The organism is Stenotrophomonas sp. (genome assembly GCF_032056425.1).
Lineage (GTDB): Bacteria > Pseudomonadota > Gammaproteobacteria > Xanthomonadales > Xanthomonadaceae > Stenotrophomonas.
Genome location: NZ_DAMBCN010000012.1, coordinates 217 through 57,024 on the forward strand (window position 1 = coordinate 217; position 56,808 = coordinate 57,024).

The 56,808-nt window shown below is 67.8% G+C and carries 49 protein-coding genes and 1 tRNA gene; 16 read left to right on the plus strand and 34 right to left on the minus strand.

Annotation, left to right across the window (positions count from 1 at the left end):
- Positions 1-874: 874 nt before the first annotated feature.
- From RTY46_RS09635 to RTY46_RS09685, 11 genes are all read right to left on the minus strand, one after another.
- Positions 875-2,143, minus strand: coding sequence for a glutamate-5-semialdehyde dehydrogenase (locus tag RTY46_RS09635; RefSeq protein ID WP_312708056.1), 1,269 nt, complete (start codon positions 2,141-2,143; stop codon positions 875-877).
- Complete coding sequence (gene proB, locus RTY46_RS09640) at positions 2,140-3,297, minus strand: glutamate 5-kinase (protein WP_312708057.1); 1,158 nt, start codon at positions 3,295-3,297, stop codon at positions 2,140-2,142. The genes RTY46_RS09635 and proB overlap by 4 nt, the downstream gene beginning before the upstream one ends.
- 10 nt (positions 3,298-3,307) lie before the next feature.
- Complete coding sequence (locus tag RTY46_RS09645; protein ID WP_312708059.1) at positions 3,308-3,571, minus strand: YciI family protein; 264 nt, start codon at positions 3,569-3,571, stop codon at positions 3,308-3,310.
- Entirely contained in the window at positions 3,571-4,866 is a 1,296-nt protein-coding gene (gene argH, locus RTY46_RS09650; protein WP_312708060.1) for an argininosuccinate lyase, read from the minus strand. The genes RTY46_RS09645 and argH overlap by 1 nt, the downstream gene beginning before the upstream one ends.
- A 20-nt stretch (positions 4,867-4,886) precedes the next feature.
- Positions 4,887-5,840 (minus strand): N-acetyl-gamma-glutamyl-phosphate reductase, encoded by a 954-nt coding sequence (gene argC / locus RTY46_RS09655; RefSeq protein WP_312708061.1) that lies wholly within the window; start codon positions 5,838-5,840, stop codon positions 4,887-4,889.
- Positions 5,837-6,439: a GNAT family protein gene (locus RTY46_RS09660; RefSeq protein ID WP_312708062.1), complete on the minus strand. Its 603-nt coding sequence runs from the start codon at positions 6,437-6,439 to the stop codon at positions 5,837-5,839. Before RTY46_RS09660 ends, argC begins: the two co-directional genes overlap by 4 nt.
- Before the next feature lie 3 nt (positions 6,440-6,442).
- Entirely contained in the window at positions 6,443-7,771 is a 1,329-nt protein-coding gene (locus RTY46_RS09665; RefSeq protein WP_312708063.1) for an acetylglutamate kinase, read from the minus strand.
- A 25-nt stretch (positions 7,772-7,796) separates the two neighbouring features.
- Complete coding sequence (locus tag RTY46_RS09670) at positions 7,797-8,885, minus strand: acetylornithine deacetylase (RefSeq protein ID WP_312708064.1); 1,089 nt, start codon at positions 8,883-8,885, stop codon at positions 7,797-7,799.
- Positions 8,886-9,057: 172 nt separating this feature from the next.
- On the minus strand, positions 9,058-10,251 hold the full coding sequence (locus RTY46_RS09675; protein WP_303636116.1) for an argininosuccinate synthase: 1,194 nt from the start codon (positions 10,249-10,251) through the stop codon (positions 9,058-9,060).
- Between the two features lie 68 nt (positions 10,252-10,319).
- Entirely contained in the window at positions 10,320-11,330 is a 1,011-nt protein-coding gene (locus tag RTY46_RS09680) for an N-acetylornithine carbamoyltransferase (RefSeq protein ID WP_312708065.1), read from the minus strand.
- 319 nt (positions 11,331-11,649) lie between these two features.
- Positions 11,650-12,213, minus strand: a complete 564-nt coding sequence (locus RTY46_RS09685; RefSeq protein ID WP_312708067.1) for a hypothetical protein — start codon at positions 12,211-12,213, stop codon at positions 11,650-11,652.
- Between the two features lie 175 nt (positions 12,214-12,388).
- Between RTY46_RS09685 and cysS the strand changes: the two genes are divergently transcribed.
- From cysS to RTY46_RS09700, 3 genes are read left to right on the plus strand one after another with little or no spacing between them, the layout of a single operon-like run.
- Positions 12,389-13,765, plus strand: a complete 1,377-nt coding sequence (gene cysS, locus RTY46_RS09690; RefSeq protein WP_312708183.1) for a cysteine--tRNA ligase — start codon at positions 12,389-12,391, stop codon at positions 13,763-13,765.
- Between the two features lie 54 nt (positions 13,766-13,819).
- Entirely contained in the window at positions 13,820-14,272 is a 453-nt protein-coding gene (locus RTY46_RS09695) for a SufE family protein (RefSeq protein WP_312708069.1), read from the plus strand.
- Positions 14,269-15,516 carry an MFS transporter gene (locus RTY46_RS09700; protein WP_312708071.1) on the plus strand — a complete coding sequence of 416 codons (1,248 nt, stop codon included), beginning with the start codon at positions 14,269-14,271 and terminating at the stop codon, positions 15,514-15,516. The genes RTY46_RS09695 and RTY46_RS09700 overlap by 4 nt, the downstream gene beginning before the upstream one ends.
- Positions 15,517-15,925: 409 nt before the next feature.
- On the opposite strand, the gene dksA is transcribed toward RTY46_RS09700, so the two are convergent.
- Positions 15,926-17,179, minus strand: a complete 1,254-nt coding sequence (dksA, locus tag RTY46_RS09705) for an RNA polymerase-binding protein DksA (protein WP_312708072.1) — start codon at positions 17,177-17,179, stop codon at positions 15,926-15,928.
- Positions 17,180-17,452: 273 nt separating this feature from the next.
- On the opposite strand from dksA, the gene yidD reads away from it, so the two are divergent.
- Genes yidD through RTY46_RS09720 form a run of 3 tightly spaced genes read left to right on the plus strand, consistent with a single transcriptional unit; the run spans position 17,453 to position 19,903 of the window.
- Positions 17,453-17,707 carry a membrane protein insertion efficiency factor YidD gene (yidD, locus tag RTY46_RS09710; protein WP_108750139.1) on the plus strand — a complete coding sequence of 85 codons (255 nt, stop codon included), beginning with the start codon at positions 17,453-17,455 and terminating at the stop codon, positions 17,705-17,707.
- A 1-nt stretch (position 17,708) separates the two neighbouring features.
- Positions 17,709-19,055 (plus strand): dihydroorotase, encoded by a 1,347-nt coding sequence (locus RTY46_RS09715; protein ID WP_312708073.1) that lies wholly within the window; start codon positions 17,709-17,711, stop codon positions 19,053-19,055.
- Positions 19,055-19,903 carry a M23 family metallopeptidase gene (locus RTY46_RS09720; RefSeq protein WP_312708074.1) on the plus strand — a complete coding sequence of 283 codons (849 nt, stop codon included), beginning with the start codon at positions 19,055-19,057 and terminating at the stop codon, positions 19,901-19,903. The genes RTY46_RS09715 and RTY46_RS09720 overlap by 1 nt, the downstream gene beginning before the upstream one ends.
- Positions 19,904-20,117: 214 nt before the next feature.
- Here RTY46_RS09720 and RTY46_RS09725 read toward each other — a convergent pair whose 3' ends face one another.
- From RTY46_RS09725 to efp, 5 genes are all read right to left on the minus strand, one after another.
- The gene (locus RTY46_RS09725; RefSeq protein ID WP_312708075.1) at positions 20,118-20,822 is read right to left on the minus strand and encodes a squalene/phytoene synthase family protein; all 705 of its coding nucleotides are present in this window, start codon (positions 20,820-20,822) and stop codon (positions 20,118-20,120) included.
- Positions 20,823-20,833: 11 nt separating this feature from the next.
- Positions 20,834-21,529 (minus strand): phosphoglycolate phosphatase, encoded by a 696-nt coding sequence (locus RTY46_RS09730; protein ID WP_312708077.1) that lies wholly within the window; start codon positions 21,527-21,529, stop codon positions 20,834-20,836.
- A complete protein-coding gene (gene ubiG / locus RTY46_RS09735) occupies positions 21,526-22,242 on the minus strand; it encodes a bifunctional 2-polyprenyl-6-hydroxyphenol methylase/3-demethylubiquinol 3-O-methyltransferase UbiG (RefSeq protein ID WP_312708078.1) in 717 nt (238 codons plus the stop codon). Before ubiG ends, RTY46_RS09730 begins: the two co-directional genes overlap by 4 nt.
- Positions 22,243-22,267: 25 nt before the next feature.
- Positions 22,268-23,611, minus strand: coding sequence for a TRZ/ATZ family hydrolase (locus RTY46_RS09740; protein ID WP_312708079.1), 1,344 nt, complete (start codon positions 23,609-23,611; stop codon positions 22,268-22,270).
- A 163-nt stretch (positions 23,612-23,774) separates the two neighbouring features.
- Complete coding sequence (gene efp, locus RTY46_RS09745; protein WP_108750146.1) at positions 23,775-24,341, minus strand: elongation factor P; 567 nt, start codon at positions 24,339-24,341, stop codon at positions 23,775-23,777.
- A gap of 98 nt (positions 24,342-24,439) precedes the next feature.
- Here efp and epmB point away from each other — a divergent pair, with 98 nt between their 5' ends.
- Positions 24,440-25,480 carry an EF-P beta-lysylation protein EpmB gene (epmB, locus tag RTY46_RS09750; protein WP_312708081.1) on the plus strand — a complete coding sequence of 347 codons (1,041 nt, stop codon included), beginning with the start codon at positions 24,440-24,442 and terminating at the stop codon, positions 25,478-25,480.
- Between the two features lie 63 nt (positions 25,481-25,543).
- On the opposite strand, the gene RTY46_RS09755 is transcribed toward epmB, so the two are convergent.
- From RTY46_RS09755 to RTY46_RS09765, 3 genes are all read right to left on the minus strand, one after another.
- Positions 25,544-27,670: an EAL domain-containing protein gene (locus RTY46_RS09755; RefSeq protein WP_312708082.1), complete on the minus strand. Its 2,127-nt coding sequence runs from the start codon at positions 27,668-27,670 to the stop codon at positions 25,544-25,546.
- On the minus strand, positions 27,667-28,575 hold the full coding sequence (locus RTY46_RS09760; protein ID WP_312708083.1) for a phosphate/phosphite/phosphonate ABC transporter substrate-binding protein: 909 nt from the start codon (positions 28,573-28,575) through the stop codon (positions 27,667-27,669). The genes RTY46_RS09755 and RTY46_RS09760 overlap by 4 nt, the downstream gene beginning before the upstream one ends.
- Positions 28,576-28,651: 76 nt before the next feature.
- Positions 28,652-29,422, minus strand: coding sequence for an RNA methyltransferase (locus RTY46_RS09765; RefSeq protein ID WP_312708084.1), 771 nt, complete (start codon positions 29,420-29,422; stop codon positions 28,652-28,654).
- A 120-nt stretch (positions 29,423-29,542) separates the two neighbouring features.
- Here RTY46_RS09765 and RTY46_RS09770 point away from each other — a divergent pair, with 120 nt between their 5' ends.
- The gene (locus RTY46_RS09770) at positions 29,543-30,370 is read left to right on the plus strand and encodes an inositol monophosphatase family protein (RefSeq protein ID WP_312708085.1); all 828 of its coding nucleotides are present in this window, start codon (positions 29,543-29,545) and stop codon (positions 30,368-30,370) included.
- Positions 30,371-30,813: 443 nt separating this feature from the next.
- Here the strand turns inward: RTY46_RS09770 and htpX are convergent, their stop codons facing one another.
- Positions 30,814-31,680, minus strand: a complete 867-nt coding sequence (gene htpX / locus RTY46_RS09775; protein WP_312708086.1) for a protease HtpX — start codon at positions 31,678-31,680, stop codon at positions 30,814-30,816.
- Positions 31,681-31,773: 93 nt separating this feature from the next.
- Here htpX and gluQRS point away from each other — a divergent pair, with 93 nt between their 5' ends.
- The 3 genes from gluQRS (at position 31,774) to phaR (ending at position 34,169) form a co-directional block, all read left to right on the plus strand.
- Positions 31,774-32,694, plus strand: a complete 921-nt coding sequence (gene gluQRS / locus RTY46_RS09780; protein WP_312708087.1) for a tRNA glutamyl-Q(34) synthetase GluQRS — start codon at positions 31,774-31,776, stop codon at positions 32,692-32,694.
- Between the two features lie 17 nt (positions 32,695-32,711).
- Positions 32,712-33,452 carry an acetoacetyl-CoA reductase gene (gene phbB / locus RTY46_RS09785; protein WP_312708088.1) on the plus strand — a complete coding sequence of 247 codons (741 nt, stop codon included), beginning with the start codon at positions 32,712-32,714 and terminating at the stop codon, positions 33,450-33,452.
- A 183-nt stretch (positions 33,453-33,635) separates the two neighbouring features.
- Positions 33,636-34,169, plus strand: a complete 534-nt coding sequence (gene phaR / locus RTY46_RS09790; protein ID WP_312708185.1) for a polyhydroxyalkanoate synthesis repressor PhaR — start codon at positions 33,636-33,638, stop codon at positions 34,167-34,169.
- A gap of 99 nt (positions 34,170-34,268) precedes the next feature.
- On the opposite strand, the gene RTY46_RS09795 is transcribed toward phaR, so the two are convergent.
- The 6 genes from RTY46_RS09795 to RTY46_RS09820 all read right to left on the minus strand — a co-directional run bounded on the left by RTY46_RS09795 (position 34,269) and on the right by RTY46_RS09820 (position 41,779).
- Positions 34,269-35,207 (minus strand): TraB/GumN family protein, encoded by a 939-nt coding sequence (locus tag RTY46_RS09795; RefSeq protein WP_312708089.1) that lies wholly within the window; start codon positions 35,205-35,207, stop codon positions 34,269-34,271.
- A gap of 2 nt (positions 35,208-35,209) precedes the next feature.
- Positions 35,210-36,139, minus strand: a complete 930-nt coding sequence (locus tag RTY46_RS09800) for a DUF1684 domain-containing protein (protein ID WP_312708090.1) — start codon at positions 36,137-36,139, stop codon at positions 35,210-35,212.
- Between the two features lie 26 nt (positions 36,140-36,165).
- Positions 36,166-38,067, minus strand: coding sequence for a DNA mismatch repair endonuclease MutL (gene mutL, locus RTY46_RS09805; protein WP_312708091.1), 1,902 nt, complete (start codon positions 38,065-38,067; stop codon positions 36,166-36,168).
- Between the two features lie 121 nt (positions 38,068-38,188).
- Positions 38,189-39,733, minus strand: coding sequence for an N-acetylmuramoyl-L-alanine amidase (locus RTY46_RS09810; protein WP_312708093.1), 1,545 nt, complete (start codon positions 39,731-39,733; stop codon positions 38,189-38,191).
- An 82-nt stretch (positions 39,734-39,815) separates the two neighbouring features.
- Positions 39,816-40,298: a tRNA (adenosine(37)-N6)-threonylcarbamoyltransferase complex ATPase subunit type 1 TsaE gene (tsaE, locus tag RTY46_RS09815; protein WP_312708095.1), complete on the minus strand. Its 483-nt coding sequence runs from the start codon at positions 40,296-40,298 to the stop codon at positions 39,816-39,818.
- A gap of 5 nt (positions 40,299-40,303) precedes the next feature.
- Entirely contained in the window at positions 40,304-41,779 is a 1,476-nt protein-coding gene (locus RTY46_RS09820; protein WP_312708097.1) for an NAD(P)H-hydrate dehydratase, read from the minus strand.
- Positions 41,780-41,802: 23 nt separating this feature from the next.
- On the opposite strand from RTY46_RS09820, the gene queG reads away from it, so the two are divergent.
- Positions 41,803-42,873 (plus strand): tRNA epoxyqueuosine(34) reductase QueG, encoded by a 1,071-nt coding sequence (gene queG, locus RTY46_RS09825; protein WP_312708099.1) that lies wholly within the window; start codon positions 41,803-41,805, stop codon positions 42,871-42,873.
- A 44-nt stretch (positions 42,874-42,917) separates the two neighbouring features.
- Positions 42,918-44,249: an exodeoxyribonuclease VII large subunit gene (gene xseA, locus RTY46_RS09830; protein WP_312708101.1), complete on the plus strand. Its 1,332-nt coding sequence runs from the start codon at positions 42,918-42,920 to the stop codon at positions 44,247-44,249.
- 577 nt (positions 44,250-44,826) lie between these two features.
- On the opposite strand, the gene RTY46_RS09835 is transcribed toward xseA, so the two are convergent.
- Entirely contained in the window at positions 44,827-45,726 is a 900-nt protein-coding gene (locus RTY46_RS09835) for a M48 family metallopeptidase (RefSeq protein ID WP_312708103.1), read from the minus strand.
- An 86-nt stretch (positions 45,727-45,812) separates the two neighbouring features.
- Entirely contained in the window at positions 45,813-47,678 is a 1,866-nt protein-coding gene (locus RTY46_RS09840; protein WP_312708105.1) for a formylglycine-generating enzyme family protein, read from the minus strand.
- A gap of 84 nt (positions 47,679-47,762) precedes the next feature.
- On the opposite strand from RTY46_RS09840, the gene rnd reads away from it, so the two are divergent.
- Positions 47,763-48,839, plus strand: a complete 1,077-nt coding sequence (gene rnd, locus RTY46_RS09845; protein WP_312708107.1) for a ribonuclease D — start codon at positions 47,763-47,765, stop codon at positions 48,837-48,839.
- 40 nt (positions 48,840-48,879) lie between these two features.
- Here the strand turns inward: rnd and RTY46_RS09850 are convergent, their stop codons facing one another.
- The 4 genes from RTY46_RS09850 to RTY46_RS09865 all read right to left on the minus strand — a co-directional run bounded on the left by RTY46_RS09850 (position 48,880) and on the right by RTY46_RS09865 (position 55,640).
- Positions 48,880-50,016: a hypothetical protein gene (locus RTY46_RS09850; protein WP_312708109.1), complete on the minus strand. Its 1,137-nt coding sequence runs from the start codon at positions 50,014-50,016 to the stop codon at positions 48,880-48,882.
- Between the two features lie 116 nt (positions 50,017-50,132).
- Positions 50,133-52,463: a TonB-dependent receptor gene (locus tag RTY46_RS09855; protein ID WP_312708112.1), complete on the minus strand. Its 2,331-nt coding sequence runs from the start codon at positions 52,461-52,463 to the stop codon at positions 50,133-50,135.
- A gap of 201 nt (positions 52,464-52,664) precedes the next feature.
- Complete coding sequence (locus tag RTY46_RS09860) at positions 52,665-55,223, minus strand: Cache 3/Cache 2 fusion domain-containing protein (protein WP_312708114.1); 2,559 nt, start codon at positions 55,221-55,223, stop codon at positions 52,665-52,667.
- 120 nt (positions 55,224-55,343) lie between these two features.
- The gene (locus tag RTY46_RS09865) at positions 55,344-55,640 is read right to left on the minus strand and encodes a Rho-binding antiterminator (RefSeq protein ID WP_312708116.1); all 297 of its coding nucleotides are present in this window, start codon (positions 55,638-55,640) and stop codon (positions 55,344-55,346) included.
- Positions 55,641-55,739: 99 nt separating this feature from the next.
- Between RTY46_RS09865 and RTY46_RS09870 the strand changes: the two genes are divergently transcribed.
- A tRNA-Ala gene (locus RTY46_RS09870) sits at positions 55,740-55,815 on the plus strand.
- 120 nt (positions 55,816-55,935) lie between these two features.
- Positions 55,936-56,496, plus strand: coding sequence for a hypothetical protein (locus RTY46_RS09875; RefSeq protein WP_312708118.1), 561 nt, complete (start codon positions 55,936-55,938; stop codon positions 56,494-56,496).
- Positions 56,497-56,533: 37 nt separating this feature from the next.
- On the opposite strand, the gene RTY46_RS09880 is transcribed toward RTY46_RS09875, so the two are convergent.
- Complete coding sequence (locus RTY46_RS09880; RefSeq protein WP_312708120.1) at positions 56,534-56,710, minus strand: hypothetical protein; 177 nt, start codon at positions 56,708-56,710, stop codon at positions 56,534-56,536.
- Between the last annotated feature and the right edge of the window lie 98 nt (positions 56,711-56,808).

Here is a 56,808-nt window from a genome sequence, read left to right on the forward strand (position 1 = left end):
GGTCGACACAGTAGATCCACGCCATGCGTGGATGCATTTCCATGGAAATCGAATATTGAATCCAGGGTCAGAGCCCGTTGCGCAGCAACAGGATCCGACCCCGCTGCCGTTCGGACAGATCGCGCTGTTGGTAGGTGTCGAGCTCGGTCGACACAGTAGATCCACGCCATGCGTGGATGCATTTCCTCGGGGTCAGAGCCCGTTGCACAGCAACGGGATCCGACCCCGCTGCCGTTCTGACACAGCACGCCGAAGGTAGGTGTCGACCTTGGTCGACACATCTGTCAGATATCGAATGAATCATCCACGCATGGCGTGGATCTACTGACGGATGCCGAAACAATTCCGGGGTCAGAGCCCGTTGCGCAGCAACGGGATCCGACCCCATGCCGATCCGACAGCGCTCGCCAACGGTAGGTGTCGACCTTGGTCGACACAGTAGATGCACGCCATGCGTGGATGGAATTCCATCGAAATCGAATATCAATCCGGGGTCAGAGCCCGTTGCGCAGCAAAGGGATCCGACCCCTTGCCGTTCCGGCAGCGCTCGCCAACGGTAGGTGTCGACCTTGGTCGACACAGTAGATCCACGCCATGCGTGGATGCATTTCCATGGAAATCGAATACTGAATCCGATTCCGTTGCCGTTACCCCTTGCCGTTCCGACAGATCCCGGGAAACGGTCAGAGGTGGGGCGGTGTCGGAATGCGGGGTGTCAGCCGCATGGATGCGGCTGCCAAGCCTACACGGACGTACTTGCGGCGTCCCCGCATTCCGACACCGCCCCGCCAATCCACGGAATGCACGCTCTTGTCGTTGACGTTGACGCTGACGTCCAGCAGGTGCAGGGCTGCAAGCCCTGCCGCAAAGCCCCCTATCGGGTCTGCCCTTCGCCGCGCACCACGAACCGTTCGACGGTCAGCGCTTCCAGCCCCATCGGGCCGTACGCGTGCAGGCGCGTGGTGGAAATGCCGATCTCGCTGCCCAGCCCCAGCTGGCCACCGTCGGAAAAACGCGAGGACGCGTTGACCATCACCACCGCCGAACGCAGTGCGTTGACGAAGCGCTCGGCATTGGCCTTGTCCTCGGTAGCGATCACCTCGGTGTGGTCGGAGGTGTAGGTGCGGATATGCGCGATGGCGGCGTCGAGATCGTCGACCACGCGCACCGCCAGCACCAGGTCGAGAAATTCGACCGCGTAATCCTCTTCGGTGGCGGCCGTGCTGCCGGGCAGCAGCGTCTGCGCACGTTCATCGGCACGCAGCTGCACACCACGTTCGCCCAGCGCCTGCGCCGCGCGCGGCAGGAACGCATCGGCCACATCGCGGTGCACCAGCAGTGTTTCCAGCGAATTGCAGGCCGCCGGGCGGCTGCACTTGCCATCCACCAGCAGCGCAACGGCCTTGTCCAGATCAGCGCTGGCATCCACGAACAGATGGCACACGCCCTTGTAGTGCTTGATGACCGGAACCCGCGCGTGTTCGGCCACGAAGCGGATCAGGCCTTCACCGCCACGCGGAATGGCCAGGTCGATCAGCTCGTGCAGCTGCAGCAGTTCCAGCATGGCCTCGCGGCGCAGATCGGTCAGCACGGTCACCGCTGCCGGCGGTACGCCGTTGGCCTTCAGTGCACCGGCCAGGGCCTGGGCGATGGCAGTGTTGGAATGGATGGCCTCGGAACCACCGCGCAGGATCACCCCGTTGCCGGCCTTCAGGCACAGCGCAGCGGCCTCGGCGGTCACGTTCGGGCGTGCCTCGTAGATCATCGCGATCACGCCCAGCGGCACGCGCACCTTCTGCACGCGGATGCCATTGGGGCGCACATCGTCGCGGGTTACCTGCCCGACCGGATCGGACAGCGCGGCTACCTCGCGCACCGCTTCGGCCATGGCGAACAGCCGCGCCGGGTCCAGCGCGAGGCGGTCAAGCATCGCCGTACCCACGCCCTTTTCCCGTGCAGCTGCCAGGTCGCGAGCATTGCCGGCCAGGATCAGGCCGGCGTTTACTTCCAGTGCCTGTGCCATGGACAGCAGCAGCGCACGGCGCGCCGCACTGTCCAGGCCGGCAACCACCGTGGCCGCATCACGGCAGGCCCGCACCTGCGCTTCGATTTCACTCATGGGGATGTCCTGCAGTTCGTTCATGGCAGCACCAGATCGTCACGATGCACGACCGTGCCACCGTAGTTGTAGCCGAGCACGGCCTGGATGTCGCGCGTGTGGCGGCCGGCGATGCGGCGCACATCGTCGGCGGCGTACTGGCTGACCCCGCGCGCCACGCAGACCCGCCCCGCCTCGCTGTTCCAGCACACCTGCACCATGTCACCGCGACGGAACGCGCCGTCGGCGCCGGTAATGCCACCGGGCAACAGCGAAGCGCCCTTATCGCGCATGGCCTGGGCCGCGCCGGCATCGACCAGGATCGCGCCCTCGGCCAGCGGCGCATGCCGCAGCCAGTGCTTGCGCGCCGCTTCACGGCTGCGGGCGGCGTGGATGCGCGTACCAAACAGCCGATCGCGCGTCAGCGCGCGCACCACGTCACCGCTGCGGCCGTTGAACAGGTAGGTTTCGATGCCCAGCCGGCCAGCCTTCGCGGCGGCTTCCAGCTTGGTGCGCATGCCGCCGGTACCGGCGCGCGAACCGGCGCCACCGGCCATTGCCAGCACGGCATCGCTCAGTTCGGCCACCTCGTGCAGCGGCTGCGCGTCGGCCACCGTGCGCGGATCGGTGCTGTACAGCCCGTCAATGTCGGTGGCGATGAACAGTGCATCGGCATCGACCAGCGCGGCCACCGTGGCGGCCAGGTTGTCGTTGTCACCAAGCTTGAGCTCGTCCACCGACACGGTGTCGTTCTCGTTGACCACCGGCAATGCGCCCAGCCGCAGCAACTCGTTCAGCGTTGCGCGCGCATTGAGGTAGCGGCGGCGGTTGCGCAGGTCGTCGTGGGTAAGCAGCACCTGCGCCACCGGCCGCTCGAAGAAGCGCTGCCACAGGCCGATCAGCTGCGCCTGGCCCAGTGCCGCAAGCGCCTGGCGGGCGGCCATGGCGGCACCGGGTTCGTCCACGCGCGGCAGGATCGCCCGCCCCGCCGCGACAGCGCCGGAGGAGACGATCACCACTTCGCGGCCGGCCAGCACATGGGCCGAGACGAACTGCGCCAGACCCAGTGCATGGCGCGGCGACAGCCCTCCACCATCGGCGGCCAGCAGACTGCTGCCCACCTTCAGCACCGCCCGCCGCCACGGCGGCAGCGCTTGTTCGGGGAACGGCGAGGCGACGTGGGCAGCGGGGTCTTTCATCAGCGGGGTCTCAGCGGGTACGCCATTCGTGCACGGTCAACTGCGAGGCCTGCATCGTCACCAGCGGATCGGTGGCGACGATGGCCTGGGCCTGCGCCAGGCTGTCGACGTTGCACAGCACGTAGGCGCCGCCGCTGCCGTCGGTGAAGCCACCGGTCAGCTGCAGCCGGCCCCGCTCGCGCAGCGCGTCGAGGAAATCCAGGTGCGGCTGCACCGCGGCCTGGGTGAACGTGGGCAGGCGCAGGGCCATGACCAGGTAGACGGTGCCGGCCATCAGGCCAGCGCCAGCCAGCGCGCGCGCAGCTCGTCCAAGCGCAGGTCGGCGGCCGAACCGGGCGACACGCGCGCGGCCAGGCTGCCTTCCGGGGTACGCCCCTGCCCTGCACTGTCGGCACCGGCAGCGGCGGCCTTGTAGGCCTCGCGGAACGGCACACCGGCCACGGCCGCCTCCACCGCAACGTCGGTGGCGTACATGCCCGAATCAATGGCCGCGCGCAGCTTGTCGTCACGCCATTCCAGGTTGGCCAGCAGCGCCGGCAGCAGTTCCAGCGCGGCCAGGCCACGACCGAAGCCGTGGAAGATGGCGCCCTTGGACGACTGCAGGTCGCGGTGGTAGCCCGACGGCAGCGACAGCAACTGCTCGATCTCGGTACGCGCCGCGGCCACGCTGGCGTGCGTGGCGCGCATCAGTTCGATCACGTCCGGGTTGCGCTTGTTGGGCATGATCGAGCTGCCGGTGGTGTACTGCGCCGGCAATGCGACGAAGCCGAATTCGGCACTGGTGAACAGCGAAAGATCCCAGGCGATGCGGCGCAGGTCCAGCGTGGCGCCGCCCAGTGCTTCCAGGGCGGCCAGCTCGAACTTGCCGCGCGACAGCTGCGCATAGATCGGCGACACCTGCATGCGCGCAAATCCCAGCGCGGCAGTGGTGTGTTCGCGGTCCAGCGGCAGGTTCACGCCGTAGCCGGCGGCGGTGCCCAGCGGGTTGGCATCCACCAGTGCGTGGGTGTCGCGCGCGCGCACCGCGTTGTCGATGAAGGCTTCGGCCCAACCGGCCCACCACATGCCCGCCGACGAGACCACGGCGCGCTGGATGTGGGTGTAACCGGGAATCGGCAGGTCCTTCTCGGCCTGCGCACGATCCAGCGCGACCTTGGCTACTTCCGCACTGAGATGGGCCACGCGCTGCAGCTTTTTCTTCAGCCACAGGCGGGTGGCCACCAGGATCTGGTCGTTGCGGCTGCGCCCGGTGTGGATCTTGCGCCCGGCATCGCCCAGGCGTTCGGTCAGGCGTGCTTCGATGGCCGAATGCCCGTCTTCGTACTGGGTGTCCAGCACGAAACGGCCTTCGCGGAAATCCTGCGCCAGCAGGTCCAGTTCGCGCAGCAGGCCGGCCAGCTCGTCGGCACTGAGGATGCCGATGTGCTGCAGGCCTTCGGCGTGCGCGGCGCTGGCGGCGATGTCGTGCAGGAAGAATTCGCGATCAAGGATCACGTCATCGCCGGCGAGGAAGGTCTGGATCTGTGCGTCGACCGCGACGCCCGGCTTCTGCCAAAGAAGGTCTGCCATGGGGGCTCCGTAATACGTGTTCAGTGCGGGATCGACGTCAGTTCGTCGATGCCCAGCGCAAGGTTGAGGTTCTGCATGGCCTGGGTGGCCGCGCCCTTCAGCAGGTTGTCCAGGGTGGCCACCACCACCACCCGCTTGCCACCGGGTGCCAAGGTGAAGCCACCTACCTGGGCGCCGTGGCGGCCGGCGATGCGGCTGACCCACGGCGCATCATCCACCACTTCGATCAGGGGTTCGCTGGCGTAGGCCTGCTGGAAGCGCTCGACGATCTGTTCGCGGGTCTGCACGCGGTTCAGCCACAGGTTGGCGGTAAGCGTGATGCCCCGGAAATGCGGCGCGACATGTGGCATGAATTCGACCGCCACGCCCAGCTGCACCGACACTTCGCGCTCGTGCACGTGGTTGGTCAGCGCGTATGGCATCAGGTTGTCGGCCAGCAGGTCCACGTTGTTCTTGTCCGACGGGCTGGTGCCCGCACCGGAATAGCCGGACACACCGAAGCACTGCGGCGGGCCGGCCAGCAGGTCCAGCAGCGGGTGTACGGCCAACTGCATCGCGGTGGCGTAGCAGCCCGGGTTGCTGATGTGCTTCTGGCCGCTGTAGCGGCTGCGGGTGAGTTCCGGCAGGCCGTAATACCAGCCGTTGTCGAAGCGGTAGTCGGCCGACAGATCGACGATCACGGTATCCGGCCTGGCGGCGTCAAGCGCGGCCACGAACGGCGCGGCCAGACCATTGGGCAGGGCCAGGATCACCGCATCCACGCCCTTGGCGGCCACGGCATCGGCATCCAGGTTTTCGTACTGCAGGTCGCCCTGCACTTCGGGGTGGTGGTCGGCCAGGCGCTGGCCGGCACGCTCGCGCGAAGACACGAAGGCCAGCTTCAGGCGCGGGTGGGCAGCCACCAGCTTGATCAGCTCGGCGCCGGTATGGCCACGGGCACCGACAATGCCCAGGGTGAAAGTCGAATCGTTCATGCGTGTTGGTCCAGGCGGTGCTGCAGGTGGCGCTTCACGCCCTGCCATTCCGCGTCGATGATGGAAAAGATGACAGTGTCACGCGGCGTGCCGTCGGCATGCCGCTTGTGGTTGCGCAGCACGCCGTCCTGCTTGGCGCCCAGCCGGGCGATGGCGGCGCGCGAGGCATGGTTGAACCAGCTGGTTTCCAGCACCACGCTGATGCAGCCCATCACCTCGAAGGCGTGCTGCAGCAACAGCAGCTTGGCCTCGGTGTTCACCCCGCTGCGCTGCACGCGCGGTGCATACCAGGTGTACCCCAGGCTGAGTTTGGGAACGTCCACTTCCAGCCCATAGAAGCGGGTGCTGCCGACGATGGCGCCGGCCGCATCACGGATCACGAACGGCAGCACCTTGCCTTCGGCCTGCGCATCCAGCGCGGCCTGCACGTACTGCCCTGCCCGCTGCGGCGACGGCACCTGGGTGTACCAGAGCTGGTCCAGGCCGCTGCCTTCCAGCGCCGCGGCCAGGCCGGGAACGTGCGTACCCTGCAGCGGCTCCAGCAGCACATGCTGGCCGCGCAGGGTGGGAACGCTGTTCCAGGCGTCGGCAGGCGTCATGGCTCAGCCCTGCAGGCTCGGCGTGCGCTGCGCGCAGTGGTCGACATAGGTCTTGATGCGGTCGATGCCATCGGCGCCGAACCAGAACACCTTCCACTGGTCCTGCTTGTAGCAGCCATCGGATTCGGCGTAGTAGAAGTGGTTGATCGGGTTGCCATGGCGCGAGCGCCAGAACAGCTGCGGGGTTTCTTCCAGCATCACGTTCCACACCGCACGGCCCAGGCCTTCGCCCTGCGCATCGTCCAGCACGGCGAACTTGTCCAGGTACACGCCCTCGGCCTCGTCGGTGAGGATGACCGCAGTGCGGTAGTTCTCGCTCACATAGGCGCGCAGCAGGCGGGTCTTCTGGAAGTAATCGGGCACCAGCGTGCGACCGAAGCTGGATTCGATCAGGCCCTTCAGGCGCGGCAGGTCCAGCTCGCTCCATTCGGTGGCGCGCAGCACTTTTTCGCCCTTGCGCACCAGCGTGCCCGAGCCCTTGTGGGTGAACAGTTCCTTGGCCAGGTCGGCCGGACGGGTGATCGACACCGACGATTCCAGCGGCAGGCGATCGAGCAGGTCCTTGATCTGCTCGATCTTCACCTTCATGCCGCCATGGATCCACGGCTGCGCGATCAGGTGGTCGTACTCGGTGGACAGGTTGATCGAATCGATCACCGTGCCCTGCTCGTCCAGCAGGCCGCCGGTGCCGGTCAGGAAAATGATCTTGTAGGGCTGCAGTTCCTGCACCAGCTCATTGGCGGCGAAGTCGGCGTTGACGTTCAGGATCTGCCCACCGGCGGTCTCACCCAGGCTGGTGATGACCGGAATGGAGCCGGCGCGCAGGCTGGCCTCGATCGGCGCCAGGTTGACCTTCTTCACTTCGCCCACCAGACCGTAGGTATCCGGGTCCAGGTACTCGGCCTCGAATACGCCGCCGGTGATGGAAGTGGCACGCGCACCGTTCTGCTGCAGGGCTTCGACCAGGCGCAGGTTGGACTGCTGGAACACCCGGCGCACGATCGCCAGGGCTTCCGGTGAGGTCACGCGCAGGCCGTTGACCGTCTGCTTCTCGATGCCGGCGGCCGACAGTTCCGCATCCAGCTGCGGGCCAGCGCCGTGCAGCACGATCGGGGTCAGGCCCACTTCCTGCAGGAAAGACAGCGAGGACGTCAGCGCTTCAAGATCGTCGCGCAGCACGGCACCGCCGACCTTCACCACAGCGAAGCGCTTGGCATCCAACTGCGAAAAGCGCTTGAGGTACTGGCTGATCTCCTTCGCGCTGGCCATGCTGGAAAGCAGGCGCACGATGGTCTGGCGGGTCTGGCGGTGGGGCTGGAGGGCAGGAGACATTTCGGTTTCGTCGGAAAGGGAAGAATCAGGCGCCGGCGGCGATGATGCGGTGCACGGCGTCGGTGTAGCGCTGCAGCTGGTCCAGCGTCACGAACTCATCAGCGGTATGCGCCTGGGCGATGTCGCCCGGGCCGAACACCAGCGTGGTGTAGCCACCGGCCGAGAACAGCGAGGCTTCGGTCCAGAAATCCACCGCGTTGCCGATCGGCAGATCCAGTGCATCGGCCACGTCGCGCGCCAGCAGGCGGCGGTGCTCGGCTTCGGCGATATCGCCGGCCGGCAGGCTGGGGCCGCGGAAGGTTTCGGTGAACAGCGCAGCGTCCGGTTCGGCGAAGCCGGCGAAGGTCGCCAGCAGCGCATCGATATCCATCGACGGCAGCGGGCGGAAGCCAAAGCGCACCTCGGCGGCCGGCGCGATCATGTTGGCCTTGATGCCACCCTCCACGCGACCGATGTTGAAGCGCAGGCCGGTCAGCCCGCCGAAGCGCGCCGAGGCCAGCGATTCCACGTGGTCCAGCGCGCGGTTGCCCCAGCGCATGGCCTGATGCAGCGCGCTGGCGGCCGCATCCTGCTTGCCCGAAGCGTGGCCGGCGCGGCCGGCGAACTGCATCAGCACCGAGCTGATGCCACGGTGCGCCAGCACCGCCTCGCTCATGGTCGGTTCGGCCACCAGCACCGCCTCGTAGGGCAGGCCACGGGCCAGGAACGCGGCGATGCAGCGCGGATCGTTGGCTTCCTCATCGCTGGAGAACAGGAACGCGGCGTCGCCATCGCTGGCATTGGCCGCAGCCACCAGCGCGGCGGCCGCGCCTTTGATATCGCACACGCCCAGACCGACCACGCGGTCGTCCAGGCGGCGCATCACGTGCGGGTCGGCACTCCAGTGCGGCGAATCGGGCACGGTATCCAGGTGCACGTTGAACAGGTACTTCGGCGTACCGCGCACCGCGTACAGGCTGACCGCACCGGCACCGTGGTCGATCACCTCGACGTTGAAGCCGGGCAGATGGTCGCGCAGGTAATCGAAGATGCCACCGGTGGTGATCGCGCGCGGCGGGTTGCGGGTGTCGAAGGACACCAGGGCCTGCAGGTGATCGAGCGTCTGTTCAAGCATGAATCAACAATCCTGTGGAATTCCGCCGGGCATGGCCCGGGGGGATATCGGGTTTCCAGCATCCGCCGGGCATGGCCCGGCGCTACCGGATTGCGTCTGGTGGAGAGCCCCCTTGGTGTTCAAGGGGGCGCGCCAACGGCGCGGGGTTGAGGCGGAATGCGTGGTCAATCGCTCAGCGATTGACCTGCGCGTACAAGGTCGAGCTCATGCCGAACAGCTTGATGAAGCCTTCAGCCTCTTCCACGCCCCAGTCGGCCGACTGCGCGTAGGTGGCACCCTTGGTGTTGAGCAGGTGCGGCGACTTCACCGCCACCGCGTCAACGCGGCCACCGCGGGTTTCCAGCACCACTTCGCCGTTCACCTTGGCCTGCGAGGACTTCAGGAACGCTTCGATGTCGGTCTTCAGCGGGTCGTGGTAGAAGCCTTCGTACACCAGCTCCACCCACTTGCGCGCCACGTCCGGCTTGAAGCGGTTCTGCTGCTTGGTCAGCACGGCATCTTCCAGCGCACGGTGCGCGGCCAGCAGCGAGACCAGGCCCGGAGCTTCGAAGACGATGCGGCCCTTCAGGCCGATCACGGTGTCACCGGTGTAGACGCCGCGGCCCACGCCATACGGAGCAAACAGCTTGTTCAGCTGGGCCAGGATCTGGTCGCCCGGCAGCGCCTTGCCATTGAGTTCAACGGCTTCGCCTTCCACGAACTTCAGGGTGACGGTCAGCGCCTGTTCCGGCCACTCGCTGCGCGGCGCGCACCAGCCACGGGCGCCCTCGCCCGGCGCTTCCCAACGGTCGATCTCGCCACCGGACATGGTCACGCCCAGCAGGTTCTCGTTGATGGTGTAGGCCTGCTGCTTGGCGCGTACGCCGAAGCCGCGCTCTTCCAGGTACTTCTGTTCGTAGGCACGGGTCTGGGTGTGTTCCTTCTGGATCTCGCGGATCGGCGCGATGATCTGGTAGTCACCCAGGGCCTTCACGGCCAGATCGAAGCGGACCTGGTCGTTGCCCATGCCGGTGCAGCCGTGGGCGATGATGTTGGTGCCCAGTTCGGCAGCACGCTTCAGCGCGGCGTCGACAATCAGGTAACGGTCGGACACCAGCAGCGGGTACTGGCCCTGGTAGCCTTCGCCGGCCCACACGAACGGCTTGACGAAGCCTTCCCAGATGGCCGGGCCACCGTTGACGGTCACGTGGCTGGTGACGCCCAGTTCGGCGGCACGCTTTTCGATGAAATCGCGCTCTTCATCATCCACGCCGCCGGTATCGGCGAACACGGTGTGCACGTTGTAGCCGCGCTCCTGCAGGTAAGGCACGCAGAAGCTGGTATCCAGGCCGCCGGAGAAGGCGAGAACGACGTCTTTGTTGCTCATGGGGGTAATGTCCAATCAGGTGGGGTAGCGCCGGGCCATGCCCGGCGGATTGTTTCAATGCCTGGCAATCAACGACCGGCAACCGCGGCCATGATTGCCTTCTGCACGTGCAGTCGGTTCTCGGCTTCGTTGATGGCAATGCACTGCGGCGAATCCATCACGCCATCGGTGGCCTTCACGTTGCGGCGCAGCGGCAGGCAGTGGCTGAACACACCGTTGTTGGTCAGCGCCATCTTGCGTTCGTCCACGATGAAGTGCTTGTACTGGTCGCGGATCGGCTTTTCCGGCTCCCAGTTGCCGAAGAACGGCAGCGCGCCCCAGCTCTTGGCGTAGACCACGTCGGCACCGGCGTAGGCGCTGTCGATGTCATGGCTGACCTTCAGCGAACCGCCGCTCTCGGCCACGTTCTGCTCGGCCCAGCCCATGTAGCGCTCGTCCAGGATGTAGTCGGCGGTCGGGCACAGCAGGGTCACGTCCATGCCCATGCGCGTGGCGATGGTCAGCGCCGAGTTGGCCACGGCGGTGTTCAGCGGCTTGGGGTGGTAGGTCCAGGTCAGCACGTACTTCTTGCCACGCAGGTCCTGGGTGCCGAAGTGCTCCTGCAGGGCCATGATGTGGGCCAGTTCCTGGCACGGGTGGGTGATGGTCTCCATGTTGATGACCGGCACCGGCGAGTACTTGGCGAAGCTGTTGAGGACAATGTCCTGGCGGTCGTAGGCCCAATCCACGAACTTGGGGAACGCACGCACGGCAATGATGTCGCAGTAACGGCCCAGCACCTTGGCCACTTCGGCGATGTGTTCTTCGGTATCGCCATCCATCACCGTACCGAGGTTGAACTCGATCGGCCACGCATCCTTGCCCGGCTGCAGCACCACGGCGTGCGCGCCCAGCTGGAAGGCGCCCAGTTCAAAACTGGTGCGGGTGCGCATGGAGGGGTTGAAGAACACCAGCGCGATCGACTTGCCCTTGAGCTGGTCGCCGATCTTGTTGCGCTTGAACAGCTCGGCCTGGGTCAGCAGCGCGTCAAGCTCGCTGCGGCTCCAGTCCTGGGTGTTCAGGAAGTGCTTGGGGGACATCATCTTTCCTTGCGTGGCGGCGCCGGACTGCGGCGCGGTGGAAGGGAAAACCGGCAAACAGGGTGGTGCGGAATGGTTGCAGATGAAGCTTTCAGGACGCGGAAACGAAAAAACCCAGCCGGCGGGCTGGGTTTTTTTCGGACGAACAGCAGAAAGCTCCGGTTACCCAGCGGAAATGTGGGGTTCCGGTCGACGGGCACGCGACGTCATGCCAGTGGCCTGGCGGGCGGCGCTGCTGTCGTGCTGGAAGTCGGTGAGCTTCATGGCCGAACATCTTTGCATGGGCGGAAAGCCTGCGCAAGGGGCAGGCGTGGCAGGATCAGGGCGATGCGCCGGCGGTCTGGTCAGCGCCGACCCACGGGGTGATCGAAACCCGGATCTTCAGCCGATTGCCGGGGTCTTCCGGCAGCCGTGAGCGGTACTTGGTGCCCTTGTAGACGTAATCCACGTCGTAGGCGATGGGGCGGCGGAACTCGCGGCCCACCGGCACGATGCGGCAGTCGCGGGTCAGCATGGGGCCGTTGTTGGCCGGGGACGGGGCCGGGTTCTCGGCGGCCACCTCCTGGGCGGCCTCCTCATCGCTGCGCTTGAACATCGAGCGTACCGAGTCCCAGAAGCGGCCGATCCGGCCCTTGTCCTCCACCGGCTCCTCGCCGGTCACGTTCACCGGGGCCAAGGTACGGGTGGACACGGGTTCGCAGTGCTCTTCGGTACGGGTCGCGCGCAGGGTCTGGAACACCGGCTCGACGTTCAGCACCTGCGCGTAGTCGAACTTCACGTTCTCCACGATCACCACCCGGTTGCGCGGTTCGGCCTCTTGGGCCTGGACCACGAGCGGCGCCGCCGACAGGCAGGCCAGGGTCAGCAACGCGGTGGTTTTCATTGGCGACGGAAGGAAGGGCACGGCAATAGTGTAGGCAGTGACGACCGCAAGGGGCTGAACATTACCCGTCCGCGCCGCTCCTGCCCACCCCACTCCGCCTGCCGGTGGGTTCCGGCGCCCCCAAAGGGCCCCGACACGTTCTAAAATCACACGCTTGTCCCCCACTCCGACCCCCATGACCCTGCGCCTGCACAACAACCTGACTCGCCAGCTCGAACCGTTCACCCCGATCGACCCGGCCTGTCCGACCCTGTATGTGTGCGGCCCGACGGTCTACAACTACGTGCACATCGGCAACGCCCGTGGCCCGGTGGTGTTCGGGGTGCTGGCCGACCTGCTGCGGCGCCGCTTCGGCGCCCTGCGCTACGCCCGCAACATCACCGACGTGGACGACAAGATCAACACCGCCGCGCGTGAGCAGGGCGTGCCGATCAGCACCATCACCGACAAGTTCGCCGCCGCCTACCGTGAAGACATGGCCGCGCTGGGCGTGGTGCCGCCGGATATCGAGCCGGAAGTGACCGCACACATGCCGCAGATCATCAGCATGATCGAGCAGCTGATCGGGAACGGCCATGCATACGCCGCCGAGGGCCACGTGCTGTTCGCGGTGGCCAGCTTCGACGGCTACGGCAAGCTTTCGCGCCGCGATCCGGAGGAAATGCTGGCGGGCGCCCGCGTCGAGGTGGCCCCGTACAAGCGCGACGCCGGCGATTTCGTGCTGTGGAAGCCGTCCAGCGACGACCTGCCCGGCTGGGAATCGCCGTGGGGTCGGGGTCGCCCGGGCTGGCACATCGAATGCTCGGCCATGGCCGCCGCCCACCTGGGCGAGACCATCGACATCCACGCCGGCGGCGTGGACCTGCAGTTCCCGCACCATGAAAACGAGATCGCGCAAAGCGAATGCGCCCACGGCGGCAAGGTCTTCGCCCGCTTCTGGCTGCACAACGGCATGCTCAACTTCGGCGGCGCCAAGATGAGCAAGTCGCTGGGCAACATCGAGCGCGTGCACGACCTGGTGCGCCAGCACCCGCCCGAAGCGCTGCGCCTGGCCCTGCTGTCGGCCCACTACCGGCAGCCGCTGGACTGGTCCGATGCACTCATCGAACAGTCCGCGCGCACCCTGGACCGCCTGTACGGCACCCTGCGCGACCTGGTGGACGTAGACGCCGCAGCCGTCATCCCGGCCTCGGTGGAAGCCACCCTGGACGATGACCTGAACACACCACAGGCGCTGGCCGAGGTCGCCCGCATTGCCGGCGAGGCCCGCCGTGCCACCGACCCGACCGAGCGCGCGCGCCTGAAGAGCGAGCTGCTCGGCGCCGGGCTGGCGCTGGGCCTGCTGCAGGCCGACCCGGCACAGTGGTTCGGCACCGCCGCCAGCGAAGGCGACGACGATGCGCGCATCCAGGGCCTGATCGACGAACGTGCCGCGGCCAAGCAGGCCCGCGATTTCGCCCGCTCCGACGCCATCCGCGACCAGCTGGCCGCCGAAGGCATCGTGCTGGAAGACACCCCGCAGGGCGTGCGCTGGGTGCGCAAGCGCGCCTGACCGCCCTGCCCCGTGGCCGGCGCCCCCGGCCACGCCCCCACTGCAGAGACCGTTGTGACCGACTCCCCGTTCCCGCTTGAACCCACCGCCGCCGAGGCGCAGAGCGCCATTGCCGAAGAGTTCGCCTTCTTCGGCGACTGGTCCGAACGCTACCAGTACCTGATCGACCTGGGCCGCAAGCTGCCGACCTTCCCGGAAGAATGGAAGACCGAAGAACACCGCCTGCTGGGCTGCCAGTCGATGGTGTGGATCGTGCCGGAAGGCAATGCGCAGTCGCTGCGCTTCCACGCCATCAGTGATTCGGCCATCGTCTCGGGCCTGATCTTCCTGGCCCTGCGCGTGTACTCGGGCCGCTCGGCGCAGGAGATCCTGGCCACCGAACCGAGCTACATCCAGGACATCGGCCTGGCCCGCCACCTGTCGCCCACCCGCAGCAACGGCGTGGCCGCGATGCTGGCCTTCATCCGCGAGACCGCGCAGGCCCAGCTGCAGCGCGAACAGTCGTGAGCGCGGCCGCCACTGGAGAGGAAGGCGCGCTGGCCCTGCTGGGCCGGCCCGGCTTTGCCAAACTGCTGGCCTACCGCATCTTTGCCATGCTGTCCTACCAGGTGGTGGCGGTCACCGTCGGCTGGCACATCTACGAAGTCACCCGCAATCCGTTCTCGCTGGGCCTGGTCGGCCTGGCCGAGGTGCTGCCGTTCTTCTGCGTGGCGCCATTTGCCGGTTACCTGGTCGACCACCTGCCGCGCCGTCGGCTGGGCATGGTCGCCTGCGCCGGGCTGGTAGCCACGGCCATCGTGCTGACCTGCGTGGCGAAGGGCTGGTTGCCGTTCCACGGGGTCTGGCCGATCTATGCGGCCATCGCCCTGACCGGCATGGTGCGCGCCTTCCTGTCCCCCATCTACAACGCGCTGTTCGCCCGCGTGCTGGCCCGCGAGCAGTTCGCGCGCGGCGCCGGGCTGGGCAGCGTGGTGTTCCAGTCGGGCATGGTGGTGGGCCCGGCGCTGGGCGGCATTCTGGTGGGCTGGGGCGGCAAGGGCCTGTCCTACGCCGTGGCCACCGGCTTCGCGCTGGTCGCGCTGGGCTGCCTGGCCACGCTGAAAGTGAGTGAGCCGGTGCATGACGGCCCGGCCGCGCCGATCTTCAAGAGCATCGCCGAAGGGGCGCGCTTCGTGGTCGGCAACCGCATCATGGTCGGCGCAATGGCACTGGACATGTTCTCGGTACTGCTCGGTGGCGTGGTGGCGATGCTGCCGGCCTTCCTGCAGGAGATCCTGCACCATGGCCCGGAAGGGCTGGGCATCCTGCGCGCGGCACCGGCGCTGGGCTCGATCGCGGTGGGCCTGTGGCTGGCCCGCCACCCGCTGCAGAAGAACGCCGGGCGCGTGCTGCTGTTCGCCGTGGCCGGGTTCGGTCTGTGTGTGGTCAGCTTCGGCCTGTCGCAGCACTTCTGGCTGTCGGCGCTGATCCTGCTGTTCTACGGCGCCTTCGACGGCGTGTCGGTGGTGGTGCGCTCGACCATCCTGCAGCTGGCCACGCCCGAGGAAATGCGCGGGCGGGTATCTTCCATCAACGGCATCTTCATCAGCTCGTCCAATGAACTGGGCGCGTTCTATGCCGGCACGATGGCCAAGCTGCTGGGCCTGGTGCCCGCGGTGGTGCTGGGCGGTTGCGCGGTGCTGGGCGTGGCCGGCATTACCGCGTGGAAGAACCCGACGCTGCGCAAGTTGAACCTGCGCGACCTGCAATGAGCGCGCTTTTGTAGAGTCGAGCCATGCTCGACTGCGCACTGCCGTGCGCCCACGAACCGGTTGCGCCGGGCCGCGACTGGCGGACGCTTTCTGCGACCGCGGCGGGTTGTAACTTTCTTTGCTCGTGCAAAGAAAGTCACCAAAGAAACACGCCGCCATCCGCGAGCCGGCGCTGCGCGCCGGTGCCCTGCGCTCCTCGGTGAATCAGGGGACGGCGCGGAACTCGCTTCGCTCAGACACCCGCGCCTCTTCGCCCCTGATTCCCCTGCGGTGCTCGGCTCGCTGCAAGGCGGACCCAAAAGTCAACGGCCACAGCCGCCCGTGCCAGCCAAGGTCGCGCGCCCACGATACCCCAACAAAAAACCCGGCCAAGACCGGGTTTTTCGCATGACCCCACAACGCTCTGGAATCAGTCGCCCTGCTGCTTCTGCAGGTGCTCCCAACGCTCCTGGGCGTCGATGGTGCGCTCGGCGGTCAGGCGCGCTTCCAGGCGCTCCAGGCCGATCTCTTCACCGGTGTCCACGCAGTAGCCGTAATCACCGGCTTCCAGGCGCTTGAGGGTGCTGTCGATCTTGCCGATCAGCTTGCGGTAGCGGTCACGGGTGCGCAGTTCCAGCGAGTTCTCGGTCTCGCGGGTCGCACGCTCGGCTTCGTCGCCGATGTCACGCACTTCCTCACGCAGGTTCTCGATGGTCTGCTTGGATTCTTCCACCAGGTCACCACGCCAGTTCTGCAGGCGCTGACGGAAGTATTCCTGCTGCAGCGAGCTCATGTATTCCTCTTCCGAGGACGGCTTGTAGCCAGCCGGCAGGATCGGGCGGCCAGTGGCCTCGTCGGTCTTGTATTCGACGACCTTGTACTTGCTGCGCGGGGCCGGCGCCGCCGAACGGGCGGTCACAGCCACGGCAACCTTGCCGACGGGGCGCGACACGGTCTTCGGAGCGGTATCAGGATTCACGGCAGATTTCACGGCGGTCTTGGCAGGCGATTTCGAAACGGGCACGGGATTCTTGGATTGCGGGGCCTTCGATGCAACCGGGGCGGCGGCCGCAGCCGGCTTGGGGGCCGGAGGGGCAGCCACCGCGGGGGCGGTCTTGGCCGGGACAGGCTTGGCCGGAGCCGGCTTGGCGGCAGGCTTCGGTGCGGACTTCACTACGGGGGCCGGGGCCGGCTTGGCAGCCGGCGTGGCGACATTCTTCGTGGCTTTCTTTACAGCGGCAGGTGCGGGCGCCGGTTTAGCGGCCGCCGCCTTCTTCGCGGCGGGCTTTACGGCGGGCTTGGCAGCCCCCTTGCTGGCCACCGGCTTCGGTGCCGGCTTGGGCGCGGCTTTCTTGGCGACCGGTTTGGGCGCCGGCTTGGCAGCGGCTTTCTTTTCCGGGCTTGCCTTGGTGGCCGTCTTCTTCGCCACCGGTGTCTTCTTTGCCGCGGCCGCAGGCTTGGCCTTGGCCGGCGCCGCCTTCTTGGCAACTGCGGGCTTGCTGGCCTTGGCCGGGGCTTTCTTTGCGGTAGCCTTCCTGGCCGCCGGTTGCGAGGATGCCGCCTTCGCCGCCGGCTTGCTGGCCGACTTCGGGGCAACGGGCTTGGCCGCCAACTTCTTCACAACAGGCTTGGCGGTTTTCTTGGCGGCCTTGACGGCCTTCTTTGCAGTTTTTTTAGCAGCCACGAAACGCTCTTCCTTGGATTCCCCGGGGCCCGGGAAAGCGGGCCTTTATAGCCTACCCGACCGGCAGCAGCAACCTTGGGGGCCTGCTCCATTCAGTCCTGGAGCCAGCGCGCCCAACGTGGCGGTCCGAACAAGCTGACCGCCCTGCGCGGTGCGGAACCTGGCCAGCACCCGCAAGGGTACTGGCACCGGCCGCAGGCCATCGACGACATGCGACCAACGGCCCATCCTGCACAAATGCGGCCTTCATGCCAACTGGCATAAGATGACTGGGTGATCTCGCGCCTGCTCATCGCCCTGCTGCGCTTCTACAAGCGCTTCATCAGCCCCCTGCTGGGGCCGCGCTGCCGTTTCGTGCCCAGTTGTTCTGAATACGCGATGGAGGCCATCGGCCGCCACGGCCCGCTGCGCGGCAGCTGGCTGGCCGCGCGCCGGCTGGGCCGCTGCCATCCCTTCCATCCCGGCGGCTTCGATCCAGTGCCCGAGTCTTCCCACGCCCCTTCTTGCCGTTGCACAGGAAAACACTGACATGTCCTCCACCCTCATCACCAATGCCCGCATGGTCAACGAAGGCCGCACCTTCGACGGCGACCTGCGCATCGAGAACGGCCGCATCGCGCAGATCGGCAGCGGGCTGGTCCCGCGCGATGGCGAACAGGTGGTGGACGCGGCCGGTCGCTGGCTGCTGCCGGGCATGATCGATGACCAGGTGCATTTCCGCGAGCCGGGCCTGACCCACAAGGGCGACATCGCCAGCGAATCGGCGGCGGCCGTGGCCGGCGGCCTGACCAGCTTCATGGACATGCCCAACACCAATCCGCCCACGCTGGATTCGACCATCCTGGAAGCCAAGTACGAACTGGCCCGCGGCCGCGCCTGGGCCAACTATGGCTTCTACCACGGCGCCAGCAATGACAACCTGGAAGCAATCCGCGCCCTGGACCCGAAGAAGGCGCCGGGCGTGAAGGTGTTCATGGGCGCGTCCACCGGCAACATGCTGGTGGACGACCCGGACACGCTGGACGCGATCTTCCGCGAGTGCCCCACCCCGATCATCACGCACTGCGAAGACACGCCGATGATCGATGCCAACCTGAAGGCGTTCCAGGAAAAATACGGCGACGCGCTGACCCCGGACATGCACCCGGACATCCGTTCGCGCGAGGCCTGCATCAAGTCGACCCGCCTGGCGATGTCGCTGGCACGCAAGCACGGCACCCGCCTGCACGTGCTGCACATCTCCACCGCCGACGAGCTGGCGCTGTTCGAGAAGGGCCCGCTGATCCGCGCCGACGGCAGCCGCAAGCAGATCACCGCCGAAACCTGCGTGCACTTCCTGCACTTCGCGCGCCCGGATTACGCGACCAAGGGCAACCTGATCAAGTGCAACCCGGCCATCAAGGAAGTCTCCGACCGCGAGGCGATCACCGCCGCGCTGGCCGATGACGTGCTGGACGTACTGGCCACCGACCATGCCCCGCACACCTGGGAAGAGAAGCAGACGCCGTACGCGCAGGCACCGTCCGGCCTGCCGCTGGTGCAGTACGCGCTGGTGGCCGCGCTGGAGCGCGTGCACGAAGGCAAGCTGACCCGCGAACAGGTGGTGCAGAAGTTCGCCCACGCCCCGGCGCAGCTGTTCGACGTGGAAGAACGCGGCTTCCTGCGCGAAGGCTACTTCGCCGATCTGGTGCTGGTGGAAGACGTGCCGTTCACCGTCAAGCGCGAGGACGTGCTGTCCAAGTGCGGCTGGTCGCCGTTCGAAGGCACCACCTTCCGCTCACGCGTGGCCTCGACCTGGGTCAACGGCCAGCGGGTGTGGGACGGCAGCAAGCTGGTGGGCGAACCGGCCGGCCAGCGCATGACCTACGACCGCTGATGCGTTCGGCACTGATGATCGGGGCACTGCTGCTTGCCGCGCCCCTGTTCACCGCACCGGTTGCACAGGCGCAGGATGGCATCGGCAGCCTGATCGACAGCCGCGTGGTGTTCCCGGCCAGCGCATCGCAGGGGGCCATGGTGATCGGCAAGGTGCCGGCCGGCAGCCGCGTGCAGTACGCCGGCCGCCAGCTGCGGGTGAGCAGCTACGGCAGCGTGGTGTTCGGCATCGGCCGCGACGAGAAGGGCCCGCTGCGCCTCCAGGTGCAGCGCCCTGATGGTGGCAGCGAGACAGCGACGATTGCGGTGACGCCGCGCGACTGGCCGACCGAGCGGGTCAATGGCGTGCCGCCGAAGACGGTCAATCCGCCGCCGGCGATTGCCGAACGGATCAAGCGCGAACAGGCGCAGGTGACCGCCGCGCGTGCGCGCGATGACGACCGCACGGACTTCACCCAGACCTTCATCTGGCCGGTGCAGGGCCGCATCAGCGGCCGCTTCGGCAATGCGCGCGTGTACAACGGCCAGCCCGGCGCCGGCCATTCCGGCATGGACATCGCCGTGCCCACCGGCACGCCGGTGAAAGCACCGGCCGCCGGCGTGGTGACCTTCGCCGGCCCGGACCTGTACCTGACCGGCGGCACCCTGCTGATCGACCACGGCTACGGCGTCAGCTCGAACTTCCTGCACCTGTCGCGCATCGACGTGAAGGTCGGCGACCGGGTGACCCAGGGCCAGGTGATCGCCGCCGTCGGCGCCACCGGTCGTGCCACCGGCCCGCACCTGCACTGGGGCATGAACTGGTTCGACACCCGCATCGATCCGTTGCTGGTGCTGGAACGCAAATAACGCGCGCCACGCGCTTGGGTGGGGTCATATTCCGGTAGCGCCGGGCCATGCCCGGCGAGCGCACTGCGCCTTGGTAGGTGCCGACCTTGGTCGGCACGATCCCGCAGCGCGCGCGGAACGTGCATTCATCCACGCATGGCGTGGATCTACCGCAATGCGATTCGGCACGATCCCGTAGAGCGTGCGGACCACGGTCCGCACCCACCAGCAGCGATCAGCCGCGTGCGGCCCACCACACGCGCAGCAGGGTGCGCACCGGGGTCGCTTCGATCGGCTTGCCTGCCGCCTGTGCGGCCACGCGGGCGCGGGCCAGGCTGGACCAGATACGGCGCGGGCGCGGGCCGGATACGCGGGTACCCCACCCCTTCAGCAGATGCTGCGCCCAGCGCTGGCTGGCGTTGCTGGCGTCCTCGTCCAGCAGACTGCGCGGCACACCGGCCACGCCGGCGTCCTGCAGGCGCTGGGCCAGGGTCTGCAGCTGCACGGCACGGCCCGCTCCCTTGCGCAGGGTGTCGTTGAACAGCACCGCCTCCACCGCAGCCACGGCGTCAGCGTAGTTGGCCAGCGCGCGCTCGGCGCCAGCAGCATCGAGGGCGACCGTGCGCGCCTCGACCAGATCCGGCAACGCCTCGGCAAGCTGCGCCCACGGCGCGCGCACCGGCTCCAGCAGGCGCCCCAGCGGGTGGCGCGAGCGTTGCCCGGCCCAACTGCGCAGCTCCTCGCCCCACCACGCCAGCTTGGCGTCGGCCGGCAGCGGGTCGCCACTGGTGTTGAGCATGTCGTCGAATTCCTGCAGCAGCGCAAACCACGCCACCGCAAGATCGCGGTGCGGTTCGGCCACGAACGGCGCGGCCACCGACCATTCCGGCCAGCGGCTGCGCCACTTGTCGAGGAAGCTTTCCAGCGCGGTACTGCTCACTACGTTGTTCCTTACGGCTGGGCCGGGGCTGCCGGCCGGGTCGGCCACAGACTGGCCAGTTGCAGAAGCTCGGCGTTTTCCACCAGCACATCGGCCTGCCAGGCCAGCGGATCGTCGCTGTGCAGGCGGTAGCCCCACAGCGCTGCCACCGATGGCATGCCGGCCGCGCGCGCGGCAATGATGTCACGCTCGTCGTCGCCCACGTACACGCAGTCTTCGGCGGCAACGCCAATGGCCTGCGCGGCATGCAGCAGCGGCAACGGGTGCGGCTTGCGTTCGGCCAGCGTATCGCCGCCCACCAGCACCGCGCAGCGCTGCTGCCAACCGTGCTGCGGCAACACCAGACGGGCCAGGTATTCCGGCTTGTTGGTGACAATGCCCCACACCGCGCCGGCAGCATCCAGCGCCGCCAGCATGCCGGCCACGCCGTCGAACAGCACCGCGTACTGGCCGATCAAGGCCTCGTAGCGCTGCAGGAACTCGGGAATCAATGCGTCACGCGCGGCGTCGTCCAGATCCGGGAAGGCGGCGCCCACCATGGCGCGCGACCCCTTCGATACCACCGGGCGCAGCTGCGCCGGGTCGATCGGTGCGCGGCCGCGCTCGGCCAGCATGACATTGCAGGTGGCAACGAAGTCCGGCGCACTGTCCAGCAGGGTGCCATCCAGATCGAACAGCACCGCACGCGGGAACGGCGCGGCACTCATTCCGGCTTGACCGCGTAGGCCAGATAGTTGATGTCGGTGCGACTGCTCAGGCGAGCGTGGTTGCGCCACGGCTCGTAGGCCATGCCGCTGACATCGACCAGCTGCACGCCGGCTTCGCGCAACCAGCGGGCCAGCTCGGCCGGCTTGATGAATTCCTGGTAATGGTGGGTGCCCTTGGGCAGCAGCCGCGCCACGTACTCAGCACCGACAATCGCCACCGCGAATGCGGCAGCGGTGCGGTTGATGGTCGACAGGAACAGGTGGCCGCCCGGCTTCAGCAGGCGCTTGCAGGCCTCGATGATCGCGCCCGGATCCGGCACGTGCTCGAGCATTTCCATGCAGGTGACCACATCGAAACTGCCCGGCTGCTCGGCAGCCAGGTCCTCGGCGGCCTGGACGTGATAATCCACCTTGGCACCGCTTTCCAGCGCGTGCAGGCGCGCGACCTTGACCAGTTCCGGGGCCAGGTCGATGGCGGTGACGTCGGCACCGGACTGCGCCAGCGCCTCGCTCAGCAGGCCGCCACCACAGCCGATGTCCAGCACGCGCGCACCGCGCAGCGGCACGCGGTCGGCCACGTACTTCAGCCGCACCGGGTTCAGCGCATGCAGCGGCTTCTGCGGGCCATCAGCGTCCCACCAGCGGTTGGCCAGCGCGGCGAACTTGTCCAGCTCGGCCTGATCGAAATTGGAGGATGCGTGGGGGGCAGTCATGGGGTAGTCCTTGCAGCGCCAGGGTTCAGGCGCGGATATGGCGGATGCGCTCGCGCCACTGGCGCGCGTTGGCGATGATGCCCGGCAGGTCCATGCCGACCAGCTCGCGCTGCACCAGCTTCGGCTTGCCGGCAATCCAGACGTCGCTGACCTGCTGGCGGCCGGTGGCGTACACCAGCTGCGACAGCACGTTGTGCAGCGGCTGGGTTTCCAGTGCGGAAAGGTCGACGCAGACCAGGTCGGCCTGCTTGCCGACCTCGATCGAACCGATGCGCTCGCCGAAGCCCAGCGCGCGTGCGCCACCGAGGGTGGATGCGCGCAGCGTTGTGGCCGCGTCCAGCGCGGTGGCATCGTCGGCCACGGCCTTGGCCAGGATGGCCGCGGTGCGGTTCTCGCTGAACATGTCCAGATCGTTGTTGCTGGCGCAACCGTCGGTGCCGATCGCCAGGTTCACCCCGGCGCGCTGCAGCGAGCAGGCAGGGCAGAAACCGGAGGCCAGCTTCAGGTTCGATTCCGGGCAGTGCACCACGCTGACGCCGCGCTCGGCGCACAGGTGGATTTCCGCGTCGGTCAGCTGGGTCATGTGCACCGCGATCAGGCGGTCGTTGACCAGGCCCAACCGATCCAGCCGCGCCAGCGGGCGCTGGCCGTGCAGCTTGATCGAATCGGTGATTTCCTGTGCGGTTTCATGGGTGTGCAGGTGCACCTGCATGTCCAGCTGGTCGGACAGCATGCGCACGCGCTCGAAATTGGCGTCGTTCACGGTGTACGGCGCATGCGGCGCGAACGCGGTGCCGATCAGCGGATCGCTGCGCCACTGGTCGTGCAGCTCACCGGCCTTGGCGAAGTATTCGTCATCGGTCTTGGCCCAGGCGGTGGGAAAATCGATGATGACCGCACCGACCAGCGCGCGGAAACCGTGCTTCTTGTAGACCGCGGCCTGCACGTCACCGAAGAAGTAGTTTTCGTTGGCACAGGTGGTGCCACCGCGCAGCATTTCAGCAATGGCCAGCGTGGTGCCATCGGCCACGAACTCGGGGCCGATCACCGCCGCTTCCACCGGCCAGATGTGCTGCTGCAGCCAGGTCATCAACGGCAGATCGTCGGCCACGCCACGCAGCAGCGTCATCGGGTTGTGCGTGTGCGCGTTCACCAGCCCCGGCATCAGCGCCGCGTCGGGACGGCTGACCACCTGCGCGGCACGGAAGCGCGCGCGGGCCTCGGCACGCGGCAGGATGGCGACGATTTCGCTGCCACGCACGGCCACGGCGTGATCTTCCAGCACCACCGCATGCGGCTCGATCGGAACGACATAACCGGCTTCGATGAGCAGGTCGCAGGCTTCGGGGAGATGCGGGCTATCGCTCATGCGGGCTCACTGGCTATTGGAGAAGGGCCTGGCGGGAGGCGGTAGCGCCGGGCCATGCCCGGCGGCTGTCCGTTGCGGCGCCATGGGCGCCGTCAACGGGTTCCGGGCGGTGCCCGGAAAGCCGAGCATGGCTCGGCTCTACAGGTAACCCGGCTACGCCGGATTACTTCACGCGCGAGGAGTATTCACCCGAGCGGGTATCAACCTTGATGATTTCATCCTGGTTGACGAACAGCGGCACGCGCACCACGGCACCGGTTTCCAGGGTGGCCGGCTTGCCGCCGCCGCCCGAGGTGTCACCACGCACGCCCGGATCGGTTTCGGTGATCTTCAGTTCAACGAAGTTCGGCGGCTGCACGAAGATCGGCGCGCCGTTGAACAGGGTCACGATGCAGGCTTCTTCGCCCTTCAGCCACTTCTCGGCGCCGCCCATGCCGGCCTTGTCGGCCTGCACCTGCTCGAAGGTTTCCGGGTCCATGAAGTGCCAGTACTCGCCGTCGCTGTACATGTAGTTCATGTCGGTGTCCACAACGTCGGCCACTTCCAGGTCGTCGGTCGCCTTCATGGTCAGTTCCACCACGCGGCCCGAACGGATGAAGCGGTACTTCACGCGGGTGAAGGCCTGGCCCTTGCCCGGCTTCACGTACTCGGTATCCGTGATGACCGCCGGTTCATTGTTGACCAGGATCTTCATCCCGTTCTTGACGTCATTCATGCCCACAGTGGCCATGCTCAAGCTCCTCAAATGGCAAAACCGCCGCGGGTGCGGCGAGCCGGATAGAATGGAAAGCCCACCGGAACCCCGGTGGGCAACTGATTTATGCCCCCATGATAACCGCAGGCCCCCTCTCCATGCAGCTTTCCGCCTTCCCCCGCACCCAGTCAGCGGGCGCGCCCGCGCGCTGGCAGCAGCTCTGGCGGCAGGCGCTGCGTGACCCGCAGCAGCTGCTGGCCCAGCTGGGTCTGGACCCGGCCACACTGGGGGTGTCCGAGGCCGCCATGGCGCAGTTCGCGCTGCGCGTGCCGCAGGGATTCGTCGCCCGCATGCGCCACGGCGATGCCAGCGACCCGCTGCTGCGCCAGGTGCTGCCGATCGATGCGGAAATGCAGGTGGTCCCCGGATTCAGCTTTGATGCGGTGGGCGATGGCGCGGCCAAAAAGGCCACCGGGGTCATCCAGAAGTACCGTGGCCGTGCCCTGCTGGTGGCCACCGGCAGCTGCGCGATCAACTGCCGCTACTGCTTCCGCCGGCACTTCGACTATGGCGCGGAAAACGCCGCCAAGGGCGGCTGGCGGGAGGCGGTGCAGGCCATCGCCGACGACGTAGACATCGACGAGGTGATCCTGTCCGGTGGCGACCCGCTGTCGCTGGCCACCCACAAGCTGGTGGAGCTGACCGCTGCGCTGCGGCAGATTCCGCACGTGCGCCGCCTGCGCATCCACACCCGCCTGCCCATCGTGCTGCCCGAACGGGTGGACGATGAACTGTTGGCCTGGCTGCGCAGCCTGCCCTGGCCGCTGGCGATTGTGGTTCACGCCAACCATGCCAACGAGTTCGATGCCAGCGTCGACGGCGCCATGGCGCGCCTGCGCAGCACCGGCGCGCAGCTGCTGAACCAGGCCGTGCTGCTGCGCGGGGTGAACGACAGCGTGCAGGCCCTGCAGGACCTGAGCGAACGCAGTTTCGCCGCAGGCGTGCTGCCGTACTACCTGCACCAGCTGGACCGGGTGGAAGGCGTGGCCCACTTCGAAGTGGACGATGCGCAGGCCAAGGCGCTGGTGGCCGGCCTCACTGCGCGACTGTCCGGTTACCTGGTGCCGAAGCTGGTGCGGGAACTGCCCGGCGACCCGAGCAAGCGCCCGGTGTAAGGCCTGGGCTGGGGTCAGAGCCCTTTTCCTGCGAGAGGGATCTGACCCCAGGACATCGGGGTGTCAAAGCCCAGATTCGATCATCCGCACCACTTCGGTGGCGGTCACCGGGTGGCTCAACCGGTAGCCCTGGCCCAGGTCGCAGCCGCGCTGGGCCAGCAGCTCGAACTGCGCTTCCTGCTCGATGCCTTCGGCCACCACGGTGATGCCCAGTGCATGGGCCATGGCGATGATGGCCGTGGTCAGGGCCAGGTCATCCGGGTCACGCTGCATGTCGGCCACGAAGCTCTTGTCGATCTTCACCCCGTCCACCGGCACCTGGCGCAGATGGCTGAGGCCGGAGAAGCCGGTACCGAAGTCATCCAGCCACACCTTCACGCCGGTCCGGTGCAGCTTGTCCAGCAGCTGCGCGGCAACCATTTCATCGCCGATCACCGCCGTTTCGGTCAGCTCCAGATGCAGGCGTGAAGCGGGCAGGCCGGACTCGTGCAGGCACTGCGCCACCAGCGCGGGCAGTTCGCCGCCGCGCAACTGCCGCGGGGACACGTTCACCGACACGAACAGTTCATCGCCGGCGGCCCCGCGCGGCCACTGCGAGGCCTCCATGCAGGCGGCGCGCAGCACCTTCGGCCCGATGATCTCGATCAGCCCACTCTGCTCGGCCACTTCGATGAACACCGACGGCGGAATGGTGCCCAGCGTAGGGTGCTGCCAGCGCAGAAGCACTTCCACGCCCACCAGGCGGCGGTCGCGCATGCGGAAGATAGGCTGGTAGGCCAGGCGCAGCTCGCCGCGCTCCCAGGCCCCGCGCAGTTCCTGTTCCATGTGCACGCGGCGTTCGACCGCGTGGTCCATGGCACGGCTGTAGTAGCGGAAGCAGTTCTTGCCGGCCATCTTGGCCTGGTACATGGCGATATCGCCGTTCTTCAGCAGCGTGGTCGCATCGGCGGCATCGTCGGGGAACAGGGTCACGCCGATCGAGGTGCCCAGGAACAGCTCACGGCCCTGCACCACCAGCGGCTTGCCCAGCTCGCGCACCAGCACTTCGGCCAGCAGGCGGGCATTGGCCGCTACGTCACCGTCGCCGACCAGGATCACGAACTCGTCGCCACCGAACCGCGCCAACAAGGCTTCGTCACCACCGGCTTCGGCCACCGCGTGGGTGATGCGCTGGGCGAACTGCAGCAGCGCCTCGTCACCGGCCTCATGGCCCAGCGTGTCGTTGACCCGCTTGAAGTCATCGATGTCGGCGAACAGCAGGCCCAGCCGGTGCCCGGACGCGCGCGCCGCCATCAGGCGGTGGTCCAGCGCTTCGCGGAAGGCCAGCCGATTGGTCAGCCCGGTCAGCGCATCGGTGTAGGCCATGTGCCGCACTTCGCGGTCATGGCGGGCGATGGCATCGCGCATGCGCGCAAAGCCGCGCACCAGCTCACCCACTTCATCGTCGCGGGTGTTCTCGGCCAGCGGCGCCTGGTAATCGCCCGCCTCGATGCGGCGTGCCGCGGCGGCCAGCTCACGGATCGGTGTCACCAGGGTGCGCTGCACGTACAGGATGACCACCACGCCGATCACCACAAGCAGGCCCAGCATCAGCAGCAGCCAGCCCAGGTGGCGGCTGCCGACCTGCTGCAGGCGCTGCCCCAGGGTCGCGTTGGCGGCCACTTCGCGCGCGTGCACCTCGTCCAGGGCCATGCCCACGCGCACACCGCCGATACGCTGCTTGCCCACGGTGATCGGCATGGCGTTGTCCAGCACGGTCGGCGACTGCTGCACCACCAGGGTCTGTGCCTTCACCGCACCACGCGCCAGCGGGTCGTCCATCTCGCGGCCGAAGCCGGCCACGTCCAGCGAGCCGTCGTGCACCAGGCGCCCGCGCTCGTCGAACACCCGCACGTAGCGCACCACCGGTTGCCGCGCCGTGCCGCGCACCAACGCGCCCACCTGGTCCAGGTCGTTGTAGTACAGCGGGTTGGCCAGCGAATCGGACAGCTCACGCGCCAACGCCTCGCCGCGACTGCGCACGCTGCGGTCGAACAGCTCATGGATCACGCCGCCACTGAGGCTCTTCACTTCGCTCTGCATCGACGCCTGGCGCCCCAGCAGTACGGCCAGGATCGCGATCACCACCAGCATTGCCCCGCCCATGGCGAGCAGGAAACGGGCCTGCATCCCGGAGCCGAGCCACTTCATTCAACGTCCATCCGCACGCGCATCAACCCTTGTTTCAGTTCGTCCAACCGCTGCTGCGCATGCGCATCCACGCGGTGGAACCCGGAAGTTCCAAAAAACCGTTGCAGCGCCACCTGTGCGCGCGGATCGGCCGCCGCCTGCAGCAGCACCTGCTGCAGCCGCTCGCGCACCCGTGGATCGAGGTCGGCACGCACCACTTCCAGCGCCCGCGGATACGGCTCGGTGCGCAGCAGCACACGGAAATCGCGGCGGAACGCCGCCGGCACCCGTTGTTCATCGTCCCAGTCCACACTGCTGACCGCACCACCGTCAGCCAGCCCCTTGTGCACGAAGGTCGCCACGTTCAGCTCGCTGCGGGCGAACACATAGCCCACCGCATCAGGCCCGGGCAGGTCCCAGCTGCCGGCCAGGATCTGCGGGCTCAACCCATGGTCCAGCAGGGTCATCACCGGCACCAGATAGGCGCTGGTGGAAGCGGTGTTCTGCAGGGCCAGACGATGCCCGCGCAGATCCTGCAGACGCTGCAATGCACTGTCGCGGCGCACGAAGAACACCGTGTGGTATTCGCGCACGCCGCTGCGCTCGGTCAGCAGCAGCGGGCGGGCGCCACTGCGCAGGCCCAGCGCAACGGCCGTGCCGGCCGTTTCCGTGACCCAGTCGACCCGGCCGCGGCGCAGGTAGCTGGCCATCTGCTGCGGGTCGCGGGCCATCAGGATCCGGCCTTCGCGGATGCCGACGTCGTGCATGCGCGCGACGACGTAATCCAGCAACGGCTGCAGTTGTTCGTAGTGCACCTTTGGATCATCACTGATCCGCCCCAGCACCAGGACCGGGTCGGGCGCCGGCGCAGCATGCGCCACCCCGGCCAGCAGGACCCAGGCCAGGCTCAGCAGTCCCCCCCGCATTGCCTTTCGCAGACCCGACAACACGTTTCATCCCCCAGGTAATCGCGACAGACTACCTGAAAAAATGAGAACTTCGTCAGCCTTGGTGATCCTTGGGCTGGGCCAACCGCGCCATGCGCTGGGCATCGGCCAGGATGCCGCGCAACAGCCGCACCTCCTGCTCGCTGGGTTCGGCCCGCAGGAACAGGCGGCGCAGCTTGCGCATGGCCGATTCGGGCGCACGCCCCTTGTGGAAATCGATCTCGTCCAGGGTCTGGCCGAGCTGGCCGAAGAAGCTTTCCAGCTGCTCGTGGCTGGCCGCCTGCTCGCGCACGGCCTCTTCGGCCGGCGCCACCGGCTGCTGGCCCAGCAGGCGCATGCGGGTCTCATAGGCCAGTACCTGCACCGCCGCGGCCAGGTTGAGCGAACTGAACGCCGGGTCGGACGGAATGTGCACGGCGGCGTGGCACAGCTGCAGCTCTTCGTTGGTCAGGCCGGTGCGCTCGCGCCCGAACACCAGCGCCACCTCGGCGCCCTGCCCGGCCTTGTCCACCACGCGGGCGGCCGCGTCGGCCGGCAGGAATTCCTCCAACTGCACGCGGCGTGCCCGCGCGGTGCAGCCCAGCACCAGGGTGCAGTCGGCCACGGCCTCGGCCAGGGTCGCCACCACCGGCGCATCGCCCAGTACGTCTTCGGCGCCGGCCGAGCGGCGGAAGGCCTCCTCGTCCAGGGGTTTTTCCGGGGCGACCAGCACCAGCCGGGCCAGGCCCATGGTCTTCAGGGCACGCGCGGCGGCCCCCATGTTGCCGGGGTGCTGGGTACCGACAAGGACGAAACGGATGCGGGTGGCGGCAGGAAACTGGGACATGAACAGGGAAAAGGTCGAGCTGGACGAAGACCAATGGTAAACTGTGCGGCCGGCCACTGCGCCGGACCCGCTCTTTTCCCCCGCCAGCCCTTCTCTTCTGCCTTTCCGGGAGCCCACGCCATGCAGAAACCCGCCGTCACCGTCATGGTCAAGGCCGCCCGCCTCGCCGGCAACGTCCTGTTGCGCAACATCAACAAGCTCGAGGCGCTGAATGTGGTGCAGAAGGGCCGCATGGACTACGCCAGCGAAGTCGATGCCGATGCGGAAAAGGTGATCGTCAAGGAACTCAAGCGCGCCTACCCCGACTACGGCATCTTCGGTGAAGAAGGCGGCGTGCAGGGCGAACGTCGCCAGATGTGGGTCATCGACCCGCTGGATGGCACCAGCAACTACCTGCGTGGCGTGCCGCACTACTGCGTGTCCATCGCCCTGGTGGAAAACGGCGAACCGACCGACGCGGTGATCTTCGACCCGCTGCGCAATGAACTGTTCACCGCCAGCCGCGGTGCCGGTGCCGTGCTGAACGACCGTCGCATCCGCGTGGCCGACCGCAAGGACCTGGAAGGCACGATGATCCACACCGGCTTCGCGCCGCGTGAGCGCAGCCGCGCCAGCGCGCAGCTGAAGGCCCTGGATGCGCTGCTGGTACACGCTGAAGACGTGCGTCGCACCGGCTCTGCCGCGCTGGACCTGGCCTACGTGGCCTGCGGCCGCGCCGATGCGTACTTCGAAGCCGGCGTGAAGGCCTGGGACGTAGCGGCTGGCCTGCTGCTGGTGCGCGAAGCCGGCGGCAAGGTCTGCGACTTCAAGGGCGCCACCCTGGGCCGCATGGACAACCGCGGCCCGGACACCCACCAGATCGTTGCCGGCAACCTGAAGGTGGCAGAGTCGCTGCAGAAGGTGCTGGTGAACACCGCCTACGCCGCCGAGTTCGACGCCAAGTTCTAAGCGTCGCATCGCAGCGGCGCATCGAGACGGCACCCGGGAGGGTGCCGTTTTTGTTTGCGTAGACTGCGATGTGTCACGGTTCTGCACGCTGCGAGGTACGGGCGGCTGTGGCTTTTGACCTTGACGTGGGTCCGCCTTGTAGCGAGCCGAGCACCGCAGGGGAACCAGGGGCGAAGAGGCGCGGGTGTCTGAGCGCAGCGAGTTCCGCGCCGTCCCCTGGGTCACCGAGGAGCGCAGGGAACCGTCGTGCGCAGCACGGCGGCTCGCGGATGGCGGCGTGTTTCTTTGGTTACTTTCTTTGCACGAGCAAAGAAAGTGACACCTCTCCGCAGGCGTGGAAATGATCCGCCGGGCATGGCCCGGCGCTACCCGCGCATGGTCATTCAAACGAAAACGCCCGGCACGTGGCCGGGCGTTCGTGTTTCCGGGTTCAAGCCCGACGGTTACGCCACCGTCGAGGCCCGCAGCGCGGCAATGCGCTCTTCCAGCGGCGGATGGCTCATGAACAGCTTCTTGGCGGTCGAACCGGCAATGCCGAAGGCGGCAATCTGGCTCGGCAGCGTGCTCTGGCCGTGGTTGAGCTGCAGGCGTTCCAGCGCGGCAATCATCTTCTGGCGACCGGCCAGCGATGCACCACCAGCGTCGGCGCGGAATTCGCGATGGCGCGAGAACCACATGGCAATCATCGTAGCGAACAGGCCGAACACCATCTCCAGCACGAACACGATGATGTAGTAGGCGAAACCGCGGCCGCCGCCTTCGCGGTTGCCTGACAGCGCACTGTCGATGATGCCGCCGACCACGCGGGCCAGCACGATCACGAAGGTGTTCAGCACGCCCTGCAGCAAGGCCATGGTGATCATGTCACCGTTGGCCACGTGGGCGATCTCGTGGCCCAGCACCGCTTCGGCCTCGTCCTCGCTCATGTTGTGCAGCAGGCCGGTGGACACCGCCACCAGTGCGTTGTTGCGGTTGGCGCCGGTGGCGAAGGCATTGATCTCCGGGCCTTCATACACGGCCACCTCCGGCATGCCGATACCGGCGGCCTTGGCCTGGCGCTCGACGGTGGCCAGCAACCAGCGCTCGGTCGGGTTGCGCGGCTCGGTGATGACCACCGCACCGGTGGAGCGCTTGGCCATCCACTTGGACAGCAGCAGCGAAATGAAGGAGCCACCGAAGCCGAAGATGCCGGCCATGATCAACAGGCCGCCCATCTTGCTTGGATCGGTTCCCGTCAGCGACATCACGATGCTGGCGAGGATAAGGACCGCGAAGTTGGTTGCCAGGAACAGGGCAATGCGGGTAAACATGGGAAATTCCGGCTCGGAAGGGGTCGATATCTGCCAATTTGCGGTGTGGTCAGCTTGAATTCAAGCGCCAACCTGACCGACGATTCAGCCAGCATGACCTCCCCCATTCCCTGCGGCCGCTTTGCGCCCTCGCCCACCGGCCTGCTGCACCCCGGTTCCCTGCTCGCCGCGTTCGGCAGCTGGCTGCTTGCACGCCATCACGGCGGCCTGTGGCGGCTGCGTATCGAAGACGTGGATCCGCCACGCACGGTGCCCGGTGCCGCGCATGCGCAGCTGCGCACGTTGGCCGGTTTCGGCCTGGCCCACGATGGCCCGGTGCTCTGGCAGAGCGAGCGCAACGCCGCCTACCAGGCCGCGCTGGACGTGCTGCTGGCCAGCAACCTGGCCTTCGTCTGCCACTGCAGCCGCAGCGACCTGGCGGCCAGCGGCGGCATCCATCACCGCTGCGTCAGCCGCCCACCGCGACCGGACCCGGCTGTCCGCTTCCGGGTGCCGCCGGGCAGCGTGGTCCAGTTCGTCGATGGCCTGCGCGGCCCGCAGCAGCAGGACGTGCACGCCGAGGTTGGCGATTTCGTGCTGCGCCGTGCCGATGGCTGCTGGGCCTACCAGTTGGCGGTGGTGGTGGACGATGCCGCACAGGGCGTGACCGAGGTGGTGCGCGGTGCCGACCTTCTGGATTCGACCGCCCGCCAGATCCTGCTGCAGCAGTCCTTGGGACTGGCCGTGCCGCACTATTGGCACCTGCCCCTGCTACTGGATGCGCCGGGGCACAAGCTGTCCAAATCGCTGGCGGCGCGACCGGTGGACAGTGCCCTGCCACAGCCCGTGCTGCGCTGGCTGTGGCAACAGCTGGGACAGGCGCCGGCGGCGCTGGACGACTGCGAAGACCTGCCCGCGCTGCTGCAGGCCGCCCGGCACGCCTTCGATCCGGCGCGCCTGCCACGGCAGGACATCCTGCTGGCCGACGGCGCACTTTCCGCGCCGATGTTGCAGAATCCCCTTTCCCCCACCTGAAACCCGGACAGCATTCAATGACATCTCGCGTCGCACTGGTCACCGGCGGAACCGGCGGCATCGGTACCGCCATCTGCCAACGCCTGGCCGACCAGGGCCACCGGGTCGCCACCAACTACCGCGACGAGGCCAAGGCCCGTGCCTGGCAGCAGGCCATGACCGCGCGCGGCTACACCGTGTCGATCTTCCCCGGCGATGTCTCCGACCCGGCCAGCGCCGAGGCCATGGTGCGCGCGGTGGAAGCCGAACTGGGCCCGGTCGAGATCCTGGTGAACAACGCCGGCATCACCCGTGACACCACCTTCCATCGCATGCGCGCCGAGCAGTGGCACGATGTGATCAACACCAACCTCAATTCGGTGTTCAACGTCACCCGTCCGGTCATCGAAGGCATGCGCCGCCGCGGCTGGGGCCGGGTCATCCAGATCAGCTCCATCAACGGCCTGAAGGGCCAGTACGGTCAGGCCAACTACGCCGCGGCCAAGGCCGGCATGCATGGCTTCACCATCTCGCTGGCACGCGAGAACGCCGGCTTCGGCATCACCGTAAACACCATTTCGCCCGGCTACGTGGCCACCGACATGGTGATGGCCGTGCCGGAAGAAGTGCGCGCCAAGATCATTGCCGACATCCCCACCGGCCGCCTGGGCAAGCCGGAGGAAATCGCCTATGGCGTCTCCTTCCTGGTGGCCGATGAGGCGGCATGGATCACCGGCAGCAATCTGGATATCAACGGCGGCCACCACATGGGCTGGTAAGCCGCGCAGCGCAGGCGGCGGCAGCGCCCCTGCGCGACCGCACAGCCATTATGCTGCGCAGCACGCAAACCCTTGCTGCGCAACATGATCGGCGTGCAAACCCAAGCCCTACGGGGGCTGGGGCGGTTGCCAAGGCTTGTGCACTGCGCCATGCTGCGCATCTACTGTGACGAGTACCGCTTCATGGCTGCGACCCGCATCATCAAGAAGTATCCGAATCGTCGTCTGTACGACACCGAGATTTCCAGCTACATCACCATCGAAGACGTACGCCAGCTGATCCTGGATGGTGAAGACTTCGAGGTCCGCGACGCCAAGAGTGGCGACGACCTGACCCGCTCGGTGCTGCTGCAGATCATTGCCGACCAGGAGCAGGACGGTGAGCCGATGCTGTCCACCCAGCTGCTCAGCCAGCTGATCCGCTTCTACGGTGATTCCCTGCAGGGCTTCATGGGCAACTACCTGGAGCGCAGCATGCAGGTCTTCCTGGACCAGCAGCAGCAGTTCCGCCAGCAGATGGGCAACCTGCTGGGGCAGACCCCGTGGGCGATGATGAACCAGCTGACCGAACGCAACCTGGAGCTGTGGCAGGAATTCCAGCGCAACATGGGCGCCGGCTTCGGCGGCCCGCGCCCGGGCGGCACTGGCACCGGTACCGGCAGCAAGTCCAGCGACAGCAACGTGGGGACCGGCACCGGCGGCAAGACCCGGCGCTGAGCACGGACGCTTGGCCGCACGACACGAAAACGGCGCGCCCCTGGCGCGCCGTTTTTTGTGTCTGCCGTCGTCCCCGCGTCATCCACGCAGGGCGTATATCTAGCGCTTGCAGCCGGTGCAGACGCGCTCGACCTTGTAGCCCCTGGCCTTCAGCTTTTCCACCACGCCATCGCTTCCCAGCAGGTGCAGTCCGCCCACCACCACCAGCGTGCCGCCCTGCCCCGCCTGCAGATACGGCACCAGCTTCGGCACCCAGGCATCATTGCGCCCGGTATTGATGCGCTGATACAGCTGCGGGTACTGCTGGCGCATTTCCACCGCCATCTTGTTCCACAGCAGACGGTCGTCGCCTCGGCGCCAGGCGTCGTGAAGCTGGCGGGCCTGCACATCGCCCTTGTCCACTTCGTCCAGCGCCTCGGCCAGCATCTGTCGCTGTTCGGTGGCACTCATGCCATCGAGCATGCGGATCTGCGTATCGATATCTTCCAGCCCAGCGGTCTTGCGCCCGGTCTTCTGCGCGCGCTCCATGAAATGCCGGTCCAGCCCCAGTGCGGGGTCCAGCCCCATCTTCTGCATCTGCCCAACCGAAATGGTCAGCCCTACGAACCAGGCTTTCATGCCCTGCAACTGGGGCAACGGCAGGTTGTTGCTGGCCGCAAAGGCCTGCAGCTTGTGCCAGGTCGCTTCGTCCAGATCGCGCTTGAGCTCACTGCCATCGGTGCGGGTGGCCGCCTGCACCATGCGGCTGGACAGTTCCGGCGACTGCATGTCCTCCGGCGACAGCTCGAACACCACGCGCTGCGAGGCGTCGAAGGCCTTTTCAACATCGGCTGACAGCGGGTAGTCCTGTGCGGTCAGCAGGTGGAACGAGCCGAGAAGATACACGCGCGCATCGCCGGCCCCGGTTACTTTCCATAACAGCGGCACCGGCGGCTTGCTGGCTGCGGTATCGGCGGGGGCGCCGCGCGCAGCGGCCAGCGGTGCAAGCGCGACGGCCAACAGCAGCGCGGCACTGCGCAACAGGGTTCTGATCGGCATGGTCAGCCTTCTCCAGGGGGCAGGTGGTACGCCTTTTCGCCCGCGTCCACGCGCAGGTCGATCCGGTTCTCCGGTGGCGACAACGGACAGGTCGCATAGGCAGTGAACGCGCAGGGCGGGTTGTACGCGTGGTTGAAATCCAGGGTCAGCGTGCCGTCTGCGGCGGGCGCGGCGGCATCCAGGTAACGGCCGGCCGGATAGCTGCCGTGGCCGCTGGTGCGGTCGGCGAAGATCAGGAACAACGGCTGGCCAGGCTTACCGATGGCCTCCAGACGCCATTGCCGTCCATCACGGTCGAATTCCACCGCACCCGCGTTGGGCATCTCGGTGGTCAGGCCGGTGATGTCGACAATCGGCAGGGTCTTGCCGGCCGGATGCGGAATGAAGCGCGCCGGCACCTGCCACTGGGTACCGCCCGGCCAGTACTGCAGGCCGGCGAAATCGCGCCGGGCGGCCGCATCGGCGTGCTTTACCCGCAGCGCATCGCGCGGGCCCCGGCGGATCAGGCTCAGCTGGCCCTTGCCGGCATCGAACGCCAGCAGGGTCGGCTGCGCATCCTGGTCGGTGTCCATCCGGATCGGGCCCCGCACCGGTTGCCCGTCATGGGTCACATCGGTGCCCGCTTCGGGGGTGAACCACCATTGCGCGCCTTCGCGGCGCAGCAGACCCAGCCTGGCCGGGCCCACCGCCAGGCGGATGCCACTGGTGGCACCGCTACCGATGAAGTGCGACTTGTTCTGCAGCCAGTGCAGCCCCACCAGTGCCGTCCAGCCATCGGCCCGCACCAGATCCTGGTAGCGCTGCACGCGCCACTGCTGTTGTTGCGCAGCAAACGCTGCATCTTCGGCCAGCGCCGGCGCCGGCGCAGGGGCCGGACTGCAGGCTGCCAGCGCCAGGGCGACCAGCAGGCCGCCCGCTCCCCGGTAACGCATCGAAGCTCCCCTCAACGTGGCGCCGCTCAACGGCCGCGCAGGAACCAGCGGTCGATCTCCGCCAGCGAAAAACGGGCCCAGGTCGGTCGACCGTGGTTGCACTGGCCGGACCGCTCGGTGATCTCCATGTCGCGCAGCAGCGCGTTCATTTCCGGCACGGTGAGGCGACGGTTGGCGCGCACGGCGCCATGACAGGCCATGGTCGACAACAGTTCATCGCGGGCCGTGGCGATGCGCCGGCTTTGGCCGTGTTCGCGCAGGTCGGTCAGCACGTCGCGCAACAGGCCTTCCGGCTCGGCATTGGCCAGCAGCGCAGGAATGCTGCGCACATGCAGGGCGCCCGGGCCGGCACGGGTCACTTCAAAGCCCAGTGCGGCCAGCGTGTCCGCTTCGGTCTCGGCGGTATCGGCCTCGCGCTCGCCGACAGCCAACGTGATCGGCACCAGCAACGGCTGCGACTGCAGGCCGATGCCATCGTGGGCGTTCTTCAGGCGCTCGTAACCAATGCGCTCGTGGGCGGCATGCATGTCCACCACGATCAGGCCTTCGGCGTTCTCGGCCAGGATGTAGATGCCGTGCAGCTGGGCGATGGCGTAGCCCAGCGGCGGCACGCCGGCATCGGCGCTGGTTGCCGGCAGGCCGTTACCGCTCGGCATGGGCGGCAGCGCGCCGCTGCGCTCGCCCGCAGCGGGTGCGGCATACAGCGCGGCGTAGGCGGCCGGCGCATCGGCCACCTGCAGGCCCAGCGGCTGCTGCGGGCGCCAGCCGGAGAAACCACCACCGCCACCGCTCGAACCGGGCGCGGGGCCGCGCACCAGGCCAAAGCCCGACGCCCCGGCACTGGACAACGCTGGCCCACCCGCGGGGTCCACGGGGTGGGCCGCACCGGCACCGATCTCCTGCGCGGACACGCCGGCGCGGGTATCGGCCAGCGCGTCTTTCAGTGTGCGGTAGACGAAATCGTGCACCAGCCGCGAATCACGGAAGCGGACTTCGTGCTTGGCCGGATGCACGTTCACGTCCACCCGGGTCGGGTCCAGTTCCAGGAACAGCACATACGCCGGTTGCCGCCCGTGGTAGAGCACATCGCCATAGGCCATCTTCACCGCGTGGGCGACGCTGCGGTCACGCACCGAACGGCCGTTCACGTACAGGTACTGCTGGTCGGCGCTGGCCCGCGAATAATGCGGCTGCGCGATCCAGCCATGCAGCCGCAGGCCGGCACCTGTGTGGTCCACGCGCACCGTCTGGGTGGCGAAATCCTCGCCCAGGGTTTCCGCCAACCGCGAATCGGAGTACAGATCACCGGGCTTGTAGCGCCGCGATGCCTTGCCGTTGTGCGAAACGCGCAGTTCAACGTCAGGCCGCGCCAGCGCCAGCGAACGCAACCACTCTTCGATGTGGCCCAGTTCGGTGCGTTCGGCGCGCAGGAACTTGCGCCGCGCCGGCACGTTGTAGAACAGCTCGCGCACTTCCACCGTGGTGCCCGGCGCATGCGCGCGCGGGGTCACCTCACCGATCTTGCCCCCCTCGATCTGCAGCGCCGAGCCGTGCTCGTCATGGGCGCGGCGCGAGGCCAGAGTGAAACGACTGACCGAGGCAATGGACGGCAACGCTTCGCCGCGGAAGCCCAGCGTGGCCACCGACTCCAGCTCGTCCAGATCGGCGATCTTGCTGGTGGCGTGGCGGGACACCGCCAATGGCAACTGCTCCGGCGCGATGCCGCTGCCGTTGTCGCGGATCCGGATCAGGCGCACACCGCCTTCCTCCAGCTCGATATCGACGCGGCTGGCGCCGGCATCGATGGCGTTCTCGACCAGCTCCTTGACCACCGACGCGGGGCGTTCGACCACTTCGCCGGCGGCGATCTGGTTGATCAGGATTTCCGGCAACGGCCGGATCGGGCGCGGATGAGCATCAGACTTCATCCAGCGATGATAACGGAGCCGCCATGGGTAGAGTCGAGCCATGCTCGACTGACGGGTTGCCGGTGACGTCCAGTCGAGCGCGGCTCGACTCTACAGAAAGCAGAAACCCGCCTTCGGCGGGTTACTTGCTGCCGCCGGCCATGGTGGCGGCCGCGTCGATCTCGGCCTGGGCACGGGCCGCATACAGCGTGCCCGGCGGCGGCTGGCGGCTGAAGAAGGTGTGCACGCCATCCAGCACGGCACCCGCCACTTTGCGCTGGTACGCCGGGTCGGTCAGGCGGCGCTCTTCGTCCGGGTTGGAGATGAACGCCGTTTCCACCAGCATGGCAGGCATGTCCGAGGTGCGCAGCACCGCGAAGTTGGCCCGCTCGATGTTCGGCTTGTGGTTGTTGCCGATCCGCTTCAGGCCGCCCAGCACGTGCCCCGCTGCATCTTCGGACGCCTTCATGTAGCCGCTCTGGGCCAGGTCCAGCAGCACGCTGGCCAAGGTGCCTTCAGTCTGCTGCAGGCGCACGCCACCTACCAGGTCGGCCGCGTTTTCCTTGTCCGCCAGCCAGCGCGCGCGCTGCGACGATGCGCCCTTGGTGGACAGCACGTACACCGACGAACCGGTGGCCGAGCGGTTTTCCGCGGCGTCGGCATGGATCGAAATGAAGATGTCGGCCTTGTTCGCACGCGCCTTCTGCGCGCGCATCGGCAGCGGGATGAAGACATCGCTGTCGCGGGTCAGGAAGGCTTTCAGGCCAGGCGTTGCGTTGACCTGGCGTGCCAGTTCACGCGCCACCGCCAGGGTCACGTCCTTCTCGCGCTTGCCGGTCGGGCCGATCGCACCCGGATCCTGTCCGCCATGCCCGGGGTCGATCGCCACCACCAGCTGGCGCATGCCGGGCTGCATGCGGATACGCGAAGCATCGCTGGGCATGGCCGGGCGCGGCGTCGAGGTCGGGGCGGCCGGCGTCGGGGCCGCCGCGGCAGGCGTGCTGACCACGGCCTTGGTCGGCTGACCGGCCAGGATAGCGGCCGGAGAACCGGCCGCCGGAGAGCTGGCCGCCACAGTGCCGGCAGCGGCCACCTGTGCGGGGGTCGTGGTGGGGGCCGGTGCCGGCGCCACCGGGGCAGCCACACTGGCACTGGCCTGCTGTTGCACCTGCGCGGTCAACAATGCGGTGGCACGCGCCGCATCGCCGCGGGTCTGCGCTGCAGCCGTGGGCGCCGCCGCAGGGCCGGCAACAGGCGCCTGCGCAGCGGGAGCACTGGCCACCGGCGCCGGACCATCGCCCGGCCACTCGATCACCAGCGTGGATTGATTGCCTTCGCGCTGCATCTGCGGGCGGAACGGCGCGACCGATTCGGCCAGATCGAACACCACGCGGAAAGTGCCGGGCACCGGCTGGCCGGTACGCACGGCAGTCACTACGCCCTGCGCCGCCGGCATCTTCAGGTTGCGTACCGCGCTGGAGTCGGGGAAATCGACCACCAGCCGGTTCGGCGACGACAGTGACAGGGTCTTGTAGCCGCCACTGCCGACCAGCGCGATTTCCGCGCGGGTGCCGGTCGAGCCGGTATTCAGCACAACCTGGCGTACTTCACCCGCCCACGCAGCCGCGCTCGCCAGACCCAGTCCGACGGCGGCACAGATGGCGATGAGACGGTTCCCCAGGCGCATGGCTCAGGATTCAATCACCGCGCTGAACGGAATGCAACACCTTTTTCCTTAATAATCCGTAACCTGCCGGTGTTTGTTCTCGTCAGGCGACAGAAATGGCCCGCAAGTCGCCCCCATCGGGTAGACGATCCAGCCATTCACGTCCGGCGTCGCTGGCCCCAGTGAGACGAACGCGTCGGCCCTGCCCCTCGATCTCAAGGGCCACGACCAGGTCGGTGGGCGGCAGCGCACCGGCGCCGCGCTCGGGCCATTCCACCAGCCACAGCACCGCACTGCCCTCGTCCAACCCCAGGAAATCCAGCTCACCGGCCTGGCCGATGCGGTACAGGTCCAGGTGCCAGGCCTCGCCGCCGCTGGCCAGCGGATAGCGCTCGACCAGGGTGTAGGTCGGGCTGCGAATGGCCCCCTGCACGCCCAGCGCGCGCAGCAGCGCACGGGCGGTGGTGGATTTGCCAGCGCCCAGGTCGCCACGCAGTTCAACCACCGCCTGCGGCGGACGGGTTGCCGCCAGCCACTGGCCCAGCCGTTCAGTGGCCTCGGGGTCGGCAAGGAAAAATTCGGTCATCGGGGTCATTCCGGGTTGGCCAGCCGCCGCAGGGGCGCCAGCAGATCAGTAGGAAGCAGGCCGCGTGCGCCATCGGCCGCGGCGACGTCGCCAGCCAGGGCGTGCAGCAACGCACCCCCGGCGGCCGCATCGAAGGCCGACAGGCCCTGCGCGCGCAGGCTGGCAATGATGCCGGTCAACAGGTCGCCCATGCCGCCCACGGCCATGCCGGGGTTGCCTGCGGCGATCAGGCGCGGCGTCTGCCCTGGCGCAGCGACAATGCTGCCAGCGCCTTTCAGCACCACCACGGCGTGATAGCGCTGCGCCAGCGCCTGCGCACTGCCGGCACGGTCGGCCTGGATGGCGGCGGTGGTGGTGTCCAGCAGACGCGCGGCTTCGCCCGGGTGCGGGGTCAGGATGGCATCGGCGATGGTGTGCGGATCCTGGGCCAGCAGGTTCAGCGCGTCGGCGTCGATCACCAGCGGTCTGCCGCAGGCGGTGACCCGCGCAAACAACGCGCGCGCCCAGTCGTCCTGGCCCAGCCCCGGACCGATCGCCACCACGCCGGCCTTGGCCAGCAACGCCGGCAGTGCGTCACCGTCCTCCAGCGCGTGCGCCATGGCTTCGGGCAAGCGGGCCAGCAAGGGCCCGACGTGATCACGGCGGGTGCCGATGCTCAGCAGGCCAGCACCCGCGCGCAGTGCCGCTTCGGCCGCCAGTGCGATGGCACCGCCACTGCCGTGGTTGCCGCCCACGCACAGCACGTGGCCCGATTCCCCCTTGTGGGTGTTGGCCCGCCGCGGCGGCAGCAGCGCGACCAGGCGATCACCCGACCAGCATTCGGCGGCCGCCTGCACGCCCTGCCAGGCGGCCTTGGGCAGCTGCAGCGCCGCCAGCGCGTGTTGGCCTGCATGCTCCAGCGCGTCGCCGGTATACAGCCCGCGATGCGGCACGATGAACTGCAGCGTCAGCGCCGCACGCACCGCCACCCCGGGCACACTGCCGCGGTCGGCATCGACGCCGCTGGGCACGTCCAGGGCCAACAGCGGGGCGCCCTGCGCGTTCAGCGCTTCGATCACCGCCCTCGCCTCGCCGTCCGGCGCGCGGTCAAAGCCGAGGCCGAACAGGGCGTCCACCCAGACATCGGCGTCGGGCAGCGTTCCATCGAACTCGGCCAGCGCCCCGCCAACGGACTTGAAATCCGCTGCGGCGCGCCGTGCCAGCGCGGTGGCCGGCGGCTTTCCGGGCAGGGTCAGCACGCTCACCCGGCGCCCGGCCAGCTGCGCATGGCGGGCCAGTACCAGGCCATCGCCACCGTTGTTGCCGCTGCCCACCACCACGCCCACGTGCAGCGCCTGCGGCCAGTGCCGCAACAGGCGTTGCCAGGCCGCCAGCCCAGCCTGGGCCATCAGTTCCCAGCCGCCATCGCCGGCGAGCGCCGACGCCTGCGCATCGAGCGCACGCGCAGCAGCGGAATCGAACAGATCGGCAAGGTTGGCCATGCGGAGATTTTATACTGGTGCGCATGTCCCCTGTTCCTGCCCCCCTCGATCCGGCCCTGGCCGTGCAGCGCATCCGCGATCTGGCGCGCGCGCACGGCTTCCAGCGCTGCGGCATTGCTGGCATCGAACTGGGCGAGGACGAAGCGCACCTGGCCGACTGGCTGGGCCAGGGCCTGTACGGCACCATGGACTGGATGGCGCGCCACGGCACCCTGCGTGCCCGCCCTGCTGAACTGCTGCCCGGCACGGTGCGGGTGATCTCGGTCGGCATGGACTACAGCCACAAGGATGACACCGAGGCCTGGGCCACCCTGGCTGACCCCGGCCGCGCTTACGTGGCGCGCTACGCGCTGGGCCGCGACTACCACAAGCTGATGCGCAACCGCCTGCAGAAGCTGGCCACGCAGATCAACGACGAAGTGGCACCGCTGGGCTACCGCGTGTTCGTCGATTCGGCGCCCGTGCTGGAACGCGCGTTGGCGCGCAACGCCGGGTTGGGCTGGATCGGCAAGCACACCTGCCTGATCGACCGTCAGGGCGGTTCCTGGTTCTTCATCGGCGAAATCTACATCGACATTCCGCTGCCGATCGACGCCCCGGCCACCGCGCACTGCGGCACCTGCACCCGCTGCATCGATGTCTGCCCGACCCAGGCGATCACCGCGCCGCAGCGGCTGGATGCACGGCGCTGCATTTCCTACCTGACCATCGAGCACGATGGCGCCATTCCCGAAGACATGCGCCCGCTGATCGGCAACCGCATCTATGGCTGCGATGACTGCCAGCTGGTCTGCCCGTGGAACAAGTTCGCCAAGCGCACCGACGAAGCCGATTTCCGTGCGCGCAACAACCTCGATACCGCGCGCCTGGACCAGCTGTTCGCCTGGGATGAAGCCGAATTCCTGCGCCGCACCGAGGGCAGCCCGATCCGTCGCAGCGGCCACGAGCGCTGGCTGCGCAATATCGCCGTGGCGCTGGGCAATGCGCCGGCATCGGCCGAGGCACTGGCTGCCCTGCAGACGCGACGGGATGATCCCTCGCCACTGGTGCGCGAACACGTGCAATGGGCCCTGGCCCAGCACGGTGCGGCCTGACGTGCGATCCTGAGCGCCCGCTCCACCTGCCGCACGCCGTACCCATGCAGCCACGCAACAACGACATCCTCACCCCCAGCCAGTTGAACACCCTGGCCCGCGACCTGCTGGAAGGCAGTTTCCCCGCCATCTGGGTGGAGGCAGAGCTGGGCAGCGTGGCCCGTCCCGCCTCCGGGCACCTGTACTTCACCCTGAAGGATGCGCGCGCCCAGCTGCGTGCGGCGATGTTCCGCATGAAGGCGCAGTACCTGAAGTTCGTGCCGCGCGAAGGCATGCGCGTGCTGGTGCGCGGCAAGGTGACGCTGTATGACGCCCGCGGCGAGTACCAGATGGTGCTCGACCACATGGAGGAAGCCGGCGAAGGCGCCCTGCGCCGCGCCTTCGAAGAACTGAAGGCACGCCTGCAGGCCGAGGGGCTGTTCGATCCCGCGCGCAAGCGCGCCCTGCCGGCACACGTGCAGCGCCTGGCGGTGATCACCTCGCCCACCGGTGCCGCGGTGCGCGACGTGCTGAGCGTGCTGGCGCGCCGTTTCCCGCTGCTGGAAGTGGACCTGTTGCCGACCCTGGTACAGGGCAGCACCGCCGCCGCGCAGATCACCCGCCTGCTGCAGGCCGCCGATGCCAGCGGCCGCTACGACGTGATCCTGCTGACCCGCGGCGGTGGTTCGCTGGAAGATCTCTGGGCCTTCAATGACGAAGCCCTGGCCCGTGCGATCGCCGCCAGCGCCACGCCGGTGGTGTCGGCCGTCGGCCACGAAACCGACTTCAGCCTCAGCGATTTCGCAGCCGACCTGCGCGCGCCCACGCCGTCGGTCGCGGCCGAACTGTTGGTGCCGGACCAGCGCGAACTGACCGTTCGCCTGCGCCGCAGCGCGGCGCGCATGGTGCAGCTGCAGCGGCACACGATGCAGCAGGCCATGCAGCGCGCCGACCGTGCGCTGCTGCGGCTGAACGCGCAGAGCCCGCAGGCCCGCCTGGACCTGCTGCGCCGGCGCCAGCTGGATCTGGGCCGGCGTCTGCAGGCCGCTTTCCAGCAACAACAGGAACGTCGCGCTGCCCGCCTTCGCCATGCGGCGGCCGTGCTGCGTGCGCACCACCCAAAGCGCCGGCTGGATGAAATGCAACGGCGCCTGCTCACCCTGCGTGGGCGCCCACAGGCGGCGATGCAGCGGCTGCTGGAACGCGACGCCCTGCGCCTGCGCGGGCTGGCACGCTCGCTGGAAGCGGTCAGTCCCCTCGCCACGGTGGCGCGTGGCTACAGCATCCTGACCCGTGCCGATGATGGCGCCCTGGTAAGGCACACCGGCCAGGTGCAGCCGGGCGACGCGCTGCAGGCCCGGGTGGGCGACGGCGTGATCGACGTGCAGGTCAAGTAGGGGTTGTTCGGCAGGGCTGCGCCCTGCACCTGCCGAATCAACGTCAACGTCAACGTCAACGTCAAAAGCAACAGCGGGCTTTCCGTGGGTTGGCGGGGCGGTGTCGGATTGCGGGGACGCCGCAAGTACGTCCTTGTAGGCTTGGCAGCCGCATCCATGCGGCTGACACCCCGCAATCCGACACCGCCCCACCTTCGACAGGTTCACGCGGCTGTGGGAACGGCCCGGGGTCGGATCCCGTTGCTGCGCAACGGGCTCTGACCCCGGAATTCTTTTCGACGTCTGACAGATTCATCCACGCGTGGCGTGGATCTACTGTGTCGACCAAGGTCGACACCCACCAGAGCAGAACAGCGTTCCGACAGATCGTGGGAAACTGTCGAAGGCGGGGTGGGTCCGGTTGCGGGGGTGTCCGCGGCATGGATGCCGCGGCCAAGCCTACAGGGACGTACTTGCGGCGTCCCCCGCAACCGGACCCGCCCCGCCCTCCCGAGGAATCCAGCTATCGCTTTGGCTTTGGCATTGGCTTTGGCTTTGGCTCGCAGCAGGTGCAGGGCTGCAAGCCCTGCCGCCCACCCTACTGCGCCTGCTCGCAGAATTTCTGCCGATACTCGAGGGCCTTCGGCATCAACGCCTGCAGGTTCTGGATACGCGTACCCGGATTGGGGTGCGTTGACGAAAACTCCGGCGGCGACTGACCGCCACTGGCCTGGCCCATGCGCTGCCACAGCGGAATTGCCTCGCGCGGGTCGAAGCACGCCGCCGCTGCCAGCATCAGACCCACTTCATCGGCCTGCGTCTCGTGGCTGCGCGCATACGGCAGCAGATAGCCATAGCCCATCGCCGACATCATCATCTGTTGCTGCTGCGCATCCATGCCGCTGGCCGCACCCGCCATCTGTCCGATCTGGGTCAGCTTCTGCTGCGCCATGCGCTGCGCACCATGGCGCAGCAGCGCATGCGCGATCTCGTGGCCCATCACCACCGCCATCGCGTCGGTGGTGCGCGCCACCGGTACCAGCCCGGTATAGACGGCCATCTTGCCACCGGGCAGACAGAACGCATTGGCCTGCTCACTGGGAATGACGTTCACCTCCCACTCGAACTCGCGGGAGAAATGCGCTGGCTGCAGGCCATGCTCCTGCGCCAACGCAGTTTCCACCACATCAACCTTGGCAATCAGGCGCTGGGCGATGGCGCGGATATCGCGCGAGATCTGCGCGTTCGGGTCCAGTGGCCGCTCCTGCGCCAGGATCTGCTGGTAGGCCTGCAGTCCCAGTGCGCGCTCCTCGCTGGCGTCCAGGCTGCTGTCGATCAGCACCTTCTCGCCCGTGTACGGGTCCACCGTGCGGTTGGAGAACCAGTAGAACGCCGCATACCCGGCAGCCAGCAGCAGCACCCACCAGCGGATGTTGCCGAACAGTCCGCGCCGGGGCGGACCCTGTTGCGGCGAGCGGGAGAAGGGATCGTTGCGCATCGGCAGGGTTTCCGGCGGACCCCGCCGGCCGGCGGGCACGCTGCAATCTTAGTCCGCCGCCGCCTGCGCAGGGTGAAGCGCCCGGATCAGATGCCGCGCACCAGGCGGAAGCCGATGCGGGCGTTGGTCGTATCCGAATCCTGGGACTGCCGCCATGCCGCACGGGTCTGCTCGGGGGCGTTGGCCCAGTTGCCGCCCCGGATCACCCGCGCACGGCAGCCCGGGTTGTACCAGGCCACGCCGTCGGCTGGGGCGCGGCGATAGCTGGAGTGCCAGCAGTCGGCCACCCATTCACTCAGGTTGCCGCCCATGTCATGCAGGCCGAAGGCGTTGGCCTGGAAGCTGCCCACCAGCGCCGGCCCCCACCAGCCATCGCCGTAGCCCACGAACGCGTTGTGCCAGTGCCGGCCCGAGGGTGAAACGTCCTGGCTGCCGGTGTAGTTGCCGCTGCCCGGTGGCGGCAGGCCGGCCCCCCCCCAGGGGTAGCGACCACTGCCGCCGGCGCGCAGCGCGTACTCGAACTCCGCTTCACTGGGCAGCCGGTAGGCGTAACCGGTCTGTTCGGACAGCCAGGTGGCGTAGTTTTCCGCATCGCGTACGCTCACGTGCATCACCGGCGAATTGCCCATGGCGCGGCTGCCGTCGTAGTCCGAACGCCAGTCCACGCCACTGCGGCGGATGAAATTGCCGCTGCGTTCGTCGTACACCACCGAATGGCCGCGCCGGGTCGCACGCGGGCGCGCGTTGGTGGCTTTCACGAAACGCTCGAAATCGGCCACGGTCACCTCGGTGATCGCCATGGCGAAGCCACGCTCGAAGCGTACGTAGTGCGACGGCCGCTCGGCATCACTGGCGCCGGGCTCGGTGTCACCGGCCCCCATCTGGAAGCCGCCGTGCGGTACCACGATCATCTGCGGGCCACGCCCGCCGTCACGCAGGGCATCGCTGAACACCTGCCCGGGGCGGAAACTGCCGTAGTGCGTGGCCAGATCGATGCGCTCGCGCAACTGTGCCACCACTGCATCACCGGGCAGCGCGATGCGCAGCGCCTCAGCCAGTTTTTCCCGTGCCGGCTTCAGGCCCTGCGGCGTGGCCAGGTCCTGCAGGCCGCCGTCGCGCAGCTGGACCAGTGCCGCCGCGCGGATCTGCTCGATACGCTCGAACGCGTCGGCAATGGTGGGCGAGGAATCACGCACCTTGCTGGCTTCGGCCAGCCAAGCGCCGGCCGAAGCAAAATCGCGGATGCGCGCCGCATCCTCGGCACGCCGGATCAACGCACTCTCCGCGGCCGCCAGGCCCTGGCGGGCGCGGCGGTTGTCCGCATCCAGCGCCAGCGCTTCGCGGAACGCCGGAATGGCACCATCGCCGTCCTCGCCGATACGGCCCGCGCGCAGATCGTCCTCCCCCGACCGGTTGTAGGCCACCACGCGCTGTGCCGTCTCCACCCGCCCCTGCAGCGCGCGCACCTTGGGGTCATTGGGGGCCAGGGTCAGCAGCACCAGCGCCTGTCGCCCGGCCTCGGCCAGCGCCTCGCGCTGCTGCAGCGGCCGCGCCAGCAACGCATCGGCCTGCTGCTGCAGGCGCTGCCGGGCCCGCAACAGGCCGGCACGGGCGGCACGGTCGTCCGGCGCTTCCTCCTGAACCGCCAGCCACAGCGGAATGGCCGCATCACTGTCTTCGTAAAGGTGGCCGGCGGCATGCGCCTGTTCGGCGGCACGCCGCAACTGCGCCAGCGTCCGCGCTTGCCGATCCACCCGCGGCGGCGTCCAGCGCTGAACGTCCTCACCTGCGTCTTCGCCGGCGATGGTCACCGTACCCTGCGCCGCGGCAGGGGCCGCGTCATTCACCCTGGGCCGCGGCCGTTCCGGTTCCCTCGCCGGCGGCGATGGCGTACACGCGGCCAGCCCCAGTGCCAGGGCAGTACACAGCGCGATCGGCAGCGGAAAACGCAAACGGAGGCTCCTTCGGTACGGACGCGCACCGACGTTAGGCTATTCTCCCCTGCCTGAGCAAACCCGAGTAGCAGGCCCCGACCCGTGGCAATCTGGATCACCACCCCCGCCGAGCTGGACGCGTACCGCCAGCAGCGCCCAGCCCGTATCGGCCTGGACACCGAATTCATCCGCGAGCGCACCTTCTGGCCGCAGCTGGCCCTGGTGCAGATGGCCGTGGGCAGCGACATCCTGTTGATCGACCCACTGATTCCCGGCATGCCCGAAGCGCTGGCGCCGTGGCTGACCGACGAATCGATCGTCAAGGTCATGCACAGCGCCAGCGAAGACCTGGTCGCCTTCAAGTGGACCTGTGGCGTGCTGCCCCGTCCCCTGTTCGACACCCAGATCGGCGCGGCGCTGGCCGGTATCGGCGGCGGCATGGGCTACCAGAAGCTGGTGCAGGAGATCACCGGGGTGGCGTTGGCCAAGGGCGAAACGCGCTCGGACTGGATGCGCCGCCCGCTTTCCGAATCGCAGCTGCAGTATGCCGCCGACGACGTCGAGCACCTGTTCGCCCTGCATGATGCGATCGAGGCCAAGCTGCAGGCCCTGGGCCGCCGCCAGTGGCTGCAGGACGATGCCGAGCGGCTGCTGGCCAACGTGGCCAACGACGAAGACCGCTGGCCGCACCTGGGCATGCGCGCGGCGCAGTTCCTCGACGCCGCCGCACAGCATCGCCTGCTGCGCCTGCTGCGCTGGCGCGATGCCCAGGCCCGCAGCAGCGACCGCCCGCGCAGCTGGATCCTGGACAATGAACTGGCCGCCACCCTGGCGCGCACCCCGCCGGCCGATCCTGCCGCACTGGGCAAGTTGTTCGAGCAGTTCCCGAAAGCCCCGCGCAAACTGGCCGGCGCTGTCTGGCAGGCGCTGCAGACCCCTCTGGCCGACGAGGCTGACGCGCCGCTGGCGGTACAGGCCAGCGATGCCGACAAGAAGACCATCAAGAAGCTGCAGGACGCGGTCGCCGAACGCAGCCGCGAGCTGGGCCTGGCCGACGGCGTGCTGGCCTCACGCAAGCACTTGGAAAACTATCTGGAACGCCGCCAGTGGCCGGCGGCGCTGGCCGGCTGGCGCCAGCAGGAACTGGAAGCCCGGCTGCAGGCCTTGCTGCCGGCGTAGCACGGCATCGCGCCGGGGCGACCGGGCCCGGCGCCCAGGATCAGACGTAGCCGCGCGCCTTCAGCTGCGCCCAGCGCTGCCGGCCGATCGCCTTGCGCATCGCCGGCAGTGGGTCCACCGAACCGGTGTTGTCGGCCACCGCGACCACGAAATCGTCGGTGGTGCGCAGCAATGCGCGCTGTTCCGGCGCGTCCAGCCAGGCCGCCACGCGTGCGAGCAGGCGCATCGCGGACGTCGTGCTGCCGCGCAGTTCCATCAGCCGGCCATGCCGCTTGCACGCGTCCAGCAGTGCCGGCTCCTCGAACCAGCATTCATCCTCGTCGCGCTGCCCGGCACGCATTTCGTCCGGTGCCCACAGGTAGTACGGAACGTCCTCGCCGCGCTCGAGCACCGCCTCGCGATAAGACTGGCGGCCCCAGGTGATGAACGGTGGCCAGGCCGAACTGAAATCGCCATCAGTGAAGCACAGCAGCAGGCAATACAGCGGCTCCCCGCGGGCAATCTGCGGCAGCTGGGCGGCCAGGGCCTGCATCAGCAAACGCTCGACATCGGCCGCGGCGGCGGCCACGGATTCGCCGCGGCGCGGGCGCTGGTACTGCAGGCGCTGGCTGCCGGTGGGTGTGCCGTCTTCCTGCAGATACTGCAGTTCGATGCGGTCCAGGGCGCCGGCCTCATCGTAGCTGTAGACATCCTGGCACCACCAGGTCGGGCGCCCGTCCTCCCAGTTGCGCACCACCACGCGCAGCAGCACTTCGCCTTCCCAGTGATAGGTGCTGTCATGACCGCGATGGCCAACAGTCAGCTCACTGCGCTGCAGCCGCCCGCCTGGTTCGTGCAAGATCCGGGCCGAGGCAATGCTTCCACCGCGGTGGAAGCTCACGCAGTGCCGCTGCTCGACGCCGTGCAACCACACCGTTGTCCTCGCGCCGTTGTCGGCCACGGCCATCACGATGCGCTCCTGGGCGTCGAACCCGTGGTGCACATGCGCATCCGGGTCCGCCTTGGCATCCTCCAGCCAGCGGCTGCGTCGGAAACCATACTTTTCAGCCGTGAACGGCGCGTCGTGCGCCATATCGCCAGTGGCCCAGCGCCAGCTCACCACCTGGGCCCGGCATTGTTCGATCAGCGCCGTGGCGGCGCCGCTGTCGGCGTACTGCTGGTACAGCGTCTGGATCATGGTCGAGGTCCGTTCAACACAGCGCGGCAGCCTAGCATGCAGCCTTCCCCTGCCTGCCCACCAACGAAAAACGGCGCCCCGGAGAGCGCCGTTCCCGGTACATGAAGCGGTGGTGGTTACCAGTTCATGTTCAGCGAAACACCCACGGTACGCGGTTCGTTGTACACCGCCGCCATGTAGTTCTCGATCACACCCTTCAGGTTCTTCTCGTTGGTGATGTTGCGCGCGAACAGCGCCACTTCGTACGCGCCGTAGTTGCCCGAATAGCCCAGCTTCAGGCCACCTTCGAAATCGCCCTTGGAATTGAACTCCTGGCTGTCATACAGAACGAAACTGGTGTAGCCCTGCTTGTTCCAGTCGGTGGACACGAACATCGTGCCCGCATCGCTCACCGGCATGTCATAACGCGCGGCGAAGTTGATGTTGTACTTCGGCGCGTTCGGCAGCGGGTTGCCATCGATCTGCGCGAACGTGTTGGCACCGACCTTGATGGTCGGGTCGTTCACGGTGCACACCACCTGGCCGTTCAGGCCACAGACCTGCGCATACACGCGTTTGTCCTGGATCTCGCTGTGCAGCAGGCTGACACCGGCGCTCAGGGTCAGGTTGGGAATCGGACGCAGTTCCATGTCCGCCTCGAAGCCATACGCCTTGGCCTTGTCGGCGTTGAACAGCACGCCATTGCCATCGGAGTCATTGCCGTTGAGCTGGATGTCGTTGACGGTGTAGGTGAACGCGGTGGCATTCAGGCGCAGGCGGTTGTCCCACAGGCTGCTCTTCACACCCGCTTCCCACGACAGGATGGTCTCCGAATCAGCGGTGGTGAAATCAGCGTTGAACACCGCCGAACGGCCCTGGATGGTCGGGCCACGGAAGCCGCGTGCCACCTTGGCGTAGACGCTCACGTTCGGGTTGAACTGGTACATCGCGCTGACGTCCCAGCTTGGCGTGGTATCGGACATCTTCACGTCCGTACGGCCCTTGTAGGTCACCACACCGGCGGCGGTGTCGGCGGTCTTCAGCAGGCGCGTGTGCTTCTCGTCGCGGGTCTGGCGCAGGCCCGCGGTCACGCTGAACTTGTCGGTGAAGGCGTAGCTGATCTGGCCGAAGCCGGCCCAGGAGGTGTTCTTGTTGCGCAGGCGCACCCAGTTGTTCGGGTTGCGCGCGGCGCCCTGCAGGAACCAGCCGCGCTGGTAGAAATCGGTGGTATCGCTGCCGTTGAAGTAGAACGCGCCGGCCTGCCACTGCAGGGCGCTGTCATCGTGGCTGGCCAGGCGGAACTCCTGGGTCCACTGGTCCAGGTCACGAATCTGACCCATCGACTGGCCGTAGCCGTTGGCCACGCCATTGAACGGGAAGTCTGCCGCTGCACCGCCGTCGGTGTCGCCACGGCTGTAACCGGAGGTGGTTTCGTAGGCGGTGATGGAGGTGAAATCGACCGCGCCGAAATCGTAGATCGCCTTCACCGAACCGCCGTAGGTCTTGTAGGACTGCGGGTTGTTGTCGGCTTCGTCGTAGGCCACCTTGTCGCGCGGCACGTCGGTCTGGTTCGAACCCTTGGTCAGCGCACCGCGCAGGAACAGGGTCGAGGTGCCGTCGTAGTCGCGGGCGTGCGCCGAGGCCAGGATCGAGAACTGGTCGCTGGGCTTGAGCAGCAGCTGCGCACGCACGTTGCGGTCATCGAAGCCGCCCATCGCGTTCTTCTTCGGACTGACCGTGCCGTCGGCGCTGGGGCCGGTGTAGGTGTTGTCGACGTAGTCGTCGCGGTGCTGGTACAGCGCCGACACACGGAACGAGGCGATGTCATTGATCGGGCCACCGAAGCCGCCATCGACCGACACGCTGTTGTAGGTGGCATAGCTGGCGCTGACCCGGCCGGTGTACTCATCGGTCGGCTTCAGCGTGTCGAACTTGACGATGCCGGCGGTCGTGTTGCGGCCGAACAGCGAGCCCTGCGGGCCGCGCAGCACTTCCACCTGGTCCACGTCGTAGACCGGGTTGGACTTCAGCACCACGTGTTCCAGCACCACGTCGTCCTGGATGATCGACACGGGCTGCGAGGCACCCAGGTAGAAGTCGATGTTGCCCAGGCCGCGGATGTAGAAGCGCGGGAAGATGCGGCCGGTGGTGGTTTCCGCATACAGGCTGGGCACGCGGCCGGACAGTGCCAGCAGGGTGTCATCGCCACCGGCGGTGAAATCGCGCATGCGATCGCCTTGCACCACACCCACCGATACCGGCACTTCCTGCAGGTTCTGCTCACGGTGCTCGGCGGTCACAGTGATGGTGTCCAGGCCGGTCGGGGTCGGTGCGCTGTCCTGCGCGGCCGCGCCGAAGCTGACAGCCAGGGCCAGGCCGGCACAGGCCAGGGCCAGCGGGTGGCGGCGGAAGGAAAGCGAGGAAGACGACAGGCCCGTCGGACGACGGGAAGCGATATGGGAGGGCATCGAAAGCTCTTGGGAGACGTCCGGGCGGCCTGCGCAAGCCGGGCGGTAGAAGGGGAACCACTGCGCAAGCGCCCATTATCGCCCGAATTGTTACGATTTCGTTGCGCATCCCATCGCAGTCCGCGTCCCGCCCGCTGCGGCAAAGTGCGCAGGTGGCAGGCGGCAGCCTGCGCCACCGCCTCCCAGGCCCTGCGCCCCCCCTTACGCCGTGGCCATCGCCGGGCCCCGCTCCAGCACGAAGCGGCCGGCCGCGTCCTGCAACGCGTGCGCCTGTTCGCTCATCGCACGGGCCGAAGCGGAGGCTTCTTCCACCAGCGCGGCATTCTGCTGGGTCACGCCATCCATCTGCACGATGCTCTGGTTGACCAGCTCGATGCCGGCCGCCTGTTCCTGGCAGGCATGGGCGATCTCGCCCACCAGTCCACCCAGTTCGGTCACCGAAGCGACCACGTCCTGGATGGTGCGCCCGGCATCGCTGGCCAGCACGTTGCCTTCGGCCACGCGCGCCACCGAGTCCTCGATCAGCCCCTTGATCTCCGCCGCCGCCAGCGTCGAGCGCTGCGCCAGCGCGCGCACCTCGCTGGCGACCACCGCGAAGCCGCGGCCTTCCTCACCGGCACGTGCCGCTTCCACGGCGGCATTCAGGGCCAGGATGTTGGTCTGGAAGGCGATGCCATCGATCACCGCGATGATCTCGGCGATGCGCCGCGAGGCGGCATCGATCTGGCCCATCGTTGCTTCCATCTCAGCCATCGCCGCCCCCCCGCGCCCGGCCACCCGCGCCGCCTCGCTCGCCAGATGATCTGCGCGACGTGCGTGATCGGCGTTCTGCCGCACGGCCGACGTCATTTCCTCGATCGAGGCAGCGGACTCTTCCAGGTTGGCGGCCTGCTGCTCGGTACGCCGGGACAGGTCATCGTTGCCGGCAGCGATTTCCGCAGCGGCCGTGCTGACCGCAGCGGCGGCCTGCTGGATGCGGCCGACGATGCCGGCCAGCGACCCCACCGTGGCATTGGCGTCCTCGCGCATGCGCGCGAACACCCCCTGCGCCTGCCCGTCGATGCGGTGCCGCAGGTCACCTTCGGCCAGGTTGCGCAGCAGGCCCGACAGCGCCAGCAGGTTGTCATCGGCAGTGGCCATCACGCTGTTCAGGCCCTGCACCATCTGCTGGAAGTCATTGGCGAAGGCCTGCGCATCGCCGCGCACGCTGAAATCACCGCTCGCCGCCGCCGCAACCAGGCGCTTGATCTCGCCGTTGATGCCCTGCAGCTTGCCGCGCACGCCGTTCAGCGCCTGCGTGATCGCTACCTGTTCGCCCGGCAGCACGTCCATGGTCTGCTGCAGATCGCCCTCGGCGTAGCGCTGGACCAAGGCCACCATGCGCTGCTGGGTCTGCAGGTGTGCCGCCACCAGTGCGTTGGTACCGGCCACCATGGCGCGGAACTCACCTTCGAAGGCCTGCTCGTCGATCCGGTGGCTGATCGCGCCCGCCGCATGGCGTTCGCTCATGGTGGCCTGGGCCTGCAGGATCTCGCGCAGCTTGGCGCGCATCTGCTGCAACGACCCCAGCAGACGACCGACCTCATCATCGCGGCCGCTGTCGATTTCGCGGTCCAGGCGCCCGCTGGCCACATCGCGGGCGACCTGCGCCGCTGCGGCCAGCGGACGACCCAGCAGGCGCCGCACCACCAGCACGATCAGCACGACCACGGTGGTCAGCGCCAGCACGGAAATCAGCGCGATGCGCAGCATCAGGCCGTTCAGTACCTCTGCCAGCACCGATTCCGGCTCCAGGCCGATCACCAGCCATTGCCAGGCGCCGTAGCGCTGCGCCGCCGCGAACCAGGCCTGCTCGGGGCCACCATCGGCCGGGCGCAGATGCAGACGGGCCTGCGTGCTGTGGCCATCCAGCAGGGCCTGCAGTTGCGGCAGATCCGCCGCGGCAACGCGTTCCTGCAGCAGGCCACCTTCGCCATCGGCGGCGGCCAGCACGCGACCGTGGTCCTTGCCCTGGCGCGTGTCGACCACGATGAAGCGGCCCTCCCGGCCCAGCGTCGCCTCGCGCAGGCGCGTTTTCAGTGCGGCCAGGCCCTGCGAGTAGTCCTGCCCCACGAACGCGATGCCAGCCACGCTGCCATCGGCCGCCGGGATCGGCATGTAGTGGGTCATGTAATCGGTGCCGAACAGGTGCGCCGGCCCCGTGTAGCCCTGCCCCGCGCGCACCCGCGCATAGGCCGGGTTGGCGTGGTCCAGCACGGTGCCCAGCGCGCGTTCGCCCTGCGCGTTGCGCAACGAAGTCGCCACGCGGACGAAATCTTCGCCGTCACGCACGAACACGGTGGCAACGCCGCCGGTCGCCTCGGCGAAGCGATCAACCTCGGTCGATGCCGGGCCGATCACCTGCGGGCCCAGGCGCAGGGTCGGCGCACTGCGGCCGGCCACGTCGATGGTCGCGGTGGCATCGGCCAGCGCCTCACCCTGCGGCAGCATCGCGCGGAAGGTACCGGCGATGCGCTGGGTGCTTTCGCCCAGGCTGCGGTCGTACAGCTGCACCGAATCGCGCATCAGCACCGTGCTGGTATCCAGGCCAGCAACCACGCGCTGCTGGTAGCTGTCGGCAGTATCGCGGTAGATCAGGATCGCCAGCGCGGCAAAGGCCACCGTGGTGATCGCCACCATCAGCAGCGCCAGGCGGGTTGCGATGGTCAGGGTCCGCTTCGGCGGCGAGGCGGAAAATCGGGAGGCAGCCGGGGTCATCATCAGAGGGAATATCCGTGGAAGGGAGCGCGCGAAGCGCCCCCTCTTAACGGCACCGTTCTGGTCCTCTTTACGCCAACCGGCCTAGCCGCTTCCGGTTATTGACAGCGCCAAGCCCTTGATTCACAAACCCTGTTCAGATTCATCGGGGGGCGGAATGGCCAACACGGTACGCGGCCCGGGCACGCCGTCAGCACCCAGCGTGGCCACCGCCCGCAGATGGTCCAGACGGATGCGGTGCTCGCCGTCCTCCGCGTCCAGCACCAGGAATTCCTCTTTGCCCGGCGTGCTCAGCGTGGTCCGCGCGCGGGCCACGAAGGTGCGGCCATCCGTCAGCTCCACCTGCAGCAGTTCGTGGTGCAGGCAGGCGATTTCCAGCACATCGTGCAGGTCGCACTCGATGGGGCGGTAGTCGGTCACAGGGCATCTTCCGGCAGTGGAGGCGCCCAGCCTGCCACGACTGTCGCCCCCGCTGCTTGGCAAGCCCCCGGCGGCGGCGCTACACTGCAACCCTGCCGTGGGGCCATAGCTCAGCTGGGAGAGCGCGTCGTTCGCAATGACGAGGTCAGGAGTTCGATCCTCCTTGGCTCCACCACTTTTCAGGAAAGCCCGTAGATCCCCGTGATCTGCGGGCTTTTTCTTTGGGCACGGGCTTCGGCGACCGATAGGATGAGGGTACCCGCGGCGCGGAGCGCCACATGCAGACAGGGATCCCATGGACCATGCCGCGATACCCGATCCTCACCTGATCCCGCTTTCAACCCTCATTCCCGGCTGGAAGGGTCAGTACATTCCCCGCTACGTCGCTGACGTCGCCCATGGGCTTGGTCTTGAACAGGCGCGGTTGCAGGGAAGTCAGTTGCTCGTGGTCCTGCGCCTTCGCGAACTGTCCTACGACGGCATATGGGAGAAGATCAGGATCGTGTCCGGGCACCAGGAACTGAAAGACGCAGCGGGCGTGGCCAAGGAGGCTGCAATCCGATGGCTTGCACAGCGCAGGAGCGAGGTGCGCCCCTACGGTCGTTGGCGCCCGATGCAACACCAGCAACCATGGCCATCAACCGCTCCGCTGTGGCAGGGCGCCCCTCTTCCCTCCTGTCTGGCAGGCCTATGCGACGGTACGGGGTACTGCGCGATCGAGGTCGCGGCCGCCATCCTGCCGACTGCACCCGCCGATCCGATCAATACGGCGCTGATCCAGCAGATCGACATGGACGAACTCGCCGCCTGGTTCGCTGACGTGGCCCGCGCCGCGCAGACGCCGCCGTCGGCATGACCCAGGCCGACGAGACCTCGGGCTGACCATTACCGGCTCAACCCGGCTCCTGGCTCCCATCCTTGCGTTGCGGTCGCCGCGAGTTTTCGTCATGCACCTTCTGATCGTTCTGCCCAGGGCGGCGTTTGGCCACGTCGTCCTGCTGCTGGTCCTGGCGGCTTTCCTGGGTACCGGCATCCTTTTCGGCGGGTGAAGGCGTGCGGGGAGTAGTCATGGTGGGCTCCGCACCGGCACCGTGCCGGGCTTGCACGACCACGCTAGCGGCGCGGCCGTGAGCCCCCGGTCGTGCGGCCGCGAGCGGCGCGTGCATAC

Excerpts from the sequence above, each read along its gene's own strand:
- RTY46_RS09755 (WP_312708082.1), bottom strand. The coding sequence starts at position 27,670 with ATGAAGTGGCTCGGCTCCGGGATGCAGGCCCGTTTCCTGCTCGCCATG.
- ubiG (WP_312708078.1), bottom strand. The coding sequence starts at position 22,242 with ATGACTGCCCCCCACGCATCCTCCAATTTCGATCAGGCCGAGCTGGAC.
- RTY46_RS09675 (WP_303636116.1), bottom strand. The coding sequence starts at position 10,251 with ATGAGCAACAAAGACGTCGTTCTCGCCTTCTCCGGCGGCCTGGATACC.
- RTY46_RS09765 (WP_312708084.1), bottom strand. The coding sequence starts at position 29,422 with ATGTCCCAGTTTCCTGCCGCCACCCGCATCCGTTTCGTCCTTGTCGGT.
- RTY46_RS09685 (WP_312708067.1), bottom strand. The coding sequence starts at position 12,213 with ATGAAAACCACCGCGTTGCTGACCCTGGCCTGCCTGTCGGCGGCGCCG.
- RTY46_RS09740 (WP_312708079.1), bottom strand. The coding sequence starts at position 23,611 with ATGAGCGATAGCCCGCATCTCCCCGAAGCCTGCGACCTGCTCATCGAA.
- xseA (WP_312708101.1), top strand. The coding sequence starts at position 42,918 with ATGCAGCCACGCAACAACGACATCCTCACCCCCAGCCAGTTGAACACC.
- RTY46_RS09835 (WP_312708103.1), bottom strand. The coding sequence starts at position 45,726 with ATGCGCAACGATCCCTTCTCCCGCTCGCCGCAACAGGGTCCGCCCCGG.
- RTY46_RS09665 (WP_312708063.1), bottom strand. The coding sequence starts at position 7,771 with ATGTCTCCTGCCCTCCAGCCCCACCGCCAGACCCGCCAGACCATCGTG.
- RTY46_RS09730 (WP_312708077.1), bottom strand. The coding sequence starts at position 21,529 with ATGAGTGCCGCGCCGTTCCCGCGTGCGGTGCTGTTCGATCTGGATGGC.
- argH (WP_312708060.1), bottom strand. The coding sequence starts at position 4,866 with ATGGCAGACCTTCTTTGGCAGAAGCCGGGCGTCGCGGTCGACGCACAG.
- RTY46_RS09810 (WP_312708093.1), bottom strand. The coding sequence starts at position 39,733 with ATGCGCCTGGGGAACCGTCTCATCGCCATCTGTGCCGCCGTCGGACTG.
- efp (WP_108750146.1), bottom strand. The coding sequence starts at position 24,341 with ATGGCCACTGTGGGCATGAATGACGTCAAGAACGGGATGAAGATCCTG.
- RTY46_RS09880 (WP_312708120.1), bottom strand. The coding sequence starts at position 56,710 with ATGACTACTCCCCGCACGCCTTCACCCGCCGAAAAGGATGCCGGTACC.
- mutL (WP_312708091.1), bottom strand. The coding sequence starts at position 38,067 with ATGAAGTCTGATGCTCATCCGCGCCCGATCCGGCCGTTGCCGGAAATC.
- RTY46_RS09800 (WP_312708090.1), bottom strand. The coding sequence starts at position 36,139 with ATGCGTTACCGGGGAGCGGGCGGCCTGCTGGTCGCCCTGGCGCTGGCA.
- RTY46_RS09660 (WP_312708062.1), bottom strand. The coding sequence starts at position 6,439 with ATGACGCCTGCCGACGCCTGGAACAGCGTTCCCACCCTGCGCGGCCAG.
- RTY46_RS09760 (WP_312708083.1), bottom strand. The coding sequence starts at position 28,575 with ATGCGGGGGGGACTGCTGAGCCTGGCCTGGGTCCTGCTGGCCGGGGTG.
- RTY46_RS09855 (WP_312708112.1), bottom strand. The coding sequence starts at position 52,463 with ATGCCCTCCCATATCGCTTCCCGTCGTCCGACGGGCCTGTCGTCTTCC.
- queG (WP_312708099.1), top strand. The coding sequence starts at position 41,803 with ATGTCCCCTGTTCCTGCCCCCCTCGATCCGGCCCTGGCCGTGCAGCGC.
- RTY46_RS09680 (WP_312708065.1), bottom strand. The coding sequence starts at position 11,330 with ATGTCCCCCAAGCACTTCCTGAACACCCAGGACTGGAGCCGCAGCGAG.
- RTY46_RS09770 (WP_312708085.1), top strand. The coding sequence starts at position 29,543 with ATGCAGAAACCCGCCGTCACCGTCATGGTCAAGGCCGCCCGCCTCGCC.
- RTY46_RS09645 (WP_312708059.1), bottom strand. The coding sequence starts at position 3,571 with ATGGCCGGCACCGTCTACCTGGTCATGGCCCTGCGCCTGCCCACGTTC.
- RTY46_RS09860 (WP_312708114.1), bottom strand. The coding sequence starts at position 55,223 with ATGATGACCCCGGCTGCCTCCCGATTTTCCGCCTCGCCGCCGAAGCGG.
- epmB (WP_312708081.1), top strand. The coding sequence starts at position 24,440 with ATGATAACCGCAGGCCCCCTCTCCATGCAGCTTTCCGCCTTCCCCCGC.
- phbB (WP_312708088.1), top strand. The coding sequence starts at position 32,712 with ATGACATCTCGCGTCGCACTGGTCACCGGCGGAACCGGCGGCATCGGT.
- RTY46_RS09635 (WP_312708056.1), bottom strand. The coding sequence starts at position 2,143 with ATGAACGAACTGCAGGACATCCCCATGAGTGAAATCGAAGCGCAGGTG.
- RTY46_RS09875 (WP_312708118.1), top strand. The coding sequence starts at position 55,936 with ATGGACCATGCCGCGATACCCGATCCTCACCTGATCCCGCTTTCAACC.
- tsaE (WP_312708095.1), bottom strand. The coding sequence starts at position 40,298 with ATGACCGAATTTTTCCTTGCCGACCCCGAGGCCACTGAACGGCTGGGC.
- RTY46_RS09850 (WP_312708109.1), bottom strand. The coding sequence starts at position 50,016 with ATGATCCAGACGCTGTACCAGCAGTACGCCGACAGCGGCGCCGCCACG.
- argC (WP_312708061.1), bottom strand. The coding sequence starts at position 5,840 with ATGAACGATTCGACTTTCACCCTGGGCATTGTCGGTGCCCGTGGCCAT.
- RTY46_RS09820 (WP_312708097.1), bottom strand. The coding sequence starts at position 41,779 with ATGGCCAACCTTGCCGATCTGTTCGATTCCGCTGCTGCGCGTGCGCTC.
- RTY46_RS09720 (WP_312708074.1), top strand. The coding sequence starts at position 19,055 with ATGCGTTCGGCACTGATGATCGGGGCACTGCTGCTTGCCGCGCCCCTG.
- RTY46_RS09715 (WP_312708073.1), top strand. The coding sequence starts at position 17,709 with ATGTCCTCCACCCTCATCACCAATGCCCGCATGGTCAACGAAGGCCGC.
- gluQRS (WP_312708087.1), top strand. The coding sequence starts at position 31,774 with ATGACCTCCCCCATTCCCTGCGGCCGCTTTGCGCCCTCGCCCACCGGC.
- htpX (WP_312708086.1), bottom strand. The coding sequence starts at position 31,680 with ATGTTTACCCGCATTGCCCTGTTCCTGGCAACCAACTTCGCGGTCCTT.
- RTY46_RS09795 (WP_312708089.1), bottom strand. The coding sequence starts at position 35,207 with ATGCCGATCAGAACCCTGTTGCGCAGTGCCGCGCTGCTGTTGGCCGTC.
- phaR (WP_312708185.1), top strand. The coding sequence starts at position 33,636 with ATGGCTGCGACCCGCATCATCAAGAAGTATCCGAATCGTCGTCTGTAC.
- proB (WP_312708057.1), bottom strand. The coding sequence starts at position 3,297 with ATGAAAGACCCCGCTGCCCACGTCGCCTCGCCGTTCCCCGAACAAGCG.
- cysS (WP_312708183.1), top strand. The coding sequence starts at position 12,389 with ATGACCCTGCGCCTGCACAACAACCTGACTCGCCAGCTCGAACCGTTC.
- RTY46_RS09670 (WP_312708064.1), bottom strand. The coding sequence starts at position 8,885 with ATGCTTGAACAGACGCTCGATCACCTGCAGGCCCTGGTGTCCTTCGAC.